The 56,431-nt window shown below is 73.4% G+C and carries 50 protein-coding genes (1 of these 50 cut by a window edge); 33 read left to right on the top strand and 17 right to left on the bottom strand.

Going from position 1 to position 56,431, the window contains the following annotated elements; all coding sequences use genetic code 11:
• A protein-coding gene (locus tag ABT084_RS27225; protein ID WP_351049058.1) for an LLM class flavin-dependent oxidoreductase crosses the window boundary here: on the top strand, positions 1 to 415 show its end. 929 nt of this gene lie to the left of the window's left edge; 415 of the gene's 1,344 nt are visible here — the last part of the coding sequence; its start codon lies beyond the left edge, outside the window; the stop codon is at positions 413 to 415.
• 69 nt (positions 416 to 484) lie between these two features.
• On the opposite strand, the gene ABT084_RS27220 is transcribed toward ABT084_RS27225, so the two are convergent.
• Genes ABT084_RS27220 through ABT084_RS27210 form a run of 3 tightly spaced genes read right to left on the bottom strand, consistent with a single transcriptional unit; the run spans position 485 to position 2,898 of the window.
• Positions 485 to 1,405, bottom strand: coding sequence for an NADP-dependent oxidoreductase (locus tag ABT084_RS27220; protein WP_351049055.1), 921 nt, complete (start codon positions 1,403 to 1,405; stop codon positions 485 to 487).
• A 60-nt stretch (positions 1,406 to 1,465) separates the two neighbouring features.
• On the bottom strand, positions 1,466 to 2,215 hold the full coding sequence (locus ABT084_RS27215; RefSeq protein WP_351049052.1) for a DUF2470 domain-containing protein: 750 nt from the start codon (positions 2,213 to 2,215) through the stop codon (positions 1,466 to 1,468).
• 47 nt (positions 2,216 to 2,262) lie between these two features.
• Positions 2,263 to 2,898: a TetR/AcrR family transcriptional regulator gene (locus ABT084_RS27210; protein WP_351049049.1), complete on the bottom strand. Its 636-nt coding sequence runs from the start codon at positions 2,896 to 2,898 to the stop codon at positions 2,263 to 2,265.
• A 98-nt stretch (positions 2,899 to 2,996) separates the two neighbouring features.
• Between ABT084_RS27210 and ABT084_RS27205 the strand changes: the two genes are divergently transcribed.
• From ABT084_RS27205 to ABT084_RS27190, 4 genes are all read left to right on the top strand, one after another.
• On the top strand, positions 2,997 to 3,392 hold the full coding sequence (locus ABT084_RS27205; RefSeq protein WP_351049047.1) for a cell division protein SepF: 396 nt from the start codon (positions 2,997 to 2,999) through the stop codon (positions 3,390 to 3,392).
• Between the two features lie 66 nt (positions 3,393 to 3,458).
• Positions 3,459 to 4,745, top strand: coding sequence for an AAA family ATPase (locus ABT084_RS27200; protein ID WP_351049044.1), 1,287 nt, complete (start codon positions 3,459 to 3,461; stop codon positions 4,743 to 4,745).
• Positions 4,742 to 5,155: a nucleotide pyrophosphohydrolase gene (locus ABT084_RS27195; RefSeq protein WP_351049042.1), complete on the top strand. Its 414-nt coding sequence runs from the start codon at positions 4,742 to 4,744 to the stop codon at positions 5,153 to 5,155. Before ABT084_RS27200 ends, ABT084_RS27195 begins: the two co-directional genes overlap by 4 nt.
• Before the next feature lie 126 nt (positions 5,156 to 5,281).
• Complete coding sequence (locus tag ABT084_RS27190; protein ID WP_351049039.1) at positions 5,282 to 5,767, top strand: DUF6099 family protein; 486 nt, start codon at positions 5,282 to 5,284, stop codon at positions 5,765 to 5,767.
• Between the two features lie 119 nt (positions 5,768 to 5,886).
• On the opposite strand, the gene ABT084_RS27185 is transcribed toward ABT084_RS27190, so the two are convergent.
• The gene (locus ABT084_RS27185) at positions 5,887 to 6,156 is read right to left on the bottom strand and encodes a hypothetical protein (RefSeq protein WP_351049070.1); all 270 of its coding nucleotides are present in this window, start codon (positions 6,154 to 6,156) and stop codon (positions 5,887 to 5,889) included.
• 884 nt (positions 6,157 to 7,040) lie between these two features.
• Between ABT084_RS27185 and mmuM the strand changes: the two genes are divergently transcribed.
• Positions 7,041 to 7,898, top strand: coding sequence for a homocysteine S-methyltransferase (mmuM, locus tag ABT084_RS27180; protein ID WP_351049036.1), 858 nt, complete (start codon positions 7,041 to 7,043; stop codon positions 7,896 to 7,898).
• Positions 7,899 to 7,910: 12 nt separating this feature from the next.
• Here the strand turns inward: mmuM and ABT084_RS27175 are convergent, their stop codons facing one another.
• On the bottom strand, positions 7,911 to 8,942 hold the full coding sequence (locus ABT084_RS27175; RefSeq protein WP_351049034.1) for a S41 family peptidase: 1,032 nt from the start codon (positions 8,940 to 8,942) through the stop codon (positions 7,911 to 7,913).
• Between the two features lie 206 nt (positions 8,943 to 9,148).
• Here ABT084_RS27175 and ABT084_RS27170 point away from each other — a divergent pair, with 206 nt between their 5' ends.
• The 5 genes from ABT084_RS27170 to argF all read left to right on the top strand — a co-directional run bounded on the left by ABT084_RS27170 (position 9,149) and on the right by argF (position 16,375).
• Positions 9,149 to 10,678, top strand: coding sequence for a 3' terminal RNA ribose 2'-O-methyltransferase Hen1 (locus tag ABT084_RS27170; RefSeq protein ID WP_351049031.1), 1,530 nt, complete (start codon positions 9,149 to 9,151; stop codon positions 10,676 to 10,678).
• Entirely contained in the window at positions 10,675 to 13,257 is a 2,583-nt protein-coding gene (locus ABT084_RS27165; protein WP_351049028.1) for a polynucleotide kinase-phosphatase, read from the top strand. Before ABT084_RS27170 ends, ABT084_RS27165 begins: the two co-directional genes overlap by 4 nt.
• Before the next feature lie 172 nt (positions 13,258 to 13,429).
• Positions 13,430 to 13,930, top strand: coding sequence for a hypothetical protein (locus ABT084_RS27160; protein ID WP_351049025.1), 501 nt, complete (start codon positions 13,430 to 13,432; stop codon positions 13,928 to 13,930).
• A gap of 46 nt (positions 13,931 to 13,976) precedes the next feature.
• Positions 13,977 to 15,203 (top strand): arginine deiminase, encoded by a 1,227-nt coding sequence (locus ABT084_RS27155; RefSeq protein ID WP_351049022.1) that lies wholly within the window; start codon positions 13,977 to 13,979, stop codon positions 15,201 to 15,203.
• A 164-nt stretch (positions 15,204 to 15,367) separates the two neighbouring features.
• On the top strand, positions 15,368 to 16,375 hold the full coding sequence (gene argF, locus ABT084_RS27150) for an ornithine carbamoyltransferase (RefSeq protein WP_351049020.1): 1,008 nt from the start codon (positions 15,368 to 15,370) through the stop codon (positions 16,373 to 16,375).
• 34 nt (positions 16,376 to 16,409) lie between these two features.
• Here argF and ABT084_RS27145 read toward each other — a convergent pair whose 3' ends face one another.
• On the bottom strand, positions 16,410 to 16,823 hold the full coding sequence (locus ABT084_RS27145; RefSeq protein WP_351049017.1) for an ATP-binding protein: 414 nt from the start codon (positions 16,821 to 16,823) through the stop codon (positions 16,410 to 16,412).
• 230 nt (positions 16,824 to 17,053) lie between these two features.
• Between ABT084_RS27145 and ABT084_RS27140 the strand changes: the two genes are divergently transcribed.
• On the top strand, positions 17,054 to 17,881 hold the full coding sequence (locus ABT084_RS27140; protein WP_351049014.1) for an enoyl-CoA hydratase family protein: 828 nt from the start codon (positions 17,054 to 17,056) through the stop codon (positions 17,879 to 17,881).
• Positions 17,882 to 17,885: 4 nt separating this feature from the next.
• Positions 17,886 to 20,129 carry a bifunctional salicylyl-CoA 5-hydroxylase/oxidoreductase gene (locus tag ABT084_RS27135; RefSeq protein WP_502969209.1) on the top strand — a complete coding sequence of 748 codons (2,244 nt, stop codon included), beginning with the start codon at positions 17,886 to 17,888 and terminating at the stop codon, positions 20,127 to 20,129.
• Positions 20,130 to 20,166: 37 nt separating this feature from the next.
• Here ABT084_RS27135 and ABT084_RS27130 read toward each other — a convergent pair whose 3' ends face one another.
• The 3 genes from ABT084_RS27130 to ABT084_RS27120 are packed head-to-tail and all read right to left on the bottom strand — an operon-like array spanning position 20,167 to position 23,541.
• Positions 20,167 to 21,030, bottom strand: a complete 864-nt coding sequence (locus tag ABT084_RS27130) for a GNAT family N-acetyltransferase (RefSeq protein WP_351049008.1) — start codon at positions 21,028 to 21,030, stop codon at positions 20,167 to 20,169.
• Between the two features lie 59 nt (positions 21,031 to 21,089).
• Positions 21,090 to 21,938, bottom strand: coding sequence for a PaaX family transcriptional regulator (locus ABT084_RS27125; protein WP_351049005.1), 849 nt, complete (start codon positions 21,936 to 21,938; stop codon positions 21,090 to 21,092).
• Between the two features lie 4 nt (positions 21,939 to 21,942).
• The gene (locus tag ABT084_RS27120) at positions 21,943 to 23,541 is read right to left on the bottom strand and encodes an AMP-binding protein (protein WP_351049067.1); all 1,599 of its coding nucleotides are present in this window, start codon (positions 23,539 to 23,541) and stop codon (positions 21,943 to 21,945) included.
• Between the two features lie 171 nt (positions 23,542 to 23,712).
• On the opposite strand from ABT084_RS27120, the gene ABT084_RS27115 reads away from it, so the two are divergent.
• Genes ABT084_RS27115 through ABT084_RS27105 form a run of 3 tightly spaced genes read left to right on the top strand, consistent with a single transcriptional unit; the run spans position 23,713 to position 25,787 of the window.
• Complete coding sequence (locus ABT084_RS27115) at positions 23,713 to 24,897, top strand: acyl-CoA dehydrogenase family protein (RefSeq protein WP_351049003.1); 1,185 nt, start codon at positions 23,713 to 23,715, stop codon at positions 24,895 to 24,897.
• Complete coding sequence (locus ABT084_RS27110; RefSeq protein ID WP_351049000.1) at positions 24,894 to 25,289, top strand: RidA family protein; 396 nt, start codon at positions 24,894 to 24,896, stop codon at positions 25,287 to 25,289. The genes ABT084_RS27115 and ABT084_RS27110 overlap by 4 nt, the downstream gene beginning before the upstream one ends.
• Before the next feature lie 54 nt (positions 25,290 to 25,343).
• On the top strand, positions 25,344 to 25,787 hold the full coding sequence (locus ABT084_RS27105; RefSeq protein ID WP_351048997.1) for a hypothetical protein: 444 nt from the start codon (positions 25,344 to 25,346) through the stop codon (positions 25,785 to 25,787).
• A 93-nt stretch (positions 25,788 to 25,880) separates the two neighbouring features.
• On the opposite strand, the gene ABT084_RS27100 is transcribed toward ABT084_RS27105, so the two are convergent.
• Complete coding sequence (locus ABT084_RS27100; RefSeq protein WP_351048994.1) at positions 25,881 to 27,251, bottom strand: aminopeptidase P family protein; 1,371 nt, start codon at positions 27,249 to 27,251, stop codon at positions 25,881 to 25,883.
• 224 nt (positions 27,252 to 27,475) lie between these two features.
• Between ABT084_RS27100 and ABT084_RS27095 the strand changes: the two genes are divergently transcribed.
• The 14 genes from ABT084_RS27095 to ABT084_RS27030 all read left to right on the top strand — a co-directional run bounded on the left by ABT084_RS27095 (position 27,476) and on the right by ABT084_RS27030 (position 43,798).
• Complete coding sequence (locus tag ABT084_RS27095; RefSeq protein ID WP_351048991.1) at positions 27,476 to 29,893, top strand: collagenase; 2,418 nt, start codon at positions 27,476 to 27,478, stop codon at positions 29,891 to 29,893.
• 93 nt (positions 29,894 to 29,986) lie between these two features.
• The gene (locus ABT084_RS27090) at positions 29,987 to 31,147 is read left to right on the top strand and encodes an NAD(P)/FAD-dependent oxidoreductase (RefSeq protein ID WP_351048989.1); all 1,161 of its coding nucleotides are present in this window, start codon (positions 29,987 to 29,989) and stop codon (positions 31,145 to 31,147) included.
• On the top strand, positions 31,147 to 31,485 hold the full coding sequence (locus ABT084_RS27085; protein WP_351048988.1) for a (2Fe-2S)-binding protein: 339 nt from the start codon (positions 31,147 to 31,149) through the stop codon (positions 31,483 to 31,485). The genes ABT084_RS27090 and ABT084_RS27085 overlap by 1 nt, the downstream gene beginning before the upstream one ends.
• Positions 31,466 to 32,971, top strand: coding sequence for an FAD-dependent oxidoreductase (locus ABT084_RS27080; RefSeq protein WP_351048985.1), 1,506 nt, complete (start codon positions 31,466 to 31,468; stop codon positions 32,969 to 32,971). The genes ABT084_RS27085 and ABT084_RS27080 overlap by 20 nt, the downstream gene beginning before the upstream one ends.
• Positions 32,972 to 33,045: 74 nt before the next feature.
• Positions 33,046 to 33,969 carry a dihydrodipicolinate synthase family protein gene (locus ABT084_RS27075; RefSeq protein WP_351048982.1) on the top strand — a complete coding sequence of 308 codons (924 nt, stop codon included), beginning with the start codon at positions 33,046 to 33,048 and terminating at the stop codon, positions 33,967 to 33,969.
• Positions 33,970 to 34,025: 56 nt separating this feature from the next.
• Positions 34,026 to 35,030, top strand: a complete 1,005-nt coding sequence (locus ABT084_RS27070; protein WP_351048979.1) for a proline racemase family protein — start codon at positions 34,026 to 34,028, stop codon at positions 35,028 to 35,030.
• Positions 35,027 to 36,085, top strand: a complete 1,059-nt coding sequence (locus tag ABT084_RS27065) for a proline racemase family protein (RefSeq protein WP_351048976.1) — start codon at positions 35,027 to 35,029, stop codon at positions 36,083 to 36,085. Before ABT084_RS27070 ends, ABT084_RS27065 begins: the two co-directional genes overlap by 4 nt.
• The gene (locus ABT084_RS27060; RefSeq protein ID WP_351048974.1) at positions 36,082 to 37,080 is read left to right on the top strand and encodes an ornithine cyclodeaminase family protein; all 999 of its coding nucleotides are present in this window, start codon (positions 36,082 to 36,084) and stop codon (positions 37,078 to 37,080) included. Before ABT084_RS27065 ends, ABT084_RS27060 begins: the two co-directional genes overlap by 4 nt.
• A 40-nt stretch (positions 37,081 to 37,120) precedes the next feature.
• Entirely contained in the window at positions 37,121 to 37,843 is a 723-nt protein-coding gene (locus ABT084_RS27055; protein ID WP_351048972.1) for a GntR family transcriptional regulator, read from the top strand.
• A gap of 232 nt (positions 37,844 to 38,075) precedes the next feature.
• Entirely contained in the window at positions 38,076 to 39,818 is a 1,743-nt protein-coding gene (locus tag ABT084_RS27050; RefSeq protein ID WP_351048969.1) for an ABC transporter substrate-binding protein, read from the top strand.
• Between the two features lie 2 nt (positions 39,819 to 39,820).
• Entirely contained in the window at positions 39,821 to 40,774 is a 954-nt protein-coding gene (locus ABT084_RS27045) for an ABC transporter permease (protein WP_351048967.1), read from the top strand.
• Positions 40,771 to 41,757 (top strand): ABC transporter permease, encoded by a 987-nt coding sequence (locus ABT084_RS27040; RefSeq protein ID WP_351048964.1) that lies wholly within the window; start codon positions 40,771 to 40,773, stop codon positions 41,755 to 41,757. Before ABT084_RS27045 ends, ABT084_RS27040 begins: the two co-directional genes overlap by 4 nt.
• Complete coding sequence (locus ABT084_RS27035; protein ID WP_351048961.1) at positions 41,757 to 42,788, top strand: ABC transporter ATP-binding protein; 1,032 nt, start codon at positions 41,757 to 41,759, stop codon at positions 42,786 to 42,788. Before ABT084_RS27040 ends, ABT084_RS27035 begins: the two co-directional genes overlap by 1 nt.
• Positions 42,785 to 43,798 (top strand): ABC transporter ATP-binding protein, encoded by a 1,014-nt coding sequence (locus tag ABT084_RS27030; protein WP_351048959.1) that lies wholly within the window; start codon positions 42,785 to 42,787, stop codon positions 43,796 to 43,798. Before ABT084_RS27035 ends, ABT084_RS27030 begins: the two co-directional genes overlap by 4 nt.
• Before the next feature lie 161 nt (positions 43,799 to 43,959).
• Here ABT084_RS27030 and ABT084_RS27025 read toward each other — a convergent pair whose 3' ends face one another.
• Positions 43,960 to 46,038, bottom strand: coding sequence for a S9 family peptidase (locus ABT084_RS27025; RefSeq protein ID WP_351048956.1), 2,079 nt, complete (start codon positions 46,036 to 46,038; stop codon positions 43,960 to 43,962).
• Between the two features lie 82 nt (positions 46,039 to 46,120).
• Here ABT084_RS27025 and ABT084_RS27020 point away from each other — a divergent pair, with 82 nt between their 5' ends.
• Positions 46,121 to 47,668: an MFS transporter gene (locus ABT084_RS27020; RefSeq protein ID WP_351048953.1), complete on the top strand. Its 1,548-nt coding sequence runs from the start codon at positions 46,121 to 46,123 to the stop codon at positions 47,666 to 47,668.
• A gap of 204 nt (positions 47,669 to 47,872) precedes the next feature.
• Here ABT084_RS27020 and ABT084_RS27015 read toward each other — a convergent pair whose 3' ends face one another.
• The 3 genes from ABT084_RS27015 to ABT084_RS27005 form a co-directional block, all read right to left on the bottom strand.
• Positions 47,873 to 48,739: a helix-turn-helix domain-containing protein gene (locus ABT084_RS27015; RefSeq protein WP_351048950.1), complete on the bottom strand. Its 867-nt coding sequence runs from the start codon at positions 48,737 to 48,739 to the stop codon at positions 47,873 to 47,875.
• Positions 48,740 to 48,751: 12 nt separating this feature from the next.
• The gene (locus ABT084_RS27010; RefSeq protein WP_351048947.1) at positions 48,752 to 50,188 is read right to left on the bottom strand and encodes a cytochrome P450; all 1,437 of its coding nucleotides are present in this window, start codon (positions 50,186 to 50,188) and stop codon (positions 48,752 to 48,754) included.
• A 134-nt stretch (positions 50,189 to 50,322) separates the two neighbouring features.
• Complete coding sequence (locus ABT084_RS27005; RefSeq protein WP_351048944.1) at positions 50,323 to 50,997, bottom strand: excalibur calcium-binding domain-containing protein; 675 nt, start codon at positions 50,995 to 50,997, stop codon at positions 50,323 to 50,325.
• Positions 50,998 to 51,121: 124 nt separating this feature from the next.
• On the opposite strand from ABT084_RS27005, the gene ABT084_RS27000 reads away from it, so the two are divergent.
• The gene (locus ABT084_RS27000; RefSeq protein WP_351048941.1) at positions 51,122 to 51,445 is read left to right on the top strand and encodes a putative quinol monooxygenase; all 324 of its coding nucleotides are present in this window, start codon (positions 51,122 to 51,124) and stop codon (positions 51,443 to 51,445) included.
• A 13-nt stretch (positions 51,446 to 51,458) separates the two neighbouring features.
• Here ABT084_RS27000 and ABT084_RS26995 read toward each other — a convergent pair whose 3' ends face one another.
• From ABT084_RS26995 to ABT084_RS26985, 3 genes are all read right to left on the bottom strand, one after another.
• Complete coding sequence (locus tag ABT084_RS26995) at positions 51,459 to 51,995, bottom strand: hypothetical protein (protein WP_351048938.1); 537 nt, start codon at positions 51,993 to 51,995, stop codon at positions 51,459 to 51,461.
• A 373-nt stretch (positions 51,996 to 52,368) separates the two neighbouring features.
• Positions 52,369 to 53,898 carry a helix-turn-helix domain-containing protein gene (locus ABT084_RS26990; RefSeq protein ID WP_351048935.1) on the bottom strand — a complete coding sequence of 510 codons (1,530 nt, stop codon included), beginning with the start codon at positions 53,896 to 53,898 and terminating at the stop codon, positions 52,369 to 52,371.
• Between the two features lie 57 nt (positions 53,899 to 53,955).
• Positions 53,956 to 54,447 (bottom strand): MarR family winged helix-turn-helix transcriptional regulator, encoded by a 492-nt coding sequence (locus tag ABT084_RS26985; RefSeq protein ID WP_351048933.1) that lies wholly within the window; start codon positions 54,445 to 54,447, stop codon positions 53,956 to 53,958.
• A gap of 96 nt (positions 54,448 to 54,543) precedes the next feature.
• On the opposite strand from ABT084_RS26985, the gene ABT084_RS26980 reads away from it, so the two are divergent.
• Positions 54,544 to 55,416, top strand: coding sequence for a haloalkane dehalogenase (locus tag ABT084_RS26980; RefSeq protein ID WP_351049064.1), 873 nt, complete (start codon positions 54,544 to 54,546; stop codon positions 55,414 to 55,416).
• The last annotated feature ends 1,015 nt before the right edge of the window (positions 55,417 to 56,431 follow it).

Below are 56,431 nucleotides of genomic sequence, written 5' to 3'. Positions count from 1 at the left end.
CGACCTGAGCGGCCACCCGCTCGACGGGCCGCTGCCCGAGCTGCCCGAAGAGCGCGACATCAACGGCAACAAGAGCCGGTTCACGCTCGTCGCCGAACTCGCCCGCCGCGACGGCCTGACCCTGCGCGAGCTGATCGCCCGGCTCGGCGCGGGCCGCGGCCACCGCGTCTTCGCGGGGGCCCCGGAGCAGATCGCCGACCAGCTGGAGGTCTGGTTCACCCAGGGCGCGGCCGACGGCTTCAACATCATGGCGCCCGTACTGCCCACCGGGCTCACCGACTTCGTCGACCACGTGGTGCCGATCCTGCAGAAGCGCGGCCTCTTCCGCACGGAGTACACCGGACGGACCCTCCGCGAGAACTACGGCCTGGCGCGCCCGGCGAGCCGCTACGCCGCCGCGGTGGAGGCGGTCTGACCCACAGCTGGACGGGCGGGTGGGTGCCGGCCCGGCACCCACCCGCCCGTCCTTCGCGCGTACGGGGAATCAGACGCTCAGCACGATCTTTCCGCGGGTGCGGCCGGTCGCGCTGAGCTCCCAGGCCTTCGTGGCCTCGGCGAGCGGCAGGACGTGCTCGACGTTCACCACGAGCCTGCCGCTGTCCGCCAGCTCGGCCAGCGCGGTCAGATCGGCGGTGTCGGGACGCACCCACAGCTGGTGGGCGCCCTTGGCCGCGGCCTCGTAGTCGGCGATGGAGACCACCCGGTCCCGCTGCTTGACCAGCCCCTGGAGCAGCTCGACGGCCCCGTCCCCGAAGAAGTCGAGGCCCGCGTCGATGCCCTCGGGCGCCAGCGCGCGGATCCGGTCGGCCAGCCCGTCGCCGTACAGCACGGGCTCGGCGCCGAGCGAGCGCAGGTAGTCGTGGTTGTGCTCCCCGGCCGTGCCGATGACCCGGGCGCCGAGGGCCACGGCGATCTGGACGCCGAGCGATCCGGTGCCGCCCGCCGCCGCGTGGATGACCACGGTCTCGCCCGCGGTGACGTTCACCCGCTTCAGCGACTGGTAGGCGGTGAGCCCGGCCAGCGGAATGCCCGCGGCCTGCTCGAAGGTCAGCTCCCGGGGCTTGCGGGCGAGGGTGCGCACGGGGGCGGAGACCAGTTCGGCGTACGTGCCGAGCTGCACCCATTCCTTGCGGACGTAGCCGTACACCTCGTCGCCCACGGCGTAGTCGAAGGTGTCCTCGCCGACGGCCTCCACGACACCGGCGACGTCCCAGCCGGGTATGACCGGATAGCGGACTTCGAGGATCGGGTCGAGGTATCCGGCGGCGAGCTTCCAGTCGACCGGGTTGACCCCGGCGGCCTTCACGCGGACGAGTACCTCGTCGGGGCCCACCTTGGGCTCCGGAGCGTCGATGAGTTCAAGGATGTCGTGGGTTCCGTACGCGGAATAAGCGATTGCCTTCATGATCGTCCCAACGGGCCCCGCTCCGGCGCTATTCCGGAGTGAGGGGAGGGATCAGGCCATTCAGGCGGGCAGGCTGTTGCGGTGCGAGAGCCGCCGCGCGGCGGCCAAGAGGGCCTGGATCTGGACCCCCGACTGCTCGACGTCGTCCAGCGGTGAGGGGAAGGGGAGGCGTACGTCGCGGTGCCCGGCGCGGAATTCGAGGCGCAGGGTGATCCCGTACCGGTCCATGGCGAGCGGCAGCGCGCGCAGCACTCCGGCGGGCAGCGGCTGAACGAGCCGCAGGAGCAGGGTGACCAGGTCGCCGTGCTCGTCGAGCAAGTGCGTGAGCAGGCCCGATTCGTAGCCGGCGAGCGGATCGGGGCAGGCCTCGTCCAGCTCCGCGAGACCGATGTACGAGCGGCCCTCGTCCGTCTCCAGGATCGCCTGGCCGAATTCCACGCACGTGCCGGTGCCGGTGCCGGTGCCGGAGCCGTCCGAGCCGTCGGCGTACGGGGCGTACGGGGTGAGCAGATGGCCGAGGATCGTGACCCGGGCGCGGACCCGGTCGCGTACGGGCGTCGGCGCGATGTCGGTGAACTCCAGCCGGATCGAGGGCCGGCCGTCGTGCAGCGGGGAGCGCGCGGCCAGGGGGTGTGCGGCGGCCGGTGCGGCCGGGTGCAGGTGCAGACGGCCGAGCACGTCACTGCCGTCCAGGTGGCACACCTCGGTGCGCAGTCCGTCGGTGATCACGCTCATGGAGTGCGCGGCGGCCAGGACGGACCGTGCCCGCTCGGCGTCGGTCGGACGGGCGGCGTCGTCGGACATGCGCATACGGATCTCTCCATCGTCCCGAGGTGGTTAGGTTAGGCATACCTAACCTAACCCATCTCGGTGTCGCTGAGTACCCGGCGCGCCAGCCGGTCCAGGGTCCGCGCGATCCGCTCCCGGCCGAGGCCGAGGGTGTGCCGCTGGTGCTGGTACACCTCGGGCGCCAGCGGGGCGAGCAGGATGTCGACACCACTCTCCGGGTCCTCCATGCCCGCGTCCGCGAGCAGGGTCCGTACGTGCGCGCGCCAGTGGCTGTAGGCGGCGCCCGTGAACCGGGCCGGGCCGTGCTCGGCGCCCAGCGCCAGCGGAAGATGGCGCTCCAGCAGATCGAGGGCGGCGGCGTAGAAGGCGGACAGCCGCTCCGCGGCCGGCGCGCCCGGACCGAGCGGCGGGGGTCCGAAGGCCAGCTTCCCCCGCAGGATGCGCTCGTGTTCGTCCAGCAGCGCGACCGCGATCGAGCGCGGGTCGGGGAAGCGGCGGTAGAGGGTGGCCCGGCCGACTCCGGCGGCCTTGGCGATACGGTCCATCGTCACCGTGCGCGGGTCGTGCTCGGCGAACAGCTGCTCCGCCGCGGCGAGTATCTGCTCGTGGTTGCGCAAGGCGTCCGCGCGCTTGACGAAAGGGGGCACGGGGGCCGTCCGACCCGCCGGTTCACGGACCGCGGGAACCTCGTCGCGATGGGTCATGGCGGCGACCTTACGTGCTTCGTGTCGCTGTTGGGCTGAACGGGTGAAACGCGAGAGGATGGGGAGATGCACAAGAAGCGTCTGGCCAAGGCGGCCTGGTGAGCAGGTACGACGTCACCGATGAACAGTGGGAGGGGCTCGCGCAGGTGGTACCCCTGCGCAGTCGCAACGAGTGGCCGTCCAGAGTGGACCACCGCACCATCCCGACGGCCCCCGAGGCGGCCGTTTCGGCGCAGCGCCGGTTCGTGGTGATCCGGGTGCAGATCTTCGCGGACGCGCGCGAGGTGGCCGAATACCTCATCGCGCAGATCCCCGTGCTGCTCGACCTCACGGGGGCCGACAGTGAAGTGGCGAAGCGGATCCTGGACTTCAGCAGCGGCGTGGTCTTCGGGCTGGGCAGCGGCATGCACCGGGTCGACCGCAACGTCTTCCTGCTGGCACCCGTGGGAACCGAGGTGGAGGGGATCGCGGCCGCGGCCGTCCCCCGATCGTAGGAAGGTCGCGGCGGCGGAACGGTTCAGCGGGGCCGGGGGTGCCCGGCCGGCCCGTAGCGTCCGGGCATGGACGCCACGTTGGACACCACGCGCAGCGGCCCCGCCGCCGCTTTACCCCTGCCTGCCCACGTCCCCGCCCCGAGGCCGTACGCCGCCCAGGGCGCCGGGCCCGCGCCGCATTCCGCGCCGCATCCCGGGTCGCATCCCGGGCCGGGGGCCGTCGCGCCCGTCCGGTACGCGCGGCCCGCCGTCACCGAACTGCGGCTGTCCGCCTTCGCCTCGCACCGCGGGGCGGTCTTCCCCCTCGCGCCCGTCACCCTCTTCGCGGGCCCCAGCGGCAGCGGCAAGTCCCAGGCCCTGGCCGGGTACGAGGCGTTGGCGCGGCTCGGCTGCGGCGCCGACCTGGGCGAGGTGTTCCCGGACCCGGTGGGCCTGGTGCCCGAGCGGGCCCGGCCCGACGCGGAGCGGCGCCGCGGGTTCCGGATCGGCTGCACGGTCGACGGACCGGTGGGCCCGGTCCGCCTCGACCTCGCGGTGCAGGCCGAGCCGGCCCTGCGCATCGTCGGCGAACGGCTCACCGCGGGCGACCAGATCCTGCTGAACACCGCGCTGCGCGACCCCGGGCGGCGCTCGGTCCAGGCCGCCTGGCTGACCGGCGGCTCCACGGGCGTGACCCGGGCCCCCTTCCCCGACGACCGGCTCGGCACCGCGCTGCTCCCGTTGCGGGTGGCCGGCAGTACGGAGGGCCAGCGCCAGGTGCTGGCCGCCGCCGAACAAGTGGTGGTCGCGCTCCGCTCGGTGTTCCCCTGCGATCCCGTACCCGCCGCGATGCGCGCCCCGGTGCTGCCCGGCTCGGGACGCCTGCGCGGCGACTGCGGAAACCTGGCCGACGTACTGCGGCGGACCCGGCAGGAGTGCGGCACCCGGCACGCGCTGCTCGTCGAGGCGGCCCGGTCCGGCTGCGCGGGCCCGGTCGACGCGCTGCGGGAGCGGTCCGCGGCCGACGGCCGGGTACTGGCCGAGCTGGACCGGGGCGTGCTCCCGGCGACGGAGCTGGGGCGGCTCGGCGCGGGGGAGCTGCGCTTCCTGGCGCTGGCGCTGGTCCTGCTGACCGGGCCGGGGGTACTGGCCGTCGACCAGACCGCCGAACTGCTGCCCGCGCAGCAGGCGCTGACCGTCCTCGCTGACGGCTTCGACCGCGGCCTGGACCGGACGCAGCGCGCCGAACTGCTGCGCCTGGCCCGGCTCTCGTGCGGCCGCGGGCACATCCGGCTGGTGGCCGCGGTGGGTGAGGAGGGCGGGGAGAACGCCCGTGAACTGCCGGGGGTGTCGGTGGTACACCTGACCCCATGAACGAGAACCCCTCACAGGCGCCGGATTCCGCCCCGGATTCCGCCCCGGCCTCCGCGCCGGACGAGCGGCTGGTCCTGCTGCAGCGGCGGCTGGCGGCCTTCGCGGCGGCGCGCGACTGGCAGCCGTACCACACGCCCAAGAACCTGGCGGTGGCGCTGAGCGTGGAGGCGTCCGAACTGGTCGAGATCTTCCAGTGGCTGACGCCCGAACAGTCGGAGCGGGTCATGGAGGCGCCGGACACCGCGCACCGCGTGGCCGATGAGGTCGCGGACGTACTGGCGTATCTGCTGCAGTTCTGTGAGGTTCTCGGGGTGGATGCGCTCGATGCGCTGGCCGCGAAGATCGACAGGAATGAACTTCGTTTTCCTGTGAAGAGCGCTCCGGCACCAAAATGTCACTCTTCGGAGTGATGGCGCTGTCCACAACCATGTTTGTGTCCACAGATTTCCGAATACCCCTGGCTTTACTGGCCCGTTGCCCTCACGCTGGGTAGTGGTGAGAGAACAGTGGGGTGTCGTGCGGACGGGGGACGGCATATGGACGCGGTACGGCTGATCGCAGCCGGCCGACATGCTCTGGCACAGAGCGGGGCGGCCATGGACATCGTGGGCGAGGCCTGGCAGGCCCAGGCGCTCGCGCAGGGGATAGGGGGATGGCTGGCGGTCTCGGGGCCGCCGGAGCTGAGAGCGGAGGCACGAGGGCTGGGCGAGGCGGGCACGAGAGGCTGCGGGGTCATCGACCGGGCCGCGGTGCTCGGCGAGGGCCGCGTGCCCGACTACCCGCCGCGGGCGGCGCAGTTGACCGAGGTGGCGGATGTCCGCCAGTGCCTGCTCGGGCTCCAGGCGTTATTGGGCGAAGTGGGCATAGCCCTGGTCGGCGTGGCCTGTGGCACCGACGACGAGGGCCTGTACTGGCAGTGCATAGAGTCCATCGACGCGGCGGACGAGTCGAGCGACCGCGTACGGGCGATCCTGCGCCGGATGACGGTGCGCGAGCGGGGTTCCGCCTCGGGCGTGGTCTGAGCGGGCCCGGGGGTCCGGGGTCGCGCCTCCATCGCGGGGCGCGGGGCGCGGGGCCCGGGGCGCCGGGTGGGGTCCCGCCGTGCGAGGCGGCGGGACCCGCGTGAGCGGCGGGGGTGCGCTCAGCGAGCGCCGAAGGGGTGCTCGCTCTCGGGGGCTCGGCCCGACGCCGCGACGGTGGCGGCGGAGCGGCCCACGGACGACTGGAGATCGGCGTCCAGATCGGAGAGGTCGGCGTTCAGCGCCGCCATCAGCTCTTCCATCTGCTGCAGGAGCCCCTTCGGTGCGCCGCCGCTCGGGGCGGCGGCCGCGGACTCGGACTCCCGGTGTGCCGGGTGCTCTGCTGCCTGTCCGGTCTGTCCGGGGTGCTCTGGCTCGGACGCGTGGGACATGGCGGCCTCCTCGGCCCTGGCCCTTCCGGAAGCGGAAGGGGGCGGTGGACGCGTCGGCGAAGGCCGCCGGCGCGCGGGCCGGGCGGTCCGGCTCCGTCCGAGCAAACGATCCCCCTCTGCGCCGGTCACTGGCGCGGACGGCGGTGGGCCCTTCCGGTCGACCCGGATTCACCCGGCCGGGGGTGCGAGGGACGGCGTGTCGGCTTCCCTCCGCTTCCCGGCCCGGCCGGGTCCGGCCCTGCACCGCCCCGCCCCGGCCCGGCGGTCAGAGCGGGATGAGCAGACGCGTCCTGGGCTCGAGCTTCCGGTTCACCGAGCGGCTCTGGACGTACACCTCCAGCTCGGGGCCCGGGAGCGCGCCCGTCTTCGCCGCGATCCTGTCGAGCCAGGGGGCATGCTTCCACTCCCTCTGCGAGGCTCCCCGAGTGAGGAATCCACACCAGGGGGCCCTACCGGCAACGCTTCTTGACGGACCATCACCCGCACTCCACCCCCGCGTGGAGCGGGGAGTGGTCGCCGTGGTCGTCGGGTCCCGACGCTCCCGTCGATCTGGGCCCTGCGCGTCGGCCGTCGTCGACCGTGCGGGCACTGTGTGGCACGGCCCGGGGCTCGCCACCGCGCGCGTGCCGCTCCCAGCCGAGGGCCTGGTCGTCCTTCTCGGGGACCACCGCTGCGTCCCGCACCCCGGCGGTCCGGTCTCCGGGCCCCTCCACCTGAGGCTGCGGGGCGGGCGGCAGGCGGCGGAGAGTGGGCGGCGGACAGCGGCGGCTCGGCTGGCACACTGGGCGTAGGCGACGCGCGCGTGCGTGCGCCCGGGTACGAAGAGCGGGGCAGGGCATGGGCAGCGAGGAAACCGGCGCCGGGCCCTCCCGGGAGGGCCCGCGATGACGCGCGCGAGCACCCCCCTCGCCGAGGCCCTGCGCCACCGGACGGTGGTGCTCGACGGCGGGCTCGGCACCCGGCTCGCCGACCAGGGCTGCGACCTGTCCGGCGGCCTCTGGTCGGCGCGGGTGCTGGCCGAGGAGCCGGGGCAGATCGAGGCCGCGCACACGGCGTACGCCCGGGCGGGGGCGCAGGTGCTCATCACCGCCGCCTACCAGGTCGGCTACGAGGCCTTCGCCCGCCACGGTTACGACCGGGCGCGGACCACCGCCCTGTTGCGGGACTCCGTCACCCTGGCCGACCGGGCCGCGCGGGCGGTGGAGCACGAGGTGTGGGTGGCGGCCTCCGTCGGGCCGTACGGGGCGACGCTGGCCGACCGCTCCGAGTACCGCGGCCGGTACGGGCTGAGCGTGCGGGAGCTGGCCGCCTTCCACCGCCCCCGGATCGAGACCCTGCTGGAGGCGGGGGCCGACGTACTGGCCCTGGAGACCGTCCCGGACACCGACGAGGCGGAGGCGCTGCTGTCGCTGCTGGCCGGTACGGGGGCCCGGGCCTGGCTGTCGTACACGGTGGCGGCCGGCCGTACCCGGGCCGGACAGCCGCTCAGCGAGGCCTTCGCCCTGGCCGCCGCGCCGGAGGTGATCGCGGTCGGCGTCAACTGCTGCGCGGCGGCCGATGTCCTCCCGGCCCTGGAGGCGGCCACCTCGGTGACGCCGAAGCCCCTGCTCGCCTACCCCAACGACACCTCGGGCACGGCCGGCTGGCCGCTCCCGGCCTGGCGCCGGGCGGGCGCCCGCCTCATCGGCGGCTGCTGCGGAGTGGGCCCGCGGCAGATCGCCGCCCTGGCGGCCACCGCCTGAACCGCGGCGGCGTCACCCCCGGTGGCAGGGGGTGCGGGCCGTCAGCCACGCGGTCGCGGCCCGCAGGGGCTCATCGCGGTCGGTGCCGATGTCCGGGCGGGACGTGGGCACTTCGCTGTCGGGCGGGACCGCCCCGTCGTAGATCCGGCCGCCGCGGTCGGCGTCCAGGGCCGTGGTGAGGCTGATGACCGCGCCGTCGGAGAGCGGGAATCCGTCGTTGCTCGTGGGCACGCCGTAGGTGGCGCTCCCGAAGGTGCGGGTGTCCGGGCGGCCCTTGAAGGCGATGAGGACGGCCTCGGCGGCGCTGGCGGTCCCGCCGTCGGTCAGCACGGCGACCGTGGGATCAGGCGTCCCCACCGCGTCCGCGGGCCCCCAGGGGGATTCCTCGCCGTTCAGGCCCGGCCTGCGGTTCTTGACGTACCACGGCGTGCGGCTGCCGTCCGGCGAGACGAACGATCCCACCGTGCCCTCGCCGAGCAGTGGCGCCGCGACGGCGAACATCGGCCACACGTTCCCGCCGCCGTTCTGCCGCAGGTCGAGTATCCATCCGCAGGCGGCTCCCTCCCGCTCGGCGTCCTTGACCGCCGCGCGCCCCTGGCGCACGTACCGGTCCAAGGTCGCCGGGGACCCGATGACGGCGGGGAGCGCGAGACAGCCCACCGAGCCGGGCAGGCGGCGGCCGGTGGGACCGGTGAAGGCGTCCTCGGTCGCGCCCAGGGTGATCTCGGCCTCCGTGCGGGTGAGGAACGAACTGTGGTGGTCGCCGAGTTCCGCGAGCGCCGCCACGATCACGGGATAGGTCTCCGCCGGGGTGCGCGCCGACGCGGCCCGCGCGTGGGCGTCCCGCCGCACTCGGGTCCAGTCGATCTCGTTGCGGTGCACGGAACGTTCCCGCATCACGTCCAGCGCCCGCGCCAGGTACTCCCGCGGGCTCTCGGGCACCTGCCGGCCGGCGGAACCGGAGGCGCCCGGGCCGTCCCCGGCCGCGAGGAGGAGGAGGACGAGCGCCAGGAGGACGGGAGCGGTGCGCCGGCGACGCACCACCGACCGCACCACCGACCGCACGGCGGTCCGGGGTGGCCGGGGCTTCGGCGAGGACGTTGGCGGGCACTTCGGCGAGGGCGTCGCCGAGGGATCCGACGGGGGATCCGACGGGGTGGGGATGGGATCGCCTCCATCGGCTGCGCGACGCGTCCGCGGCGGCTAAAACGCGTTGTCCGCGCTCTCGCGCCGCGCACATACTGAACCGCATGTTCATGACGATCACGACCACCGGCTCCGCCGAGAAACCAGCCACTGACCTGGGCTTCCTGCTGCACAAGCATCCGCAGAAGGCGCAGGCGTTCAGCACCTCCCACGGCACGGCGCACGTCCTCTACCCCGAGGCCACGCCCGAACGCTGCACCGCGGCGCTGCTGCTGGAGGTGGACCCCGTCGCCCTCGTGCGGCGCGGTCAGGGCCGGGGTCGGAGCGGGGCGCCCGACGCCGCGCTCGCGCAGTACGTCAACGACCGCCCGTACGCCGCCTCCTCGCTCTTCGCCGTCGCGCTCGGCGCCGTCTTCCGTAGCGCGCTGAACGCCCGCTGCACCGCTCGCCCCGAACTGCCGCAGCAGGCCCGCCCGTTGCGCGTCGAGATCCCGGCGCTGCCCGCCCGCGGCGGCCCGGAGCTGGTGCGCAGGTTGTTCGGGCCGCTCGGCTGGAGCGCCGTCGAGGTGACGCCCGTACCGCTCGACACCCGGTTCCCGCAGTGGGGCGACTCCCGGTACGTGCGCCTCGTACTCGAAGGGGAGCTGCGGCTCGCCGACGCCCTGCGCCAGCTCTACGTCCTGCTGCCGGTCCTCGACGACTCCAAGCACTACTGGGTCGCTCCGGACGAGGTCGACAAACTGCTGCGGGCCGGGGACGGCTGGCTCGCCGGGCACCCCGAGCACGGCCTCATCACCTCCCGCTACCTGGCCCGCTCCAAGCGGCTCACCCAGGACGCGCTGGAGCGCCTGGAGCTCGTCCGCCTCGCCGAGTCCGACGGCAGCGTCGTCGAGGAGCTCGACAACGCCGCCACCGAAACGGAGGAGGAGGCGGCGGACGCAGCGGAGCGGAGCGTGCCGCTCGCCCGGCAACGGCGCGCGGCGATCGTCGACGCGCTGCGCGCCGCGGGCGCCCACCGTGTCCTCGACCTCGGCTGCGGACAGGGCCAGTTGATCCACGACCTGCTGCGGGACGCGTCGTTCACCGAGATCGTCGGCGTGGACGTGTCCGTGCGGGCGCTGACCATCGCGGCCCGCCGGCTGCGCCTGGAGCGGATGGGCGAGCGGCAGAGCGCGCGCGTCCGCCTGACGCAGGGCTCCCTCGCCTACACCGACAAACGGCTGACCGGCTACGACGCGGCCGTGCTCAGCGAGGTCATCGAGCACCTGGACCTGCCGCGGCTGCCCGCGCTCGAATACGCCGTCTTCGGCTCGGCCCGGCCGGGCACCGTCCTGGTCACCACGCCCAACGTCGAATACAACGTCCGCTGGGAGACGCTGCCCGCCGGACAGGTCCGGCACACCGACCACCGCTTCGAGTGGACCCGCGCGGAGTTCCGCGACTGGGCCCACCGGACCGCCGAACGCCACGGCTACGGCGTGGCGTTCACGCCCGTCGGGCCACAGGACCCCGAGGTGGGGCCGCCCACCCAGATGGCCGTCTTCACCCTGAACACCGTCCCGGATTCCGGTCCCGGCACCGAGTCCGGCGCCTACGGTTCCGGCTCCGCTCCGAAGGAGGGCACCGCCGCATGAGCACCACCGATACCGGGGCACGCACCGCACCGCGGCCGCTGCCCGTCACCGACCTCTCCCTCGTCGTCCTGATCGGGGCCACCGGCTCGGGCAAGTCCACCTTCGCCCGCCGCCACTTCAAGCCCACCGAGGTGCTCTCCTCCGACTTTTGCCGCGGCCTGGTCGCCGACGACGAGAACGACCAGAGCGCGAGCAAGGACGCCTTCGAGGTCCTGCACCACATCGCGGGCAAGCGCCTCGCCGCCGGGCGGCTCACCGTCGTCGACGCGACCAGCGTCCAGCAGGAGGCCCGGCGTCAGCTCGTACAGCTGGCCCGCGCGCACGACGTCCTGCCCATCGCGATCGTCCTCGACCTGCCCGAAGAGGTGTGCGCCGCGCGCAACACCGAGCGCCCCGACCGCGCCGGGATGCCCCGGCAGGTCATCCAGCGCCACCGCCGCGACCTGCGGCGTTCGCTGCGCGGGCTGGAACGCGAGGGATTCCGCAAGGTGCACGTCCTGCGGTCCGTCGAGGAGGTCGAGGCCGCCGAGATCGTCCTGGAGAAGCGGTACAACGACCTCACCCACCTCAGCGGCCCCTTCGACATCATCGGTGACATCCACGGTTGTTCCTCCGAGCTGGAGACCCTGCTCGCCGAGCTGGGCTACCGCGACGGCGCGCACCCCGAGGGCCGCACGGCGGTCTTCGTCGGCGACCTCGTCGACCGCGGACCGGACAGCCCCGGCGTGCTGCGCCGCGTCATGGGCATGGTCAAGGCGGGCCACGCCCTGTGCGTCCCCGGGAACCACGAGAACAAGCTCGGCCGTTACCTCAAGGGATCCAAGGTCCAGCACACCCACGGCCTCGCCGAGACCATCGAGCAGCTGGCCCGCGAGGACGAGGAGTTCGTCCAGGAGGTCCGGCAGTTCATCGCGGGCCTCGTCAGCCACTACGTGCTCGACGGCGGCAAGCTGGTGGTCGCGCACGCCGGGCTGCCCGAGAAGTACCACGGCCGCACCTCCGGCCGGGTCCGCTCGCACGCCCTGTACGGCGACACGACCGGCGAGACCGACGAGTTCGGGCTGCCCGTGCGCTACCCGTGGGCCGAGGACTACCGCGGCAAGGCCGCCGTGGTCTACGGGCACACCCCGGTCCCGGACACCACCTGGATCAACAACACCCTCTGCCTCGACACCGGCGTCGTCTTCGGCGGCCGGATGACCGCGCTGCGCTGGCCCGAGCGCGAGCTGGTCGACGTACCGGCCGAGCGGGTCTGGTACGAGCCGACGCGCCCCCTCGCGAGCGCCGCGCCCGGCGGGCAGGACGGCCGCCCGCTGGACCTGGCCGACGTACAGGGGCGGCGCGTCGTGGAGACCCGGCACCTGGGCCGCGTCACCGTCCGCGAGGAGAACGCGGCGGCGGCCCTGGAGGTGATGAGCCGCTTCGCGGTCGACCCGCGGCTGGTCCCGTACCTGCCGCCGACCATGGCGCCCACCGCCGCCTCCGCCGAGGAGGACTTCCTGGAGCACCCGGCCGAGGCCTTCGCGCAGTACCGCAAGGACGGCGTCGAGCGGGTCGTGTGCGAGGAGAAGCACATGGGCTCCCGGGCCACGGTGCTGCTCTGCCGCGACGCCGCGGCGGCGCGGGCGCGCTTCGGGGTCACCGGCGGGGTCACCGGCTCCGTCTACACCCGCACCGGGCGGCCCTTCTTCACCGATCCCGCCCTCACCGAGGAGGTGCTCGACCGGCTCCGCGCGGCCGTCACCGGCGCGGGCCTGTGGGAGGAGCTGGCCACCGACTGGATGCTGCTCGACGGCGAACTGCTGCCCTGGTCGCTGAAGTCCGCCGGGCTGCTGCGCCACCAGTACGCCGCCGTGGGCGCCGCGTCCGGCGCGGTCTTCCCCGACGCCCTGGCCGCCCTGGACGCGGCCGCGGCCCGCGGTGTGGACGTGGGTGAACTGGCGGAGCGCCAGCGGCAGCGGGCCGCCGACGCCGGCGCCTTCACCGAGGCCTACCGGCGTTACTGCTGGCCCACGGACGGCCTGGACGGCGTGCGGCTCGCGCCCTTCCAGCTGCTCGCGGTGGCCGGGCGGTCCCTGGCCGCCGTACCGCACGACGCACAGCTCGGCTGGCTGGACCGGCTCGTCGAGGCCGACGCGGCGCACGCGAAGGAGACGGGCGCCGACGCCCTGCTGCGCCGGACCGGCCGGATCCTGGTGGACACCGGGGACGAGGACTCCGTCCGGGCGGGCACCGACTGGTGGCTGCGGCTGACCGCGGACGGCGGCGAGGGCATGGTCGTCAAACCGCTGGCGGCGTACGTGCGCGGCGGGCGCGAACGGCTGGTCCAGCCGGGGCTCAAGGTGCGCGGGCGCGAGTACCTGCGGATCATCTACGGTCCGGAGTACACGCGCCCGGACCACCTGGAGCGGCTGCGCTCGCGCTTCCTCGGGCACAAGCGCTCGCTCGCCCTGCGCGAGTACGCGCTCGGGCTGGAGGCGCTGGACCGGCTGGCGGACGGCGAGCCGCTGTGGCGGGTCCACGAGGCCGTCTTCGCGGTGCTGGCCCTGGAGTCGGAGCCGGTCGACCCCCGGCTCTGAGGGACCCGCGGGTGCCTGTCGAGGGGCGCGGTCGGTGTGAACCGCGCGCCCCCGGTTAGGTCGTATGGGGGAACTTTGCCATGGAACTCCCTGGAAACACCGGGCGGGATCGTTCTTCCAGGGGCAGCGGAAATGTCCGCGACCCTGGAAGGACGGAACGTCAGATATGAAGATGACCGCGCGCGGAAGCCTGGCGGCGCTCATGACCTGTATGGCCGCGGCCGGTGCGGCGAGCCCGGCCCTGGCCGACTCGGTGCCGGTGGGCGTCCCACTGGGCGCCGCCCTGAAGCCCTCGCTCGGGCTGGACGCCCCGCGGGTGGCCACCGGGGTGCCCGTGCCGGTCGTGGGCGCCCCCGAGGCGCCCCGGCAGCACACCGGGGACCTGCTCCCCACCCCGCTCGTGCCGATCGTCCCGATCGGCACCGAACTGGGCCACACCGGGATCACCTCCCCGGTGCCGAACCTGCTGGGCCGGCCGGAGACGGATGGTGAGGGCTCCCTGGACTCGCCCGCCACGACCCTGCTCGCCCGCACCGCCGGGGTGGTCGTCGGAGCGCCGATCTCGATGCCCGACGGGAGCAACTTCGGACTGCCGAACGTGGTCGCCCCCAAGCTGGGAGTGATCACCCCGGAACTGACGGGAGCTCCTTCGGCACTGCTCGGCCTGCGCTGAGTCAACGGCACGTCAAAACGCCGTCCGGTCTGCGAACGTGTATGCCATGGGATTCCATGTCGACTCCGAGACCGGGCGGCTGCGCCGCGTCATCCTCCACCGGCCCGATCTGGAGCTGAAGCGGCTGACGCCGAGCAACAAGGACGCGTTGCTCTTCGATGACGTGCTGTGGGTGCGCCGGGCCCGGCAGGAGCACGACGGTTTCGCGGACGTACTGCGGGACCGGGGCGTGGAGGTGCACCTCTTCGGCGATCTGCTGAGCGAGTCCATGGACATCCCGGAGGCGCGCCGCCTCGTGCTGGACCGGGTCTTCGACGAGAAGGAGTACGGTCCCCTCGCCACGGATCATCTGCGCGCCGTCTTCGACGCGTTGCCCTCCGCCGAGCTGGGCGAGGCGCTGGTCGGCGGGATGACGAAGCGGGAGTTCCTGGAGCGGCACAGCGAGCCCGTCTCGGTGCGTTTCCACGCCATGGAACTGGACGACTTCCTGCTCGGGCCGCTGCCGAACCACCTGTTCACCCGCGACACTTCGGCCTGGATCTACGACGGCGTGTCCATCAACGCGATGCGCTGGCCCGCCCGGCAGCGCGAGACCGTGCACTTCGAGGCGATCTACAAGCACCACCCCCTCTTCACGGCCTCCGGCGCCTTCCACTACTGGACCCAGGGCCAGGCCGACTACCCCTCGACCATCGAGGGCGGGGACGTCCTGGTCATCGGCAACGGCGCGGTGCTGATCGGGATGAGCGAGCGGACCACCCCGCAGGCGGTGGAGATGCTGGCGCGCGGACTGTTCGCCGCCGGTTCGGCGAAGACCATCGTGGCCCTGGACATGCCCAAGCGGCGGGCCTTCATGCACCTCGACACGGTGATGACGATGGTCGACGGAGATACGTTCACGCAGTACGCCGGTCTCGGCATGCTCCGCTCCTACACCATCGAGCCGGGCAACGGGGGGCAGGAGCTCAAGGTCACCGACCACCCGCCGGAGCACATGCACCGGGCCATAGCGGCGGCGCTCGGGCTCGACTCGATCCGAGTGCTGACCGCCACCCAGGACGTCCACTCGGCGGAGCGGGAGCAGTGGGACGACGGATGCAACGTGCTGGCCGTGGAGCCGGGCGTGGTGGTCGCCTACGAGCGGAACGTCACCACCAACACCCACCTGCGCAAGGAGGGCATCGAGGTGATCGAGATCCCGGGCAGCGAACTGGGGCGCGGGCGGGGCGGTCCGCGCTGCATGAGCTGTCCCGTGGAGCGCGACGCCGTGTGAGCTGTCGTACCTGCCGGAACCGCTGTATCTGCTGTGACCGCCCGCCTGACCTGCGCCGCAGGACCGGGGGCCGCGCGGGGATCCGAACCTCGGGGCTGTATATCAATGCATAGGATCGTATAGACTTCCAGGATCCCCTGTCACCGCGACTCTGGAGCGTCCCCATGGCCACCGACCTCGTCGGCCGCAGTTTCCTCAAGGAGCTCGACTTCACCGCCGCCGAGTTCCGCGGCCTGGTCGAGCTGGCCGCCGAACTCAAGGCGGCCAAGCGGGCGGGCGCCGAGGTGCGCCGGCTCCAGGGCCGCAACATCGCGCTGATCTTCGAGAAGACGTCGACCCGCACCCGCTGCGCGTTCGAGGTGGCGGCCGCCGACCAGGGCGCCCACACCACGTACCTCGACCCCTCCGGCTCGCAGATGGGCCACAAGGAGTCGGTCAAGGACACCGCGCGGGTGCTGGGCCGGATGTTCGACGGCATCGAGTACCGGGGCGACAGTCAGGCCGCGGTCGAGGAGCTGGCCGCGCACGCCGGCGTCCCCGTCTTCAACGGGCTCACCGACGACTGGCACCCCACCCAGATGCTCGCCGACGTCCTCACGATGACCGAGCACTGCCCCGGCAAGCCGCTGGAGCGGATCTCCTTCGCCTACCTCGGTGACGCCCGCTTCAACATGGGCAATTCCTACCTGGTGACCGGCGCGCTGCTCGGCATGGACGTGCGGATCGTGGCGCCCCGGGAGTACTGGCCCGCCGAGCCGGTGGTGGCCGCGGCCCGCGAACTCGCGGCCGCGAGCGGCGCCCGGATCACCCTCACCGAGGAGATCGCCGAGGGCGTGGCCCAGGCGGACTTCGTCGTCACCGACATCTGGGTCTCCATGGGGGAGCCGAAGGAGGTCTGGGACGAGCGGATCGCGGCGCTGTCGCCGTACGCCGTCACCATGGACGTCCTGCGCGCCACCGGGAACCCGGACGTCAAGTTCATGCACTGCCTGCCCGCCTTCCACGACCTCGGCACCAAGGTGTCCCGCGAGATCCACGAGCAGCACGGCCTGGACTCGCTGGAGGTGACGGACGAGGTGTTCGAGTCCGCGCACTCCGTCGTCTTCGACGAGGCCGAGAACCGGCTGCACACGATCAAGGCGGTCCTGGTCGCGACGCTCGCGAAGCCGTAGGGAGCGGGCGCGGGGGCCGGCGGCGGCGCGGGGGTCAGTGGAGCGCGGCCGCCGGCCGCGCGGGCAGGGTGAACCAGACGGCCTTGCCGTGCGGCGTCGGCCGGTGGCCGCAGGCGGAGCTGAGGGCGCGGAGCAGCAGCAGGCCGCGGCCGTGCTCCTGCCACGGGTCCGGCGGCCGGGGGCGCAGGTCGCCGGGCGGCCGCGGGTCCCCGTCGTGGACCTCGACCTGGCACCCGTTCGCCAGCAGTTCCACGACGAGTTCTATGGGGGCGTCACCGCTGGTGTGCTCCACGGCGTTGGCGACCAGCTCCGCCGTGAGCAGCTCGGCGGTGTCGCTGTCCGCGGGTCCCCCGGTCTCGGAGAGCGCGGTGCGGACCAGGGCGCGGGCGAGGGGCACGGCGGCGGTCGTGTGCGGGAGGGCGATCCGCCACGCGGAGTCGTCGGGCATGGGAGTCCGTCCGTTCCGTCGGGGGGCTGGGGTGGGGGAGGTCCTGCTTTCAACCATACGAAGTGGAAGTCCGGCGGCGTAGGGCACCCCGCCGTCAACGCGGGGGACGAGCGTTCCGCCGGGACGGGACCTTCGGCCGTGGGGTGTTCCGGCACCGGATCCCTCCTCTCCGCGCGTCCTCGTGTTGCGTTTGTCTGACGACAGTCACGATGCGGTGATACGGTCACCGTGTGAGCCCCTTCACCGGTTCCGCAGTCCCCACCGAACGGTGGCGCCACCTCCGGTTGACCCGGCAGGACGGCGTGGCCACCGTCACCCTCGACCGCCCCGAAAAGCTGAACGCGCTCACCTTCGGCGCCTACGCCGACCTGCGCGACCTGCTCTCCGAACTGTCCCGGGAGAGATCCGTCCGCGCCCTCGTGCTCGGCGGCGAAGGCCGCGGCTTCTGCTCGGGCGGTGACGTCGACGAGATCATCGGCGCCACGCTCGCGATGGACACCGCGCAGCTCCTGGACTTCAACCGGATGACCGGACAGGTCGTCCGGGCCATCCGAGAATGCCCCTTCCCCGTAATCGCCGCCCTACACGGGGTAGCCGCCGGCGCCGGGGCGGTTCTCGCCCTCGCCGCCGACTTCCGGATCGCCGATCCCACCGCCCGCTTCGCCTTCCTCTTCACCCGCGTCGGGCTCTCCGGCGGCGACATGGGCGCCGCCTATCTGCTGCCCCGGGTCGTCGGCCTCGGTCACGCCACCCGGCTGCTGATGCTCGGCGAGCCCGTCCGGGCCGCCGAGGCCGAACGCATCGGACTGCTCAGCGAACTGACGGAGGAGGGCAAGGCCGACGCGCGCGCCGCCGAACTCGCCGAACGCCTCGCCGCCGGCCCCGCCCTGGCCCACGCCCAGACCAAGGCCCTGCTCACCGCCGAACTCGACATGCCGCTGGCCGCCTCCGTGGAACTGGACGCGGCCACCCAGGCACTGCTGATGAACGGCGAGGACTACGCCGAATTCCATGCCGCCTTCACCGAGAAGCGGCCACCCCAGTGGAGGGGAAGGTAGCGCCATGCAGGTCGCTGTCGTGGGCGGGGGACCGGGGGGACTGTACGCCGCCGCTCTGCTGGCCCGGCAGGGACACCGGGTCGAGGTGTGGGAGGCCAATGCCGCCGACGACACCTTCGGCTTCGGCGTGGTGCTCTCCGACGAGACCCTCGGCGGCATCGAGCGCGCCGACACCGAGGTCTACGCCGCCCTGTCCGCCGAGTTCGTCCGCTGGGACGACATCGACGTCGTCCACCGCGGCCGGGTCCTCACCTCCGGCGGTCACGGCTTCGCCGCCCTGGGCCGCCGCCGGCTCCTGGAGATCCTGCACGCGCGCTGCGCCGAGCTGGGCGTCCGGCTCCACTTCCGCACCCGGCTGCCCGCGGCCCAGGCGCTGGGGGCGACGTACGACCTGGTGATCGCGGCCGACGGCGTGCACAGCGCCACCCGCGAGGCCGGGGCCGCGACCTTCCGCCCGCGCCTGGACACCGGTCGCAGCCGGTACATCTGGCTGGCCGCCGACTTCGCCTTCGACGCCTTCCGGTTCGAGATCGCCGAAACCGAACACGGGGTCATGCAGCTGCACGGCTACCCGTACTGCGCCGACTCCTCCACCGTCATCGTCGAGATGCGCGAGGAGGTCTGGCGCGCCGCCGGACTCGACCTCTGCGACGAGGCCGAATCGGCCTCGCGCTGCGCCAAGACCTTCAGCGAGGCCCTGCGCGGGCGCGCCCTGCGCGGCAACCGCTCGGCCTGGACGGCGTTCCGTACGGTCGTCAACGACCGGTGGTCACAGGGCAACGTGACCCTCCTCGGGGACGCCGCGCACACCGCCCACTTCTCCATCGGCTCCGGCACCAAACTCGCCGTCGAGGACGCCCTCGCGCTCGCCGAGGCCGTCCGCGCACGGCCGGACCCCGCCGACGTACCGGCCGCGCTCGCCGCCTACGAGGCCGCGCGCCGCCCGGCCGTGGCCAGCACCCAGCGCGCGGCGGCGGCCAGCATGCGCTGGTTCGAGGAGCTCGCCGGATACGTCGACCAGCCGCCCCGGCAGTTCGCCTTCAACCTGCTCACCCGCAGCCGCCGGGTCACCCACGGCAACCTGCGGCTGCGCGACGAGCGCTTCACCCGCGCCGTCGAGCGGGACTTCGGCTGCCCCGACGACACGACCCCGCCCATGTTCACCCCGTACCGGCTGCGCGGCCTGACCCTGCGCAACCGCGTCGTCGTCTCCCCGATGGACATGTACGGCGCCGAGGACGGCGTACCGGGCGATTTCCACCTCGTCCACCTGGGCGCGCGGGCCCTCGGCGGCGCCGGCCTGGTCATGACCGAGATGGTGTGCGTCAGCGCCGACGGGCGCATCACCCCCGGCTGCACCGGCCTGTACACCGACGAACAGGCCGTGGCCTGGACCCGGATCGCGGACTTCGTGCACACCTCCGCGCCCGGCACCGCGCTCGGCGTCCAGCTCGGCCACGCGGGCCGCAAGGGGTCCACCCGCCGCATGTGGGAGGGCATGGACGACCCCCTCGACACCGGCAACTGGCCGCTCGTGGCCGCCTCCCCGCTCCCGTACCGGCCCGGCGTCTCGCAGGTCCCGCACGAACTCGGAGCGGACGAACTCCCTGGGATCCGCGGCCTGTTCACGGACGCCGCGGTCCGCGCCGCCGCCTGCGGCTTCGACCTGCTCGAGCTGCACTGCGCCCATGGCTACCTGCTCTCCGGGTTCCTCTCGCCGCTGACCAACCACCGCACCGACGCCTACGGCGGCTCGGCCGCCGCCCGGATGCGCTTCCCGCTGGAGGTCTTCGACGCGGTCCGCGAGGTCTGGCCCGCCGACCGCCCGATGACCGTCCGCATCTCCGCGACGGACTGGGCCCCCGGCGGCACCACCGCCGAGGAGGCGGTGGCCATCGCGGCGGCCTTCGCCGCCCACGGCGCGGACGCGATCGACGTCTCGACCGGCCAGGTCGTCGCCGACGAGACCCCCGAGTACGGCCGCTCCTACCAGACCCCCTACGCCGACCGGATCCGCAACGCCCTGGGCGTCCCGGTCATCGCCGTCGGCGCCGTCTCGTCCTGGGACGACGTCAACTCCCTGCTGCTCGCGGGCCGCGCCGACCTGTGCGCCCTGGGCCGCCCCCACCTGTACGACCCCCACTGGACCCTCCACGCGGCCGCCGACCAGAACTACACGGGCCCGGCCGCCCCCTGGCCCGCCCCCTACCGCGCAGGCAGCCGCACACCCCCGGCCGGTCGCGGCTGAGCCGCCGCCCCGCTCACGGCGGGCGGTCGGCAACCGCTTACCCCTGCAGCGCCGCGGGGGTGGTGCGGGCCAGGGTGACCGTGCGGTCCCAGAGGGGGGTGTAGCCGAGCCTGGGGTAGAGGCGGTTGCTCGTGGGGTTGGTGAGGTCGGTGAAGAGGAGGACCTCCGTCGCGCCCGCCGTCCGGGCGGCCAGGGTGGCGGCGTGGGTCGCGCCCGCCGCGTAGCCGTGGCCGCGGTCGGCGGGCGGGGTGTAGACCGGGCCCACGCGGGCGGTGGACGCCTGGGGGCGGGAGAAGCTCGCCAGCGAGACGGGTGTTCCGGCCGGGTCCTGCCACAGCAGCACCCCGCCGTACGACAGCCGGTCGCGGACCCAGGGTTCGGTGGGCGACGTGGTCTCGGCCTCCGCCGCGAAGGCGCGCAGCCAGTCCAGCAGCAAGGGGACGTCCCGCGTCGTGGCGAGCCGCGATGTGCCCCCGGGCGCGGGCGAGGGCGCGACCGGCGTGTCGAGGCGGAACAGCCGCAGCTGCCCGGCGGTGTCGGCCGGGCGGCCCCAGGCCGCCGCCAGCACCTCGGCGTCCTCGCGCCGCGCGTTGAAACCGGCCACGCCGGCCAGCAGCGGCTCGGTGTCCAGTACGGCCGCCAGCGCGGCCAGCGCCCCGGCGGGCAGCGAGCCGACCAGCAGCGGGTGCGGAGGGGTGCACAGCAGGGCCGCCGCGACCACCCCGTCGGCGCCGGTCCACCAGGCGAAGTACGGGGTGCCCGCGCCGAAGGCGTTCGGGCCGCGCCGCCGCAGGCTGTCGACGGTGGTCAGCATCTGCGTGTTGCCGAGCGGGTCGGCGGCCAGCGCCGGGCCCGCCGCCTCCACGAACGCCGGCAGGTCTTCAGTGAAGGTCCAGGTCATGCGGCATTGTGGCCGTCCGGCGCGGTTCCGGGCACCTGGATTTTCCGGGCGCCACGACCTCAGGGGGCCGGCCGCGCGAAGGCCGCCCCGCGTTCCCACAGCAGGGAGTGCAGGGCCGCGAACACCGCCGCCGCGCGCTCGCCCGGCCAGTCCGAGGGCAGCAGCTCGCGGGGCAGGCCGGGGTCGGCGTACGGCAGCCGGCGCCAGGAGTCCAGCGCCATCAGGTAGTCGTGGTAGGCCTGCTCGGGGGTCGGCTCCGGGCCCGACTGCCAGCCGCGCAGGACCGGTTCGTGCGCGTCGAGGAACTCCTCGTGCCGCTTGGCCAGAGCCGCCAGGTCCCACCAGCGGGACACCGCCTCGGCGGTGGCCGCGAAGCCCAGGTGCGCGCCGCGGAACAGGTCGACGTACGGGGTCAGCTGGAGGCGCTCCAGGGTGTGCCGGGTCTCGTCGTACAGCGCGGCCGGGGCGATCCACACGCCCGGCGCCGCCGTGCCGAAGCCCAGCCGGGCCAGCCGCGAACGCAGCAGGTGGCGCTTGTGGCGCTCCTCCTCGGGCACGGAGAAGACGGCCAGCAGCCACGCGCCGCCGGGACCCGCGTCCGCACCGGCCGCGGCCCCGCCCTCCGGCACGGCCCCGGACGCCCCGTAGATCCGGCGGTCGCCGTCCGCCAGCAGCTGACGGGCCTCCTCCGAGAGGTCGTACGCCGCCGCGCCGTCCGCCCCGCGCGCCGGGAGGATGAACCCGCGCCGTTTGAGCCGGGACACCGAGGAGCGGACCGCGGGGGCGTCCACCCCCGCCGCGCCCAGCAGGCGGATCAGGGCGGACACCGGCACGGGTCCGTCGAAGGCGCGCCCGTAGGCGCCGTAGAAGGTGACGATCAAGGATCGTGGGGTGTGCTGCTCGGCCACGGGATCACTCTAGATCGCGCAGCCGGTAGCGCTGCAGTTTCCCGGTCGGGGTCCGCGGGAGTGCGGAGAGGAAGACGAAGGCGCGCGGGCACTTGTGCGGGGCCAGCTCCGCCCGCATGAACGCCCGCAGATCCTCCTCGGACGGCCGCGCGCCCTCCCGGGCCACCGCGTAGGCGACGACCACCTGCCCGCGTCGCTCGTCCGGGCGGCCGATCACCGCGGCCTCCACCACGTCCGGGTGGCGCAGCAGGGCTTCCTCGACCTCGGGGCCCGCGATGTTGTAGCCCGCCGAGATGATCATGTCGTCGGCGCGGGCGACGTAGCGGAAGTAGCCGTCCCGGTCGCGGATGTAGGTGTCACCCGTGACGTTCCAGCCGTCCCGTACGTACTCGCCCTGCCGCGGGTCGGCCAGATAGCGGCAGCCCACCGGACCGCGCACGGCCAGCAGCCCCGGCTCCTCGTCGGCCACCTCCCGGCCCGTGTGGTCCACCACCCGCGCCTGCCAGCCCGGCACCACCCGGCCGGTGGTACCGGGGCGGATGTCCGCGTCGGCCGCCGAGATGAAGATGTGCAGCAGCTCGGTGGCGCCGATGCCGTTGATGATGCGCAGGCCGGTGCGCTCGTACCACTCCTGCCAGGTGGCGGCCGGCAGGTTCTCGCCCGCCGAGACGCAGCGCCGCAGCGCCGAGAGGTCGTACGCCGCCAGCTCGTCCAGCATCGCCCGGTAGGCCGTGGGGGCCGTGAACAGCACCGTCACCCGGTGCTCGGCGAGGGCGGGCAGCAGCACGCGCGGACCCGCCTGTTCCAGCAGCAGCGCCGAGGCGCCGGCGCGCAGCGGGAAGACCACCAGGCCGCCCAGGCCGAAGGTGAAGCCGAGCGGCGGGCTGCCGGTGAACACGTCGTCGGGGCGGGGGCGCAGGACCTGCCGGGAGAAGGTGTCGGCGACCGCCAGGACGTCCCGGTGGAAGTGCATGCAGCCCTTGGGTCGTCCGGTGGTGCCCGAGGTGAAGGCGATCAGCGCCACGTCGTCGGCCGAGGTGTCCACGGCGCGGTACGGGGTGGCGGGGCTCCGCTCGGCCAGCCGCAGCAGATCGTCGGGGTCCGTACCGCCGTACGGGGTGATCCGCAGCCCGGGCACCTGCGCCCGGGCCAGGTCCGCCACCACGTCGGCGTGGCACAGGGCGTGTCCCACCCGGGCCATCTCGCAGACCGTGGCCAGCTCCTGGGACCGCTGCTGGGCCAGCACGGTGACGGCCACCCCGCCCGCCTTCATCACCGCCAGCCAGCAGGCGGCGAGCCAGGGCCCGGTGGGTCCGCGCAGCAGCACCCGGTTGCCGGGGACCACGCCGAGATCGACGTTAAGGACATGGGCCAGCCGGTCTACCCGCTCGCGCAGTTCGCCGTACGACCACACCTCGCCCGACCCGGTGCGGAAGGCCGGGCGGTCCGCGCCGAAGCGGGCGATGGTGGCGTCGAGCAGCTCGGCCCCGCAGTTCAGCCGGTCCGGATAGGACAGTTCGGGCAGCTGGAAGAGGAGTTCGGGCCAGGCGTGGGCGGGCGGCAGGTGGTCGCGGGCAAAGGTGTCGGCGTGGGCGGAAGGCATGAGCTTCAAGGCGGGTTCGCCCCCTTGCGACGGTCCGGGATGGGGGTGGTGCCGGCCGTGCGGTCGCGTGACGAGCGTATCGTGATGGTGACGACAGTCAACTGCACGCGATAAGACTGGTACGGCAGGTTTCAGGATTCACAGGCTCCCGCGGAGAACTGAGGCATTCGGATGGCCGGATTCGCGCTCGACCCGGAACAAGAGCAATGGTGTGAGCGGCTGCGCGCGCTGGCCGCCGAGCGGCTCGGGCCGCTCGCCGGAAAAGGTGAACCGGGGCGCGTCAACCGGCCGCTGCTGGCCGCGCTCGGCGAACACGGGCTGCTGGAGCGGATCTTCAGCGCGGGCGCGCTGGAGCTGTGCCTGCTGCGGGAGTCCCTCGCCTACGGCTGCACGGAGGCCGAGACCGCCCTCGCCCTCCAGGGTCTGGGGGCGCACCCCGTCCTGCGCGCCGGGAGCGCGGCGCAGCGCGAGCGCTGGCTGCCCGGCGTACGCGCGGGGCGCACCGTCGCCGCCTTCGCGCTGAGCGAGCCGGGCGCGGGCTCGGACGCGGCGGCCCTGGCCCTGGCGGCGGAACCGGACGGCGGCGGCGCGGGCGGGCGCGGCAAGGGCGCGCACGGCGGTGGCGCGGGCGGTGGCTGGCGGCTCACCGGGGAGAAGCGCTGGATCTCCAACGCCCCCGAAGCGGACTTCTACACCGTCTTCGCCCGGACGGGTGAGGGCCCCGGAGCCAAGGGCGTCAGCGCCTTCCTGGTCCCCGCCGACCGGCCCGGACTCACCGGCGAGCCCCTCGACATGCTCTCCCCGCACGCCATCGGCTCCCTGACCTTCGACGGGGTGCCGGTCGGCCCCAAGGACCTGCTGGGCGAGCCGGGCCGGGGCTTCCGGGTCGCCATGGAGACCCTCAACCTCTTCCGGCCGAGCGTGGGCGCCTTCGCCGTCGGCATGGCCCGGGCCGCCCTGGACGCGACCGTGGCCCACACCGCGCACCGCTCCGCCTTCGGCGGCGTGCTCGGCGACCTCCAGGCGGTGGCCCACCGGGTCGCGGAGATGGCCACCCGCACCGAGGCCGCCCGGCTGCTGGTCTACGCGGCGGCCGGGGCGTACGACGCGGACAGCGCCTCGCCGGACGTGCCCGGCCGGGCGGCGATGGCGAAGCTGCTGGCCACGGAGACGGCGCAGTACGTTGTCGACCACGCGGTCCAGCTGCACGGCGCGGTCGCGCTCCAGCGCGGCCACCTGCTGGAACACCTGTACCGGGAAGTCCGGGCACCGAGGATCTACGAGGGGGCGAGCGAGGTGCAGCGCACGATCATCGCGCGGTCACTGTACGGGCGGGCGGCGGGGGTGGCCCGGTGATCGAACGGATCAATCCGCCCGGGCTCTCCCCGGCGACGGGCTTCTCGCACGCGGTGGCGGCCACCGGATCCCGGCTGGTCCTGCTGGCCGGCCAGACCGCCCTCGACGCGGCGGGCAAGGTGGTGGGGGACACCCTGCCGGAGCAGTTCGAGCGGGCCCTGGGCAATCTGCTGGCCGCCCTCGCGGCGGCGGGCGGCACCCCCGGTGAGCTGGCGCGCGTGACGGTGTACGCGGTGGACGTGGGCCAGTACCGGGCCTGCGCTCCGGAGCTGGGCAGGATCTGGCACCGGCTGGCGGGCCGGGACTATCCGGCGATGGCCGTCATCGGCACCACCCGGCTGTGGGACGAGCAGGCGCTCGTCGAACTCGACGGCATCGCCGTCCTCACCTAGGGTTGAAATGCCCTACTTGCCCAGATCTACTCCGATACTCGGAGGTGCATGGATATGCGCCGTGCGATCGCCTCGGCCATCGTCGCCGGGGCCGCGGGAATCATGATGGGCCTGGCACCCCTCGGCAGCGCCGTCGCGGCGGGCCTTCCTCAAAGCTCCCCACAGACCCTTCCGCAGACCTATTGGTGCTCCGGTGACTGGCACGGCCAGGACTGGCGTACCTGCTGCGACCCCTCGCGCTGGGACTCCCGGCCGAGCTGGTGCTGGGACTGGAACAACAACTCCAACTGGGACCCCAGCTGGAACGACAGCTGGAACCACGACGGGAACTGGAACCACGACGGGAACTGGAACCGGGACGACGGCAACTGGAACCACGACGGGAACTGGAACCACGACGGCAACTGGAACCACGACGACAGCAGCTGGAACCGCGACGGCGGCAACTGGAGCCACGACAGCGGCTGGAACCACGACGGCCGGTCCTCCGGCCGCTGAGGAGACCTCGCCACGTCGCCGGGCCCCGGCGGTCACGCAGATGACCGCCGGGGCCCGGGCGCGCCGGGGCCGGCCCTGCGCCCAGCCGTCCGCTCAGCCCTCCAGCAGCGCGCCCATCCACTCCTCGATGCCCGCCACCGTGCGCGGCAGCGCCCCCGACATCAGCCGCGCCCCCTCGGCGGTGATCACCAGGTCGTCCTCGATCCGGACCCCGATCCCCCGCAGCTCCGCCGGGAGGGTCTCGTCGTCCGGCTGGAGGTAGAGCCCCGGCTCCACGGTGAGCACCTGGCCCTCCTCCAGCACCCCGTCCAGGTAGGTGTCCGCGCGCGCCCGCGCGCAGTCGTGCACGTCCAGGCCCAGCATGTGGCCGCTGCTGCACAGGGTGTACCGGCGGTGCAGGTCCCCCTCCGCGTTCTTCAGGACGCCCCAGTCGGCGAGCCCCTCGGCGATGACCCGCATGCCCGCCCGGTGGAAGTCGCGGAAGCTGGCCCCGGGGCGCAGCGCCGCGATGCCCGCGTCCTGCGCGGCCAGCACCAGTTCGTACACCTGGCGCTGGACCGGTGAGAAGCGTCCGGACAGCGGGAGCGTGCGGGTGAGGTCGGCGGTGTAGAGGGAGTCGGTCTCCACGCCCGCGTCCAGGAGCAGGAGTTCGTTCCGGTCGAGCTTGCCGTCGTTGTGGATCCAGTGCAGTACGCAGGCGTGCGCGCCGGAGGCCGCGATGGTGTCGTAGCCGGTGCCGTTGCCCTCGGCGCGGGCGCGCAGGCCGAAGACCCCCTCGACGCAGCGCTCGCCGCGCGGGTGGGCCAGCGCGCGCGGCAGCGCCCGTACGACGTCCTCGAAACCGGCGGTCGTGTGGTCGACGGCGAGCTGCAACTGCCCGATCTCCCAGGCGTCCTTGACCAGGCGTAGCTCGGAGAGGGCGGTGGCGAGCGCGGGGTCGTGCGCGGCGTCGCGGGCCTCGGGGCGGCCCAGGGTGTCCAGGTGAGCGCAGCGGATGCCGGTGAGGCGTTCGGCCTCGGCGAGATCGGGGCGGCGGCCGACCCAGAACTCGCCGTAGCGGCGGTCCCGGTAGAACTCCTCGGTGCCGTCGGCGCGGTCCGAACGCGGCCGCAGGTACAGGACGGCCTCGTGGCCGTGCGGGCCGGCCGGTTCCATCACCAGGACGTGCCCCGCCTGGTCCTCGCCGGTGAGGCCGGTGAGCCACGCGTACGCGCTGTGCGGGCGGAAGCGGTGGTCGCAGTCGTTGGAGCGGACCCTCAGCTCGCCCGCCGCGATGAGCAGCCGCTCGCCCGGGAAGCGGGCCGAGAGCCGTGCGCGCCGCGCGGGGGTGAGGGCGTGGGCGGCGACCCGGGCCTCGGCCGGCAGGGGTGAGGCGGACCAGTTTCCGGACATGAAGGCGGACAACTCGGCCGATACGGGCAGATCGTGGCTGCCCGTATTGAGGCGGGAGGGGCGGTCGGTCACGAAAGCTCCCTGGGAAGGCGTGAACTGGTGGACGCACAGGGCTTGTCAGTGCAATTTCACATTACTATGTTACAGCTCACACGGCGGCACGTTAATCCCCGTCAAACGCCGTGTGAAGCAGGGCAGTTGCACCCCTTGGTTCCGTACGGCTGCCGCACGCACGCCCTTTGCGCATGCGGCCCGGACGGCATCCCCCACCTCCCTTTCGCAACCAGGAGTTCCCGGTGTCCCAGCACAGAGCTGTGCGTACGTCCCTCCTCGCCGCCGCCGTCACGGTGACCCTCCTCGCCTCCGCGGGCCAGGTCGTGGCCCAGACGGCCGGTACCGGTGCCGCCCCGGTCCCCGCGACGTTCGCCTCGGGCACGCCCGCCACCGCCCCGGTCCAGGCCCCGGCCGGGCAGAACCCCTTCGACGAGGTCGACCGCCTCGCCACCGCCCCCGTGCTCACCCAGGCCCCGGCCCCCGCCCCGGGCACCGGCCAGGAGCCGGGCAGGATCGCCGGTCCCGCACCGGCCGCCGCCCCGAGTGCCACGCAGCTCGCCGACCGCGGCGCGGAGAAGGCCACCGGCGCGGCCAGGTCCCAGGGCGCGGCCTCCGGCGGCCTGGTGGCCGCGGGCGTCCCCTGCACCCTCGACGGCATCACCGGCCTGAACCCCGAGCAGCTCGCCGACTTCCTCGGCGACTCCGCGGTCACCGCCGACGGCTGTCTGCGCGGGCTCATCTGGAAGTGGGACGCCCGCCTGGCCCCGGTGATGTCCGACGCCCACGTCCAGGCCGTCTCCCGCCGGATATCCAGCCTGGCCGCCGCCCACGACGGCCGGAACTCCTCGCACCTGGAGGAGATGTTCACCTACCTGCACGCCGTCGCGTACCACGACTACTCGCGCGGCGAGATCGACATCACCGACGCCCCGACGGTCGACGCGATGCGCCGCGCGATCGCCGACTTCGGCGGCGCCGCGCGCACCTTCGACGTCAGCCCCTCCAACGCCCGCACCCTGCGCGAGGCCCTCTACGCGGGCAGCGCCCCGGGGCTGCGCCAGCACCAGCTGGGCCTGATCAAGAACGTCCTGGTCACCCTGGACCCGGCCCACGCGCAGACCAACCAGGACGCCTCCTGGGCGGGCGCGGTGCTCGCCGGCCTGTCCGTGAACTACCTGGGCGTCTACCCGGGCAACAACGACGCCGCCTTCCACGCGGCGGTCGCCGCCGACCCGGCCTACCGCGCCGCGTTCAAGGCCTACGCCGGATACGGCCACCTGAAGGGCACCGGCAACGCCTGGGCGGCACGCGACGCGATCGGCGAGTACGGCCGGTTCGGTCAGGTCGAGGGTCTGCAGGCGCAGATCACCGCCGATCTCGGCGCCCTGCTCGGCCCGGTCCAGGCGACCTTCGGCAACGGCAGCGAGCAGTGGGCCAAGGTGGTCTCCTGGCTGAACACCTACAACGCGTGCAAGCCGTACGGGGTGTGCAAGGAGGACATCGAGAAGAAGCTCTTCCCCAACACCTACTCCTACGACAACGGCGGCATCAAGGTCCGCACCGCCCTCGACCGGGCCACCGTCGACCAGCTCTACTACGCGAGCAAGCAGGTCAAGACGCAGTTCCACCGGGTGCTCGGCACCGACCAGCCGCTCGCCGGGGACCCCAACACCACCCTGAACATCGTGCTGTACGCCTCCCGCGCCGACTACGAGAACTACCACCCGATCCTCACCGGCATGGGCACCAACAACGGCGGCGTCTACATCGAGAACGGCGCCACCTTCTACACCTACCAGCGCCGGGTGCCGCAGGACTCCTCCCTCACCCTCGAGGAGCTGTTCCGCCACGAGTACACCCACTACCTCAACGGCCGGTACGCCGTGCCCGGGTTCTTCGGCCAGGGGCCCTGGTACGAGAGCGACCGGACGACCGCCATGGACGAGGGCACCGCGGAGTTCTTCGACGGCGCCACCCGCGACAACGGCATCGCCGTCCGCAAGTCCCTGGTCAAGGGCATCATCAGCGACACCTCGGGCGGCGGCCCGCGGATGAGCGTCGCGCAGCTGCTGAACGCCACCTACGACGGCGACGGCTTCCGCTTCTACAACTACGCGGGCACCTTCTTCGAGTTCCTGTGGACGCAGAAGCCGACGCTGCTGCGCGAGATGTACACCGACCTGCGCGCGAACGACGTCGCGGCCTTCGACGCCTGGCGCAACCGCATGGGGTCGGACACCTACCTCCAGCGCGACTACGACCGCTTCCTGGACGCGCAGATCGCCAAGGTCAACGACCTGTACGTGCCGAACACCGTCTTCACGCCCAACGACCAGCTGCGCGACTCCGCGCTCGCGTCGGTGAAGTCGGCCTTCGCCACCGCCACCTACAACACCCCGGACTGCGTGGAGAACGGCGATCCCGGCAAGCGCCGCTTCACCTGTACGGGCCGGATCACCGCGAACCTGAAGAACTGGCGCAGCGACGACCAGAACTTCAAGGACATGTCCGAGACGGTCGACTACTTCATCCTCGACCGGGCGGGCGCGGCGTCCAACAACCTCGCCGACATGAACTGCTCCTTCGGCGGGGTGGAGATCTGGTCCAACAAGGTGGCGGGCACGTCGAGCTACAGCTGTGAGGGCCCCTTGCGCAGCTGATCCGGTACGGGCCGGTCCAGTACCGAAACGGGGGGCTGGACCGGCCCGGGCCACATCCTGGTTGCCCAATAAAGAATGTGACATATTACTGCCGTGCCCAAGAGACCACTCACGGACGCGCCCCTCGACGCCGTCATCATCGGTGCGGGCGTCGTCGGAGCCGCCTGCGCGTACTACGCCACCCAGGCCGGCCTCTCCGTAGCCGTCGTCGACCGCGGCCCCGTCGCGGGCGGTACGACGGGTGCCGGGGAAGGGAACCTGCTCGTCTCCGACAAGGGGCCGGGCCCCGAGCTCGACCTCGCGCTGCTCTCCACCACCCTGTGGCGCGGGCTGGCCGCCGCCCTCCCGGAGCAGACCGAGTACGAGGCCAAGGGCGGCCTGGTCGTCGCCCCCGACGAGGCCACCCTCAAGGCCCTGCGGGACTTCGCCGACGGCCAGCGCGCCGTCGGCGTACGGGCCGCCGAGGTGGCCGGGGACGCGCTCCGCGACCTGGAGCCGCACCTCGCCCCCGGCCTCGCGGGCGGCTTCCACTACCCCGAGGACGCCCAGGTCCAGCCCGCCCGGGCGGCCGCCCACCTGCTCGCCGCCTCCGGCGCCCGCGTCGTCACCGGCGAGGAGGTCACCGCGATCCTCCGCTCGCGGGACGGCGCGGTACGGGGCGTGCGCACCCCGCGCCGCGAACTGCGCGCCCCGGCCGTCGTGAACGCGGCCGGCACCTGGGGCGGCCGGATCGCCGAACTGGCGGGCACCACCCTGCCCGTCATGCCCCGCCGCGGCTTCGTCCTGGTCACCGAACCCCTGCCGCGCGTGGTGCGCCACAAGGTGTACGCCGCCGACTACATCGCCGACGTCGCCAGCGGCTCCGCCGCCCTCCAGTCCTCCGCCGTGGTCGAGGGCACCCCGGGCGGGCCGGTCCTCATCGGCGCCACCCGCGAACGGGTCGGCTTCGACCGCGGCCTGTCCACCGAGGCCCTGCGCCGCCTCGCCGGCCAGGCCGCCGCCCTCTTCCCGGTCCTGGCCGACGTCCGGGTGCTGCGCGCCTACCACGGCTTCCGCCCGTACCTCCCCGACCACCTGCCGGCGATCGGCCCCGACCCGCGGGTCCCCGGGCTGCTGCACGCCTGCGGCCACGAGGGCGCGGGCATCGGCCTCGCGCCCGGCACCGGGGTGCTGATCGCCGCGGCCCTCGCGGGCACGGCGGCCCCGATGGACCCCGGCCCGTTCCGCCCCGACCGCTTCACCAAGGAGGCCTGATGGCCGGCTTGCGCCGCACCCGCCCGGCGCGGGAACCGCGCGACCTCGTCGGCGGCGCGGCCCGGACCGCCCACACCGTCGAGTTCGACGGCCGCGCCCTGCCCGCGCAGGACGGCCAGAGCATCGCCGCCGTCCTGTGGGCCGCCGGGATCCTCGCCTGGCGCACCACCCGCGAGGGCGGCGCCCCGCGCGGCGCGTTCTGCGGGATCGGCAGCTGTTACGACTGCCTCGTCACCGTCAACGGCCGCCCCAACCAGCGGGCCTGCCTGGTCCCGGCCCGGCCCGGCGACACCGTCACCACCCAGGAGGGAACCGGCCGTGCCGACCTCGCCGTCTGACCTCGCCGTCGTCGGCGCGGGCCCGGCCGGGCTCGCCGCCGCCGTCACCGCCGCCGATCTGGGCCTGCGCGTCATCCTCGTGGACGCGGGGGAGCGGCCCGGCGGCCAGTACTACCGCGCGCCCGCCCCCGCCCTCGGCGCCGCCCGCCCCGAGGCCCTGCACCACGACTGGGCCGCCTTCGCCACCCGGGAACAGCGCCTGCGCGCCCACGAGTCGGCGGGCCGGATCACCTACCTGCCCGCCCACCACGTCTGGACGGTGGTCCCGGAAACCGGACCGGGATCCGGATCCGCACCCGGATCCCGCACGGGCACCGGCACCGACGCCCGTGCCGACGGCGCCGGACCCCCGGGCTGGACGCTGCACGCCGTCGCCGGCACCCGCGGCGAGGACGAGCGCCCCGTCACCCTGCGCACCCGCGCCGTCCTGCTCGCCACCGGCGCCCACGAGCGGCAACTGCCCTTCCCCGGCTGGACCCTGCCCGGGGTCGTCGGCGCCGGAGGGGCCCAGGCCATGCTCAAGGGCGGCCTCGTCCTGCCCGGCCGCCGGATCGTCGTCGCGGGCAGCGGGCCCCTGCTGCTGGCGGTGGCCGGATCCCTGGCCGCCGCCGGGGCCCGGGTGCCCGCCGTGCTGGAGGCCTCCTCCTACACCGCCTACGCGGGCCGGCTGCCCACCCTGCTGCGCAACCCCGGCAAGCTCGTCGAAGGCGCCACCCACGGCGGGGCGCTGCTGCGCCACCGGGTGCGGCTGCTCACCCGGCGCGCCGTCATCGAGGCCCAGGGCGGCGACCGGGTGGAGGCCGTGGTCACGGCCCGGCTCGACCGTGACTGGCGGCCCGTGCCCGGCACCGAGCGCCGGATCCCCTGCGACGCGCTCGCGGTGGGCCACGGGCTGGTGCCCCAGCTGGAACTCGCCACGGGCCTCGGCTGCGCCACCACGCGCGCGGCCGACGGGACGGTGGTGCTCGACCTCGACGAGAGCCAGCGGACCTCCGTCCCCGGCATCTGGTCGGCGGGCGAGACCGGGGGGATCGGCGGCGCGGGACTCGCCCTGGCCGAGGGGGAGCTGGCGGCCCGCGCGGTCGCGGGCGGGCCCGCCCCAGCCGCCCTGGTGCGCCGCCGGGCCCGGCTGCGGGCCTTCGCCGACGCGATGGGCGCGGCCCACCGGCCGGGCGCCGGGTGGACCGAGTGGCTGCGGGAGGACACCGACGTCTGCCGCTGCGAGGAAGTCCCGGCCGGGCGGATCCGGGAGGCCGTGGCCGACCTGGGCGCCGGGGACGTCCGTACCGTCAAACTGCTCACCCGCGCGGGCATGGGCTGGTGCCAGGGACGGATGTGCGGAGCCGCCGTCGCCGCGCTCGCGGGCGTGGAAGCGGCCGCCGACCGGCGGCCGTTGTCCTGTCCGGTGCCGCTGGGCCACCTGGCCGGGCTGCCGGCCGTCGAGTCGGCCGTCGAGCCGGCCGGCCGACCCGCGGCGGACCACTGATCGGGCGGCCGCAACCCTTGTGGCCGCCCTGCACCCACTAGTAAAATGTCACACATCACATAAGGAGTTCTCCCATGACGCACGCGCCCACCCCCGCGCCCACCGCACCCCGCACCCGCCCCTGGCACGGAATCATGGTCGCCACGGCCCTGCCCCTGCGCGCGGACCACTCCGTCGACTACGACGCCTACGCCGAGCACGTGGCCTGGCTGATCGCCAACGGCTGCGACGGCGTCGTCCCCAACGGCTCGCTCGGCGAGTACCAGACGCTCACCGACGAGGAGCGCGCCCGGGTCGTGCGCACCGCCGTCGAGGCCGCGGGCGACGGCGACCGCGTCATGCCCGGCGTCGCCGCCTACGGCAGCGCGGAATCCCGCCGCTGGACCGAACAGGCCGCCGAAGCGGGCGCGGGCTCCGTCCTGCTGCTCCCGCCGAACGCCTACCGCGCCGACCACGACGCCGTCCGCGCCCACTACGCCGAAGTCGCCCAGGCCGGCGTACCCGTCGTCGCGTACAACAATCCCATCGACACCAAGGTCGACCTGACCCCGCCGCTGCTCGCCCGGCTGTACGCCGACTCCAGCATCGTCGCCGTCAAGGAGTTCACCGGGGACGTCCGCCGCGCCTACGAGATCGCCGAACTCGCCCCGGGCCTCGACCTGCTGATCGGCTCCGACGACGTCCTGCTCGAGCTCGCCCTCGCCGGAGCCGTCGGCTGGATCGCCGGATACCCCAACGCGCTGCCGAACTCCTGCGCCGCCCTCTACCGGGCCGCCGTCGCCGGTGACCTGGAGACCGCCCTGCCGCTCTACAAGTCCCTGCACCCGCTGCTGCGCTGGGACTCCAAGACCGAGTTCGTCCAGGCCATCAAGCTCTCCATGGACCTGGCGGGCCGCCCCGGCGGCGCCGTCCGGCCGCCCCGCTTCCCGCTCACCGGCGAGATCGAGGCCGCCGTCCGCGCCGCCACCGAGAAGGCCCTCGCCGAGGGCCTCAACTAGGTCCAGGGCCCAGCTTTTCCGCCCGGTCCGTCCAGCCGAGATCCCAGGGGGACTCCATGCGCACCCGCCACGTCTACCACGCCGTGGACTCACACACCGAGGGCATGCCCACCCGGGTGATCACCGGTGGGGTCGGGGTCATCCCCGGCGCCACCATGGCCGACAAGCGGCTCCACTTCATCGCGCACATGGACCACGTCCGCACCCTGCTGATGAACGAGCCCCGCGGACACGCGGCGATGAGCGGCGCCATCCTGCAGCCGCCCACCCGCCCCGACGCCGACTTCGGGGTCCTCTACATCGAGGTCTCGGGGCTGCTCCCGATGTGCGGCCACGGCACGATCGGCGTCGCCACGGTCCTCGTCGAGACGGGCATGGTGCCCGTCGTCGAGCCCGTCACCACCGTCCGGCTGGACACCCCGGCGGGCCTGGTCAGCGTGGACGTCCAGGTCCGGGACGGGGTGGCCGAACACGTCACCCTCACCAACGTCCCCTCCTTCTGCGTCGGCCTCGACCTCAAGGCGGAGGTCCCCGGATACGGCACGGTCACCTACGACCTCGCCTACGGCGGCAACTTCTACGCCTTCGTCGAACTCGACTCCCTGGGCCTGCCCTTCGACCGCGCCCGGGGCAACGACCTGCTCGCCGCCGGACTCGCCGTCATGGAGGCGGTCAACGCGAGCGAGCACCGCCCCGCGCACCCCGAGAACCCCTCCATCGGCGGGGTGAAGCACGTCTACCTCGCCGCCCCCGGATCCGACGCCGAACGCTCCCGGCACGCCATGGCCATCCACCCCGGCTGGTTCGACCGCTCGCCCTGCGGCACGGGCACCTCCGCGCGGATGGCCCAGCTGCACGCCCGCGGCCTCCTCCCCGTCGGCCGGGACTTCGTCAACGAGTCCTTCATCGGCACCGAGTTCACCGGCCGGCTGGTCTCCGAGACCACCGTCGGCGGCCTGCCCGCCGTCGTCCCGACCGTCACCGGCCGTGCCTGGATCACCGGCACCGCCCAGTACTTCCTCGACCCGTCCGACCCCTTCCCCGGAGGGTTCCAGCTGTGACGGCCGAGCCCGCCGCGCACCCGCCCGTGCGCACCACCGACTACCACACCGCCGGGGAACCCTTCCGGATCGTCACCGCAGGGCTCCCGCCCGTCCCCGGCGACACGGTGGCCGAGCGCTGCGCCACCGCCATCGGTCCCGGCGGCAGCGGTACGGCGCCGCGCCGGGGCGCGCTGGACGACGTACGCCGTCTCCTCGTCCAGGAACCGCGCGGGCACGCCGGGATGTACGGAGGGTTCGTGGTCCCGCCCGACGACGACGGGGCGCACTTCGGGGTGCTCTTCTGGCACAAGGACGGCTACTCCACGGCCTGCGGGCACGGCACGATGGCGCTCGGCGCCTGGGCCGTGGACAGCGGCCTGGTCGCCGCCCCGCACGACGGGGACGCCCGGGTGCGCATCGACGTGCCGTCCGGGCGGGTCACCGCCACCGTCCACCGCGCCGCGGGCCGCACCACCGGGATCACCTTCCGCAACGTCCCGGCCCGGGTCACCGCCCGCAAGGTGCCCGTGGCCACCTCCTTCGGAGTGGCCGAGGTGGACCTCGCGCATGCCGGCGCCTGCTATGCCTCGGTCGCCGCGCGGGACCTGGGGCTGGGCACCGGCCGCGACGCGCTGCCCGCACTGGTGCGGGCCGGGCAGGAGATCCGGTCGGCGCTGGCGGCCCACCCCGGCACCTGGCACCCGGACGGTCCGCTGCTCTCGGGGGTGTACGGGGTGATCCTCTACGAGGAGCTGCCCGACACCCCCTTCGGCCCCCACCAGCGCAACGTCACCGTGTTCGGCGACGGCCAGATCGACCGCTCGCCCTGCGGATCGGGCACCTCCGCCCGCCTCGCCCTGCTCGCCGAGGACGGACGCCTGGGCGCGCACGGGGACCTGCTCCACGAATCCGTCACCGGCACCGTCTTCACCGGCCGGATCCTGCCGTCCACCGGTCCCGGGGAGGCCTCCGACGGGCTGGTCACCGAGGTCACCGGCACCGCCCACCGCACCGGCGAGCACACCTTCGTACGGGACCCGTACGACGTCCTCGGCACCGGATTCGCCCTGTGAGCGACGCCGGTTCCGCCGGGCCGGCCGGTCCCTCGCCCGCCCCGCCCGGTGGTCTCCCGCAGTTCGGCGCCGAGCGGATGGCGGCCCTGCTCGCTCCGGCCGCGGCCGCCGACGCCCTGGCCGACGCGCTGCGCCACGGGCCCGACCCCGAGGGCTGCCCCCGGCGCACCGCGCTCGCGGTCCCCGGCGGCGAGCTGCTGCTGATGCCCGCCGCCTCCGGCGCGTACGCGGGGGTGAAGATCGCCGGGGTGGCCCCCGGCAACGCGGCCCGCGGGCTGCCCCGGATCACCGGTTCCTACCTGCTGCTGGACGGCCCGACCCTGTGCCCGCTGGCCCTGTTCGACGGGGCGGCGCTCACCACCCTGCGCACCCCGGCGGTCTCCGCCCTCGCGCTGCGGTACCTGGCCCCGGCCGGGCGGTCGCTGCGGCTCGTGCTGTTCGGGTCGGGCCCGCAGGCGTACGGGCACCTCGAAGCGATCGTGGCCGTACGGGAATTGGCCGAAGCGGTGGTGGTCGCGCGCGACCCCGCGCGGGCCGGGGCGCTGGCCGCGTACGCCCGTACCCTCGACGTCCCCGCCCGGACCGGCGGCCCGGGGGACGTGGCCGGGGCCGACCTGATCGTCTGCTGCACCACCTCCCGCGAACCCCTCTTCGACGGGCGGATCGTGGAGCCCGGCGCCACCGTGGTCGCGGTGGGCTCGCACGAGCCGGACGCCCGGGAAACGGACACGGCGCTGGTGCGGCGGGCCGCCGTCTACGTCGAGTCCCGCGCGGCCGCGCTGCGGGAGGCGGGGGACCTGCTGGTCCCGGAGGCGGAGGGGGCCATCGGGCCCGGTCATATCAGCGGCACCCTGGCTGACCTGGTCGCGGGCCGGATGGCGGGCGGGCGGGCGCAGAGTTGTCCACAGCTCTTCAAGAGCGTGGGCATGGCCTGGGAGGATCTTGCCGTGGCGGTGGCGCTGTACGCGGCGGCCGGGGGCAACAGCGAAACGTGACATTGTACGCTGTGCCTCTGCGATTCTCGGAGGAAAAGCTATGGGTGACCTGAAGCAGCACAGTCTCATCAAGGCCCAGGAGCGGCTGCGCGATCAGGTGGGACACGCCCTTCGGGCCGCCCTGATAGCGGGTGAACTCCGCCCCGGGAACGTCTATTCGGCGCCGGGCCTGGCCGCCGAACTGGGGGTCTCGGCCACGCCGGTGCGCGAGGCGATGCTGGACCTGGCCCGCGAGGGGCTGGTGGAGCCCGTACGCAACAAGGGCTTCCGGATCACCGAGGTCAGCGAGCGGGACCTGGACCAGTACACCGAACTGCGCACCATGATCGAGGTGCCGACCATCGGCCGGATCACCGAGATCGCCACCGTGGAGCAGCTGGAGGCCCTGCGGCCGATCGCCGAGGAGATCGTCACCAGCGCCCGCGAGCACAACCTCATCGGCTATCTGGAGGCGGACCGCCGCTTCCATCTGTCCCTGCTGGCCCTCGCGGGCAACGACCGGCTCGTGGAGACCGTCGGCGACCTGCGCAAGCGCTCCCGGCTCTACGGGCTGACCGGCCTGGACGAGGCGGGCAAGCTCGTCTCCTCGGCCGAGGAGCACGTCGAGCTGCTGGACCTGATGATCGCGGGCGACGCGGCGGCGGCCCAGGAGTGCATGACCCGCCACCTCGGCCACGTCCGCTCGCTGTGGGCGCAGGGCCGCGACGAGCCGGTGGGCCGCAGCGTGGGTCGGCTGGGCGGCGGGGCGGCCGCCAAGGCCTGACCGGGCCGCCGGATCGGATCCGGCCGCGCGGCCGCGCGTTTCCGGGGCCCCGACCTGCCGGTCGAGGCCCCGGAGTGCTGTCCGGACCGCGTCTCGCGGGCCTCAACTCACCTTCTGGGTGGCGCATTTGGACACGGCTGGATAACGACGGCGCAGACCCCTTGTCAGTGCAATTTCACATTACTATGTTACCGGTCACATCGTAGAGCGCGGCCCTTCCCTGGAGTGACCCATGACCAAGCGCCACCAACTCGCCCTCGCCACCGCCCTGGTGGCGGCCCTCGCACTCGGCGCCTCGGGCTGCTCCGACACCAAGAAGGCATCGGCGGGCACGGGCGGCGCCAACCCGGCCGCCGCCAACGACGGCCGGACCCTCGGGGGCACCCCGGTCAAGGGCGGCACCCTCACCGTCCTGTCCAACCAGGACTTCGCCCACCTCGACCCGGCCCGCAACTGGGTCATGCCGACCATGGACTTCGGGACCCGGCTCCTCTACCGCACCCTGGTCACCTTCAAGGCCGAGCCGGGCAAGGGCGGCAGCGAGCTCGTCCCCGACCTCGCCACCGACCTCGGCACCGCCTCCAACGGCGGCCGCACCTGGACCTTCACCCTCAAGGAGGGCCTGAAGTACGAGGACGGCACCCCCATCAAGGCCGCCGACATCAAGTACAACGTCGAGCGCTCCTTCGCCCCGGACCTCACCGGCGGCCCCGACTACGCGGCCCAGTACCTGGCCGGCACCGAGGGCTACAAGGGCCCCCTCCAGGGGCAGCACCTGGACTCCGTGAAGACCCCGGACGACCGCACGATCGTCTTCGAACTGAAGAGACCCGTCGCCGAGTTCTCCGCCACCGCCACCCTGCCGACCTTCGCGCCCGTGCCGCAGGCCCAGGAGAAGGGCACCCAGTACGACGCCCGCCCCTTCTCCTCCGGCCCGTACAAGATCGAGTCCTACGACCGGGACAAGAAGCTCGTCCTGGTCAGGAACGAGCACTGGGACCCCAAAACCGACACCGTCCGCAAGGCCTACCCCGACAGGTTCGTGGTGGTCATGGGCCTCAAGGGCGGCCAGATCGACGACCGCGTCATCGCGGGCGAGGGCGCCGACGCCTCCACCGTCGAATGGTCGAACATGCGGCCCGAGAGCGCCCCGAAGGTGCTGCCCAAGCCGGAGATCAAGCAGCGGCTGCTCGCCGAGTCCCAGGGCTGTACCGAGATGCTCAGCCTGAACAACTCCCGCGCGCCCTTCAACGACCCCAAGGTCCGCGAGGCCATGCAGTACGCGGTCGACAAGGAAGCCGTGATCACCGCGAACGGCGGCCCGGCCCTCAACGAGGTCGCCACCGCCTACCTGCCGCCCGCGCTCTCCGGCGGCAAGCAGGCCGACACCCTCAAGATCGCCCCCGGCGGCGACCCCGCCAAGGCCAAGCAACTCCTCCAGGCAGCGGGCAAGGAGAAGCTGAAGGTCTCCCTCGCCGTGTCCACCGGCGACAAGGGCAAGGCGGAGGCCATCCAGCAGGGCCTGTCCCGCGTGGGTATCGAGGTGGTCATCGACACCATCGACCCGGGCGCCTACTACGACGTCATCGGCGACCTGTCCACCACGCCCGACATGACGATGAGCGGCTGGTGTCCGGACTACCCCTCCGGCTCCACCTGGCTCCCCATGGTCTTCGACGGACGCACCATCAAGCCCAAGGGCAACCAGGGCAACAACAGCCAGTTCCGTGACGACGCGACGATGAAACGGATCGACGAGATCAACGCCATGTCCGACGCGAAGCAGGCCAACCAGGCCTGGCAGGACCTCGACGCGGCCATCATGACCAAGTCCCCGTCCGTCCCGCTCTTCCTGGAGCGCAAGCCGCTGCTCGTCGGACCCAACATCGCGGGCGCCTTCGGCCACCCCGTCTGGGTCGGCCAGATCGACTACGCGACCGTCGGTCTCAAGGACCCGGCGAAGAGCCAGGGCTGAGCATGACCGCCACCGTCTCCGCCACCGACCCCGGGCCGGTGGCGGCGAAGGTCCCTCCGGGCAGCAGCCCCTGGCAGCTCGCCCGGCGGGAACTCCGCCGCCGCCCCGCCGTCCGCGTCAGCCTCGTCATCGTCGTCCTCTTCGTCCTGATGGCCCTCGCCGCCCCCTGGCTGGGCGCGCTCGGCGGCTGGGCCCCGGACACCTACGACAAGAGCGCCGTCGACGCCTACCTCGGCGGCCTCCCCCTCGGCTCCCTCGGCGGCATCGGCCCCGAGCACTGGCTGGGCGTCGAACCCGTCACGGGCCGCGACCTCTTCGCGCGCGTCGTGCACGGCGCCCAGGTCTCCCTGCTGATCGCCTTCTCCGCCACCGCGATCGTCGTCCTCGCCGGGACCGCCGCGGGCATCGCCGCCGGCTACTTCGGCGGCCGCACCGACGCCGTCCTGTCCCGGCTCATGGACCTGACCATGTCCTTCCCCTCCCTGATCTTCATGATCGCGGTGCTGTCGGTGGCCAAGGACGTCAACCGGATCGTCCTCATGACCGCCGTCATCGGCCTCTTCGGCTGGCCCGGCATCGCCCGCGTGGTCCGCGGCCAGACCCTCTCGCTCAAACACCGCGAATACGTCGACGCGGCCCGGGTCGGCGGCGCCGGCGCCTGGCGCATCCTGACCCGCGACATCCTCCCCGGCGTCTCGGGCCCCGTCATCGCCTACACCACCCTGCTCATCCCCGGCATGATCAGCACCGAGGCCGCCCTGAGCTACCTGGGCGTCGGCGTCCGCCCGCCCACCCCGTCCTGGGGCCAGATGATCGCCGAGAGCGTCGCCTTCTACGAGACCGACCCCATGTACTTCGTCATCCCCAGCACCTTCCTCTTCCTCGCCGTCCTCGCCTTCACCCTGCTCGGCGACGCACTGCGCGACATCCTCGACCCGCGGGGCGGCCGCACGTGATCCTCTACCTGCTGCGCCGCCTGCTCGCCCTCGCCGGGGTGCTGCTCGCCATCGCCGCCGTCACCTTCCTCATCTTCTACGTCCTGCCCTCCGACCCGGCCGCCGCCGCCTGCGGCAAGAGCTGCAGCGAGGAACGCATCGCCGCGGTCCGCGCGTACCTGCACCTCGACCAGCCCCTGTGGCGCCAGTTCTACGACTTCCTCAGCGGCATCTTCACCGGGCGCACCCTGGGCACCGGCCAGTACGCCGTGCAGTGCGACTTCCCGTGCCTGGGCTACTCCTACGAGAACTCCCTGCCCGTGTGGGACCTGCTCATGGACCGCCTCCCGGTCTCCGCCTCCCTCGCCGTCGGCGCCGCCGCCCTGTGGCTGCTGCTCGGCCTGGGCGCCGGGGTCACCGCCGCCCTGCGCAAGGACACCGCCACCGACAAGGTCCTCATGGTCGGCGCGGTCGCCGCCGCCTCCCTGCCCGTCTACTTCACCTCCGTGATGCTGATCTACGGAGTGATCCGCGTCGCCGACCTGCTGCCCTACCCCACCTACCAGGCTTTCACCGACGATCCGCTCGCCTGGGCCAGCAACCTGCTGCTGCCCTGGACCGCGCTCGCGCTGCTGTACGCCGCCATGTACGCGCGCCAGAGCCGCGGCTCCATGATCGAGGCGATGGCCGAGCCGTACATCCGTACCGCACGCGCCAAGGGCATGCCCGAGCGCACCGTCGTCGTCAAACACGGCCTGCGCTCGGCCATGACTCCCATCCTCACCATCTTCGGCATGGACCTCGGCGGGCTCCTCGCCGGAGCAGTCATCACCGAGTCCATCTTCGGACTCCCCGGCATCGGACGGCTCTTCTACGGCGCCCTGGTCAACTCCGACCAGCCGGTGGTCCTCGGGGTCACCCTGCTCGCCGCGTTCTTCATCGTCGTCGCCAACCTCGTCGTCGACCTCCTGTACGCCGTCATCGACCCGAGGGTGAGGTACTGATGGCCGCTCTCCTCGACGTGCGCGACCTGCACGTCACGTTCACCACGCCGCGCGGCACCGTCCGCGCCGTGGACTCGCTCGACTTCACCGTCGAGGCCGGCCGCACCCTCGGCATCGTCGGGGAATCCGGCTCCGGCAAGTCCGTCACCTCCCTCGCCGTCATGGGCCTGCACCGCGGCGCCGAGATCGGCGGCTCCATCGCCCTGGACGGCCGGGAGCTCACCACCCTCGGCGAGAAGGACCTCTCCCGGCTGCGCGGCCGCAAGATGGCCATGATCTTCCAGGACCCGCTCTCCAGCCTGCACCCCTACTACACGGTCGGCGAACAGATCGCCGAGCACTTCCGGGTGCACTTCAAAGCCGGCCGGGCCGCCGCGCGCAAACGCGCCGTGGACATGCTCGGCGAGGTCGGCATCCCCGAACCGGCCCGCCGCGCGGGGGAGTACCCGCACCAGTTCTCCGGCGGCATGCGCCAGCGCGCGATGATCGCCATGGCCCTGGCCTGCGAGCCCGACCTGCTCATCGCGGACGAGCCCACCACCGCCCTCGACGTCACCGTCCAGGCGCAGATCCTCGAACTGATCGCCCGGCTCCAGCAGGACCGCGGCCTCGGCGTGGTCATGATCACCCATGACCTCGGCGTGGTCGCCCGGGTCGCGCACGAGGTGCTGGTCATGTACGGCGGCCGGGCCGCCGAACAGGCCCCGGTCGACGAGCTGTTCGCCGACCCGGCCCACCCCTACACCCGCGGCCTGCTGGACTCGCTGCCCCGGCTCGACGACGCCGACGACGAGCCGCTGCGGACCATCCCCGGCTCCCCGCCCTCGCTGCGCGAACCGGCCCCGGGCTGCGCCTTCGCCCCGCGCTGCGCCCGGGCCGCCGCCGGGACCGATGCGGAACGGCAGCACTGTACGACGGTCCGGCCCGCCCTCGATCCGTACGCGGGCTCCGCCCGCCGGGTGGCCTGCCACTTCGCGGGCCCCGGCGCGGCCCCCGCCGCCGCGGGTCCCGTCCAGGAGGCCTCCCGATGACCGAGACGATCCCAGCGAGTGCCACGGCCGGCCCGGCCACGGCCCCGCCCCTGCTGTCCGTGCGCGACCTGACCATGGCCTTCCCCGGGAAGCGCTCCGCCACCGGCCGCCGGGGCGCCCCCGTCCGGGCCGTGGACGGGGTCTCCTTCGAGCTGGCGGCCGGGGAAACCCTCGGCCTGGTGGGGGAGTCGGGCTGCGGGAAGTCCACCACCGGCCGGATGCTGGTGCGCCTGCTGGAACCCACCTCGGGGAGCATCACCTTCGAGGGCCGCGAGATCAGCCGCCTCTCCCAAGGCGCCATGCGGCCGCTGCGCCGCCACCTCCAGATGGTGTTCCAGGATCCGCATTCCTCCCTCAACCCCCGCCAGACGGTGGCCCGGATCATCTCCGACCCGCTCCTGGTGCAGGGCTGGAGCGCGTCCGACGCCCGCCGCCGGGCGGCCGAGCTGATGGAGCTGACCGGGCTGATCCCCGAGCACATCGACCGCTATCCGCACGAGTTCTCCGGCGGTCAGGCCCAGCGCATCGGCATCGCCCGCTCCCTGTCCACCAGCCCCCGGCTGATCATCGCCGACGAACCCGTCTCCGCCCTCGACGTCTCCGTGCAGGCCCAGATCGTCAACCTGATGGAGCGGCTGCGCCGCGAACTCGGCCTGGCCTACGTGTTCATCGCGCACGACCTGTCGGTGGTCAAGCGGGTCAGCGACCGGGTCGCGGTGATGTACCTCGGCCGGATCGTCGAGATCGGGGACAAGCGCCGGCTGTACGCCGACCCCCAGCACCCCTACACCCGGGCGCTGCTGTCCGCCGTACCGCTGCCGGATCCGGCGGCCGAGCGGCGGCGGGAGCGGATCGTGCTGCTCGGAGATCCGCCGAGCCCGGCCGCGCCGCCGCCCGGCTGCTCCTTCCACCCGCGCTGCCCCAAGGCGCAGGAGATCTGCCGCACCGAGCGGCCCACGCTCCAGCCCGTCGCCGGACGCGACGTGGCGTGTCACTTCCCGGGGAACTGACGGACCCCCGAGCAGAGGGAAGAGGGAAGGGCCCCGCCGCCGGTCTCCGGCGACGGGGCCCTTCTTCGTGCCCGGGGCTCCTTCTCCTGCCGCAGCCCCTCTTCCTGCCGCAGCCCTTTCCTCCCGCCGCAGCCCCTTCCTCCCGCCGCTCCGGGGCGGTCTCAGCCGAGACCCAGCTCCGCGCGGAAGAAGGCGAGTTCGAGCGCCATCACCTTCTCCCGGACGCCGCCCGGGGTCATGTGCGTGACACCGGGCAGCGCCAGCAGCTGGTGCGGGCGGCCCGCGTCGGTCAGCGCCCGCGAGAGGCGCAGCGTGTGCGAGGGGTGCACGTTGTCGTCGGCCAGCCCGTGCACCAGCAGCAACGGCCGGGTCAGCGCCGGGGCGTCACCGATCAGGCAGTCCCGCTCGTAGACCTCCGGCTCCTCCTGCGGCAGGCCCAGATAGCGCTCGGTGTACGCCGTGTCGTAGTGCCGGAAGTCCGTCGGCGCGGCCCCCGCCACAGCCGCGTGGAACACGTCGGGGCGGCGCAGCACCCCCATCGCGGCGAGATAGCCGCCGTAGGACCAGCCGCGCACGCCGACCCTGCCGAGATCCAGGTCCGGGTGCCGCTCGCCCAGCGCGCGCAGCGCCGCCACCTGGTCCGCCATCGTCACCTCCGAGAACCCCCGGTACATGGCGTGGGTGAAGGCGGGCGAGACGTACGGGGTGCCCCGGTTGTCGACGGTGACCACCGCGAAGCCCTGGTCGGCCCACCACTGGCGGGCCTGCCAGCGCCGCGGCTCGGCCGAGACGTCCTGGAAACCGGGGCCGCCGTAGGTGTCCAGCAGGACGGGCAGCCTGCGGCCCGGGACGTGGCCGCGCGGCAGCACCAGCGCGGTGGGGATCCCGAGCTCGGTGACCCGCTCGAAGCGCGGCTCCACCCGGTACGGCAGCGGCTCGGCGAGGTCGGCGATGCCCAGCTCCCGCCCGTCGGCGGTGCGCACGGTCCGCCGGAACCCGTCCGCGTCGGCCGAGGTCAGCAGCAGCGCCCCGGCGGAGGCGAGGGCCGTGTGCACCCCCGGCCCGTCGACGACCGGGGTCAGCTCGCCGGTGAGGCTGTCGAGCAGCAGCACTTGCTGCTCGGCGGGGTCGCGCAGCCCCGCCTCGATGAGCAGCCGCCCCTCGTGCACGCCGAGCACGCCCCGCACCTGTACGTCGTCCCCGGTGAGCAGTACGCCGTCCACGGCCAGGGCGCGCGCGGCCCCGCCCGGGGTGTCGGCCGCCGTCAGCATCCGCCCGTCGGGCAGCCGGGCCGGGGTGCCGGGCACCATCGGGTCCACCCACTGGGGGTGCGTGGTGCGCGAGAGCTCCGCGGTGCGCCCGGTGACCGGGTCGGCGGTGAGCAGCACCACGGTGCGCTGGAGCCGGTCCTGGACGGTCAGCAGGATCTCGGTCGGCGATTCCCAGCCGGCGTCGGAGACGTAGGGGAACGCGGCCGCGTCCCAGTCGAGCCGGACCCCGGGCCCGCCGTCCGCGCCGAGCACCCAGAGCCGCACCTCGGCGTTGGGGCCGCCCGCCTCCGGGTAGGCGAAGTCCTCGGCCGCCCGCTCCGGGTGCTCCGGGTCGGCGAACCAGCGGCGCTGGAGGGCGTCCTCGGTGACGCGGGCGGCCAGCAGGGTGCCCCCGTCCGGGGACCACCAGTGCCCGCGGGCCCGGCCCAGCTCCTCCGCGGCGGCGAATTCGGCGATGCCCCAGCGGGCCCCGTCGTCGGGGCTGACCCGGCCGCCGGGGGCGACGTACAGGGCGTCGGCGGTGACGTAGGCGGTGCGCGAGCCGTCGGCGTTCGGGCGGGGGTCGAAGACGGGGCCGGCGGCCGGGATCTCCTCGGGCGCCGCGTCCTTGTCGGCGGTGACGGCGTAGAGCCGCCCGTACAGGGCGAAGACCGCGCGGCGGCCGTCGCCGGAGAGCGCGTACGACCCGATTCCCGGGCCGGTCAACCGGATCCGCTCGCGCAACCGCCGCTCGGCGACGGGGAGTTCACCGGGGCCGTCGGGCAGCAGCTCGCGGGGGTCGGCGAGCCGTGTCTCGGCGCCGGTGGCGGTGTTGAGCACCCAGAGGCTGTCGAAGGGGTCGGTGGGGCCGGTGGAGCGGAGGAACCAGAGCAGCCGGCCGTCGTCCCCGAAGGAGAAGGCGCGGGGGGAGCCGTGGGTGAAGCGGGCGGTGGCCGCGGAGAGGCGGAGGAAGTCGTCCTGAGGATCCATGACCGAAGTGTGGCATGTGAAATGTCACATGCTCTAGTCCGTTCGAGTGGTGACCCCCGGGGCACGGGCTTAGCGTCGAACAGTGGATGCGAACACTTCGCCGAGCACCAGCGGGACCGAAGGCAAGGTCCGAGAAGGCGGGAGCGGTCTCGCACTGCTCGTCATCGCCTCCTGTCAACTCATGGTCGTTCTCGACATCACCATCGTGAACATCGCGCTGCCGCACATCCAGACCGCCCTCGGGTTCTCCACCGAAAGCCTCTCCTGGGTCGTCAGCGCCTACACCCTCACCTTCGGCGGACTGCTGCTGCTGGGCGGCCGCACCGGTGACATCCTCGGGCGGCGCCGCGTCTTCGTCTTCGGCGTCCTGCTCTTCGGCCTGGCCTCGCTGCTCGGCGGATTCTCCCAGAACGCGGGCCAGTTGCTGGCGGCGCGCGCCCTCCAGGGCGTCGGCGGCGCGATCGCCTCCCCCACCGCGCTCGCCCTGATCACCACCACCTTCCGCGAGGGACCCGAACGCAACCGCGCCTTCGGTGTGTTCGCGGGCGTCTCGGCGGGCGGCGGCGCCATCGGCCTGCTCGCGGGCGGTGTGCTCGTCGAATGGCTCAACTGGCGCTGGGTGCTCTTCGTCAACGTCCCCATCGCCCTGCTGATCGCCCTGATGGCCCCGAGGGTGATCCGGGAATCCGAACGCCACCCGGGACACTTCGACTTCGTGGGCGCCCTGACCTCCACGCTCGGCATGGTGTCCCTGGTCTACGGGTTCATCCGGGCCTCGCAAGAGGGCTGGGGCGACCCCTACACCCTCGCGTCCTTCGGGGTGGCCGTCGTCCTGCTCGTCACGTTCATCATGGTCGAGCGGCGCTCGCCACAGCCGATCACCCCGCTGCACATGTTCGCCGACCGCAACAGGGCGGGCACGTACGGCATCATGCTCTTCCTCGCCTGCGCCATCTTCGGCATGTTCTTCTTCCTGACCCTCTTCGTCCAGAACGTGCTGGGGTTCAGCCCCATCCGCGCGGGCCTCGCCTTCCTCCCCGTCAGCGCCGTGATCGCGGTGGGCGCGGGCGTCACCTCCCAGCTGCTGCCGAAGTTCGGGCCCAAACCCTTCATGGTGGCGGGCGCCCTGCTCGCGGCCTGCGGCCTGGGCTGGCTCACCTTCACCGACGTGCACTCCACCTACCTCGGCAGCATCCTCGGCCCCATGCTCCTGTTCGCCCTCGGCATGGGCATGCAGTTCGTCTCACTGACGCTGATGGCCCTCTCCAACGTGCCCGACCGCGAATCGGGCGCCGCGTCCGGGCTGCTCAACGCCATGCAGCAGGTGGGCGGTTCGCTGGGCCTGTCCATCCTGGTGACCCTGTACGGCACGGCCAGCCGCAACGAGGCGACCAAGCAGCTGCCCGCCTTCATGGCCAACGCCACCCCGGAACAGAAGGCCGCCTTCCGGCACACCGGCCGGCTGCCCGGCCCGTACGGCGCCCAGGTACTGACCTCGGGCGTGACGGCGGCCTTCATCGTGGCCGCGCTCTTCACCCTGGTCGCGGCCGTCATCGCCCTGGTGGTCATCCAGGTCCGGCCCTCCGACCTGGAACGCCTGAAGGGCACGCACACCCCGGCGGCGGTCTGACATCCGGCGGGGGGCGGCGCAGGACGCGACGGCGGAGCCGGACGCAGGACGCGCCCGGCACCGCCGTACCCCCGACGATGACCTGAGCCACCCCCGCGCCCGCGGCCCGTTCTCCGCGAGAGACCCCCACCCTCGCAGACCACGCCACCGGGAGTATTGGACAAAAACGCTACGCCCGCCGCCCCACCCCACCCCCCGCCCCCGTCACAGCAACGCACTCGTCACCTGCCCCGGCAACCGATCCACCGGCCGCGCCCCCGCCCCCCTCCGCACCAGAAACTCCCCGGGCGCGAACCCGGTCATCCGCCGGAAGTCCCGGTGCAGATGCGCCTGGTCATAGAACCCGCACGCCTCCGCCGCGGCCAAGGCCGTCCCCCCGGCGGTCAGCATCCGCAACGCCCGCTGCAGCCGCAGCACCCGCGCGGCGGTCTTGGGCGACAGCCCGATCTGCTCCCTGAACCGCTGCTCGAGATGGCGCGCACTCCACCCGGACCCCCGCGCGAGATCGGCCAACGGCACCATGCCCCCGCTCGCCGTCAGCCGGTCCCAGGCCCACGCCGTCTGCGGGGCGGCCGCGGGCCCCCGGGCCACGCGCCCCAGGAACAGGGCGTCGAGCAGGGCGAACCGCTCGGCCCAGCCCGGCGCCCGGGCGAGCCGCGCCTCCAGTACGTCCGCCCACGGCCCCAGCAGGTCGCTCAGCGGCACCACCCGGTCGCGCAGCTCGTGCATCGGGACCCGGAAGAGCGTGAACGCCATCCACGGAGCCAGATGCACCTCGACCCCGTGCATCCGGCCGTCGTGCTCACCGACCGTCGCGTCGGTGCGCAGCCCGTTGACGAGGGAGGTGTAGGAGATGTCCGCCACCGCCCCGGCGCGGTAGACCCGCACCGGAGCGGCGAAGTTGACGACCATCGTCACCGTGGCGTTGGGCACCTCGACACGGCGCTGCGGCCGGTCCATGGACACGCGATAACCCCGGTAGCCCACCACCCCCCGGCCCAGCCGGACGTCCGGCACCCCGCTGGTCAGCCGCCAGGTCCCGTACTCGGTGACGCCCCACGCCTGTTCCACCGGGCGCGTCGGTTACGGCGTCGCGCGGAGCGGCCGGATCCGGCAGCGGGCCGGCCCGGTCGCGCGGAGGGTGATCCCGGCGCTGACCGGAATCTCGGTGTCCACGGCCTCGAACTCGTAGGCCCGCAGGGTCATCGCGAGCGCGATCACCGACTCCAGCATCGAGAAGTGCTGCCCGATGCACGCGCGCGGCCCGCCACCGAAGGGGAACCAGGCGTAGCGCGGCCGGGCCGCCTCCGCCTCCGGGGTGAAACGGTCCGGATCGAAGCGCTCCGGGTCGGGCCAGTAGTCGGGGTGCCGGTGGGTCACCCACGGCGCGAGGATCACCGTCGCCCCCGCCGGAATGGCGTGCCCGTCGATCTCGGCCGCGGCGACGGCCTGGCGCCCGATGACCGGCGCCGCCGGGTAGAGCCGCATGGACTCCTTGAGCACCCGGGTGAGGTACGGCAGCCGCTCCAGGTCCGCGGCCTCGGGCGTACGGTCGCCCAGCACCCGGGAGATCTCCTCGCGCGCCCGGGTCTGCAGCTCGGGGTGCCGGGCCAGCAGGTGCAGCGAGAAGGCCAGCGAGGTGGCCGTGGTCTCGTGCCCCGCGAGCAGGAAGATCAGCACCTGGTCGCGCAGCTCGGCCGCGTCGAAGGAGCCGTCGTCGGCGCTCTGGGCGGCGGCCAGCAGGGTCAGCAGGTCCTCGCCGTCCCGATCCGTGCGCGCGCCCGAGCCGGCATCGACACTCGCCCCTTCGCCCGCCGCCGCGCGCCGCCCGGCGATGATCCGGTCGCACACCCCGTACAGCTCGTCCAGCGCGGCGGCCGCCCGCCGGTTGGCCGGGGTCGGCCAGGAACGCGGGATGTTGGCGGGCGAGTACCCGCGCCGCAGCACGTACTCCGTGATGACCGGAAAACACCGGTCCACGACGTCGACCGTCGCGTCCACATCGGTGCCGAAGAGGATCCGGGCCACCGCGCGCAGGGCCAGGTGCATCATCTCGACGGATACGTCGACCACCGCATCGGTGGCCTCCTGCCAGCTCTCCAGGGTCTGCGCGGTCTCGGCGGCCACCGCGGCGGCGTACCCGTCGACCCGGCGCCGCGTGAACAACGGCTGAACCAGCCTCCGTTGACGCAGGTAGTCCTCGTCCTGGCTGGTCAGCAGGCCGTTGCCGAAGGAGTCGCGGATCTCCTGGTAGAAGGGGTTGTCCTTGCGGAAGTTGGCCGACTCCGTGGCCAGCACCCGCTGCGCGCCCTCCGCGGAGAAGACGCAGTGCAGCTCGGCCCGCAGGCCGGGCGGCCCGGCGCTGATCCGCACCACGTCACCGTGCTTGTGCCGGGCCCGCAGATAGGTGCCGAGCGAATCCGACGTGAGGTCGAACAGCGATCCGAGCAACGGCACCCCCTCCAGCTGCGGAGTCCCCACCCGGCGCGCTGCGTTCGACGCCGCTGTTTCCACTGACATGGCCGCCCCCTCGACACGTACCGACGGGCCGATTCTGCCGGGCTCCCGCCACGGGCGACGGGAGCGGGCCGAACATACGACGGAAACCGGCCAGCGCGCACGGTGTTTCCCGCCCCCTGACCGCTCGCCCGCTCCTACTTGTCGCAGGCGATGCCGTCGTTGTCCCGGTCGAGGGCGCTGCGGTAGCCCGGCTGACCGCGCCGGATCGGCGCCGCCCCGGCGTTCTTGGCCGCGGTGCAGTTCGCGTAGTAGACGTCCGCCCCGCCACCGGTGCTCCCGCTGTCACCGTTGCCGCCACCGTCCCCGCCGGTGCTCCCGGTGTCGGTCGGGACGGTGGCCTTCGGCTTGGGCGCGGGCTTCGGCGGGGTGGCGGAGGGGGCGGGCGCCGGCGCCTTCGAGGGATGCAGCGCGGCCCCGGCCTTCTCGGGGCAGGGCGTCCCGGGCGCCACGAGCGACAGCTCCACCGCGGTGTCGGACGCCACCGCCGCGCCCGCGGCCGGCGTCTGGAAGCAGACCGCCCACGCGCCGTGGTCCGGGGCGAGGGTGACGTCGGTGTAGGCGCCGCGCGCCTCGACGGGCCGGGTGACCAGCGCCTTGACGAGGGCCTCGGCCTCGGTGGACTTCTTCCCGATGACGGAGGGCATCACGGCGGCCGCGGAGGGGGAGGCGGTCGCGCTCGGCGACGCGCCCCCCTTGTTCGCGGCGGCCGTGCTCCCCGCCGCCTTCGGCGCGGGATCCTCGCACCCGGCCCCCAGCAACAGGACCGCACTCACGACGACGGCCGCAGCCGCACCACGGCGAACGAACACGATGGACCCCCCGGTAGATCATTCAACAAAGGCCGCAGCCTATGCGCGTCACCTCGGCTCGTGGGGGGTCTTTCAGAAAGTGCCCGCCACCATCTGCTCACCACGGGCTGCCTACAATGAGCGAATGATCTTCATTGTGGTGAAATTCGCCGTCAAGCCCGAGTACGTCGACCAGTGGCCCGACAAGGTCGCGGAGTTCACCCGCGCCACCCGCGCCGAGCCCGGCAATCTGTGGTTCGAGTGGTCCCGCAGCCTGGAGGAGCCGGACACCTACGTCCTGGTCGAGGCGTTCCAGGATGACGCGGCGGAAGCACACGTCACCTCGGACCACTTCCGCGCCGCCCTGGACACGATGCGCCCCCTGGTCACCCGCACGCCGTCGATCGTCAGCACCACGATCGAGGGCGCCACCGGCTGGAGCCGCATGGGCGAACTCCAGGTCGACTGACCCCGGGGCCGGATCAGTAACCCCAGCGCTGGCCCACGCTGTCGTCGTGACGGCAGTGGATCGTGCGCCCGTTGGCGTCGAGCCCGGAGGAACCGACATCGGCCTTCCGGCAGATCTGCCCGGCCTTGTAGCAGTTGCCGGCATTGGAGCGGGGATAGCAGTCGGCCGTCGCCTTGGTGGGCTCGGGTGCGGGCGCGGGCGCCTCGGTGCGGGTGGTGCGCGTGGGCGCCGGCGGCGCGGGGGCGGCCTTCGTGGCGGCCGGGGCCTTGGCGGTCGGCTCGATGCCCGGGGCCGGAGGCGTCGCGGTCGTCGGCGTCGCGGTCGTCGGGCCGGTGCTCGGGGTGGCGCTGACGACCGCGCTCGGGGTGACCGGCGCCACCGAGGGGCTGACACTCACGCCGGCCGTGACGCCGACGCTCGGGGTGCTCGGGGTACTGGCGGGCGCGGCCGGGTCGCACGCGGCGAGCGTCAACACGGCGGCTATGACGGCGAGGGCGCCCCGGTAGCGCTTCTTCACGGTCTTCATCTCGCTGCCGAGCGACGTGGCCATAGGGAACTCCTGCGGGTTGCGGGCGACTCGAACGCGCTGAAGATACAGAGAACCCTGAGGTCCGCGGCCGGTATTGCCCAGACTGAGACCCGCACGGCCGCGCCTCATCCCTTGCCCCGGCCGTGCGCCTTCGACTGTGACGTCCCCTGTGGCGGCGGCACATGGAGGCCTGAGGGTGCGGCTCCTGGCGTTCATCCGGTCTAGGGGCAGTCGAGCGCGGGTGGGTGTCGGCTGGGGTGCTGCGTGGCCACGACACAGCATCCCGCCATGACTGAGACCCCATGGCCCTTGGTGAAGAGCGATGGGGGCTCAGTTGTGCGATCGCACCTATCGCATCGTCAGCCGTGGGGAAGGTGCCCGACCATCCGACTCTCTAGATGTCGCGGAAGATTTCGATCTGGGCGCCGACCGAGTTGAGGCGCTCGGCGAGTTCCTCGTAGCCGCGGTTGATGACGTAGACGTTGCGCAGGACCGAGGTGCCTTCCGCCGCCATCATCGCGAGGAGGACGACCACTGCGGGGCGCAGGGCCGGGGGGCACATCATCTCGGCCGCGCGCCAGCGGGTGGGGCCCTCGACCAGGACGCGGTGCGGGTCCAGGAGCTGGAGGCGGCCGCCGAGGCGGTTGAGGTCGGTCAGGTAGATGGCCCGGTTGTCGTACACCCAGTCGTGGATCAGGGTCTGGCCCTGGGCCACGGCGGCGATGGCCGCGAAGAACGGGACGTTGTCGATGTTCAGCCCGGGGAACGGCATCGGGTGGATCTTGTCGATCGGCGCCTCCAGCTTGGAGGGGCGGACCGTGAGGTCGACCAGCCGGGTCCGGCCGTTGTCGGCGGTGTACTCCGCCGAGCGGTCGTGGTCCAGGCCCATCTCCTCCAGGACCGCGAGTTCGATCTCCATGAACTCGATCGGAACCCGGCGGATCGTCAGCTCCGACTCCGTGACCACGGCGGCGGCGAGCAGGCTCATCGCCTCGACCGGGTCCTCGGAGGGGGAGTAGTCGACGTCGACGTCGATGTTCGGTACGCCGTGCACGGCCAGCGTGGTGGTGCCGATGCCCTCGACCTTGACGCCGAGCGCCTCCAGGAAGAAGCACAGGTCCTGGACCATGTAGTTCGACGAGGCGTTGCGGATGACGGTGACGCCGTCGTGCCGGGCGGCCGCGAGCAGGGCGTTCTCGGTGACCGTGTCCCCGCGCTCGGTCAGCACGATCGGGCGGCCGGGCGAGACGCCGGCCTCGACCTCGGCGTGGTAGATGCCCTCGGTCGCGGTGATGTCCAGGCCGAAGCGGCGCAGGGCGATCATGTGCGGCTCGATGGTGCGGGTGCCGAGGTCGCAGCCGCCGGCGTAGGGCAGCTTGAAGTGGTCCATCCGGTGCAGCAGGGGACCCAGGAACATGATGATGCTCCGGGTCCGGCGGGCCGCGTCGGCGTCCATCGCGTCCATGTCGAGCTTGGCCGGCGGAATGAGCTCCAGGTCCACGCCGTCGTTGATCCAGCGGGTGCGCACGCCGATGGAGTTCAGTACCTCCAGAAGGCGGTACACCTCTTCGATGCGGGCGACCCGGCGCAGGACCGTACGGCCCTTGTTGAGCAGCGAGGCGCAGAGCAGCGCGACGCAGGCGTTCTTGCTGGTCTTGACGTCGATCGCGCCGGAGAGGCGGCGGCCGCCGACGACCCGCAGGTGCATCGGACCGGAGTAACCCAGCGACACGATCTCGCTGTCGAGCGCCTCACCGATTCGGGCGATCATCTCAAGGCTGATGTTCTGGTTGCCGCGTTCGATGCGGTTCACCGCGCTCTGGCTGGTGCCGAGCGCATCGGCGAGCTGACTCTGTGTCCAGCCACGGTGCTGCCGGGCGTCACGGATGAGCTTGCCGATGCGTACGAGGTAGTCGTCTGCCATGGGTGCACGGTATCTCAGATATGAGATGGAGATCGCGCTGGGCGTGGCAGACGGGTGTCACCGCCCGTCAGGCATGCCGGAGGGCCCGGTATCGGGGCCGCCCGCATGGTGGGTGACGAGGCGTCCGAGCAGGCGGGTCAGCTGCTCGCGCTCCGCGGGGGACAAAGGGGACAGAAGCTCCTCCTGTGCGGCGTCGAGCAGTTGCTCCAGGCGGCGGGAGTGGCGTCGGCCCTGGGGTGTGAGGGTGATGACGTTGCGCCGCCGGTCGGCGGGGTCGGGGGTGCGGTCGACCAGGCCCCGGTCGGCAAGTTCGTTGATGACGGCGACCAGGTCGCTGCGGTGGATTCCGGTGCGGGCGCTGAGTTCGGCCTGGCTGACGGGGCCGGACTCCTCGAGGGCGACGAGGGCGGCGTAGTGCCATTTATGGGCATCTGCCCCGCTGAGTCCTGCGATGACCAGCCGTTGGGCGTATGTGGCGGCCTGGCTCAGCAGGCGGCTGGGGAGTTCGCGCAACCGCGCCGGGACGGTCTCGTCCTCTTCCGTGCTCATGGCGGCAACCCTACCCCTTGTGTTGGTGGCACTAACGATATAGCTTCGTTCGTGTCACCAACGTTAGTCATGCGAACGAATCTGGAAGGGGTGGTCATGCCCACCATCGACGTACTCGACTCGGCCATGTACTACGAGGAGCTCCACCCGCGGGAGGCGGCGACCTTCGTCTTCCTGCACGGCAATCCGACCTCCTCCCACCTCTGGCGCGGGGTGCTGCCCCGGATCGCGGGGCCGGCCCGGGTCCTGGCCCCGGACCTGATCGGCATGGGCCGGTCCGGAAAGCCGGGCGGGGAGTACCGGTTCGAGGACCACGCCCGTTACCTGGACGCCTGGTTCGAGGTCATGGGGCTGGACGAGGTGGTCCTCGTCGGCCAGGACTGGGGCGGGGCGCTGGCCTTCGACTGGGCCGCCCGGCATCCCGGCCGGGTGCGGGGGATCGCCTTCATGGAGACGATCCTGCGGCCGATGACCTGGGAGGAGTTCCCTGCCGCGGCCCGGGCCCGGTTCGAGGCGCTGCGGACGGCGGGGGTGGGGGAGGAGATGGTCCTCGACCGGAATGTCTTCATCGAGGACGGGCTGCGGCAGACCGTCATGCACCCGATGGACGCGGCGGACCGTGCCGTGTACGCGGCGCCCTACCCCACGCCGGAGAGCCGGCTGCCGATGCTTCAGTGGGCGCGGTCGATGCCGGTGGGCGGGGGGCCGGCGGAGGTGGTCGCGCGGATCGGGGCGTACGGGGACTGGCTGGCCGGGAGTTCGGGCGTGCCGAAGCTGCTGCTGACGTTCGAGGGGTCGCCGACGCTGATGGTGGGGGAGGGGTTGGCGGCGTGGTGCGAGGGGAATGTCGCGGCCCTGGAGCGGGAGTACTGCGGGGTGGCCGGGCATTTGGCGCCGGAGGATCGGCCGGTCGAGATCGCGGCGGCCGTGTCCGCGTGGGCGGCCCGGCATGGCCTTGGCTCGGCCTGAGCGGTGCGCCGGAGCGGGGCTCGGTGGCCGCGCCTCAACCGCCGGCGGGGCCGGCTTCGGTCCCTGGCCCGGGGTCGGGGGCGGGCCGGGGTGGGTCCCTGGCCCGGGGTCGGTGGGTTCGCCTCAAGCGCCGGCGGGGCTGGGGTGGGTTTCCTGGGCCGGGGGTCGGAGGGGTCAGGGCGGCGGAGCCGGGCCCCTGCGGAGTGTCTCCTCGGCTCGCGGCTGCGGGGGGTCGGAGACGTGCGTCCAGGGGTGACCGCTCGGCCTTGCGGGGACCCTCCTCCGGTGCCCGACTCCACCACCCTGACGCCGTACCCCCGTCGAGGCTTCCGGCTGGGCCGGGGATGCGCGGGAGTGAGCGCCAACCCCGGGTCGGTGGCACTCCCCCTCCCTGCCCCGGGTCCGCGACCCGAGGCCAGTCCCGGCCGGGCGGGGATGCGCGGGGGTGGGCGGCTGGACCGGGACGTGACGCGCTGCCCGGTGTCGGGCGCGGGTGGGGGTGGGGATGTGCGGGTGTGGGCCGGGAGCGCCGGGGTCCGCGACCCGGGGTCGGGCGTGGGCGGTGGCGGGGATGCCGGTGGGCGTCGGCAGCGCCGGGGCCGTGCCCCCGGGCGTGTTTCGGCCGTACGGGTACACGCGGGGGGCACCGGCTACCCGGGTCGGTGTGGCTTTGCCGCCCGTATGCCTGGGTCGCGCCCCTTGGCGGGTTTCGGGTGGGACGGGCATGCGCGGGGGGCACCGGCTACCGGGCCGGTGTGGCTTCGCCGCCCGTAGGCCTGGGCCGCGACCCCCGGCGGGTTTCGGGTGGGACGGGGACACGCAGGAGTGTCCCCGCAGGCCGAGCGGGTCACCCCCGCCGCAACCTCCGACCCCCCGCACCCCGCGAGCCGAGGAGACGCTCGTGCGGGGCACCGGCCCGCCCGGAACCCGCCCACCCCGGGCCCAGGGAAACCACCCCAGCCCCCCCCGCGGTTTTGGGGGGGCGCCGGGGGGGGGGGGGCGCCGCCCCCCCCCC

This window comes from Streptomyces sp. NPDC002138, assembly GCF_040296485.1.
Taxonomy (GTDB): Bacteria; Actinomycetota; Actinomycetes; order Streptomycetales; family Streptomycetaceae; genus Streptomyces.
This window is presented reverse-complemented; position numbering and strand designations above follow the sequence as displayed.

Bases quoted from the DNA above. Each gene is read 5' to 3' on its own strand.
- ABT084_RS27220 (WP_351049055.1), bottom strand. From the start codon at position 1,405: ATGAAGGCAATCGCTTATTCCGCGTACGGAACCCACGACATCCTTGAA.
- ABT084_RS27215 (WP_351049052.1), bottom strand. From the start codon at position 2,215: ATGCGCATGTCCGACGACGCCGCCCGTCCGACCGACGCCGAGCGGGCA.
- ABT084_RS27210 (WP_351049049.1), bottom strand. From the start codon at position 2,898: ATGACCCATCGCGACGAGGTTCCCGCGGTCCGTGAACCGGCGGGTCGG.
- ABT084_RS27200 (WP_351049044.1), top strand. From the start codon at position 3,459: ATGGACGCCACGTTGGACACCACGCGCAGCGGCCCCGCCGCCGCTTTA.
- ABT084_RS27195 (WP_351049042.1), top strand. From the start codon at position 4,742: ATGAACGAGAACCCCTCACAGGCGCCGGATTCCGCCCCGGATTCCGCC.
- ABT084_RS27190 (WP_351049039.1), top strand. From the start codon at position 5,282: ATGGACGCGGTACGGCTGATCGCAGCCGGCCGACATGCTCTGGCACAG.
- ABT084_RS27185 (WP_351049070.1), bottom strand. From the start codon at position 6,156: ATGTCCCACGCGTCCGAGCCAGAGCACCCCGGACAGACCGGACAGGCA.
- mmuM (WP_351049036.1), top strand. From the start codon at position 7,041: ATGACGCGCGCGAGCACCCCCCTCGCCGAGGCCCTGCGCCACCGGACG.
- ABT084_RS27170 (WP_351049031.1), top strand. From the start codon at position 9,149: ATGTTCATGACGATCACGACCACCGGCTCCGCCGAGAAACCAGCCACT.
- ABT084_RS27165 (WP_351049028.1), top strand. From the start codon at position 10,675: ATGAGCACCACCGATACCGGGGCACGCACCGCACCGCGGCCGCTGCCC.
- ABT084_RS27160 (WP_351049025.1), top strand. From the start codon at position 13,430: ATGACCGCGCGCGGAAGCCTGGCGGCGCTCATGACCTGTATGGCCGCG.
- ABT084_RS27155 (WP_351049022.1), top strand. From the start codon at position 13,977: ATGGGATTCCATGTCGACTCCGAGACCGGGCGGCTGCGCCGCGTCATC.
- argF (WP_351049020.1), top strand. From the start codon at position 15,368: ATGGCCACCGACCTCGTCGGCCGCAGTTTCCTCAAGGAGCTCGACTTC.
- ABT084_RS27145 (WP_351049017.1), bottom strand. From the start codon at position 16,823: ATGCCCGACGACTCCGCGTGGCGGATCGCCCTCCCGCACACGACCGCC.
- ABT084_RS27135 (WP_502969209.1), top strand. From the start codon at position 17,886: ATGCAGGTCGCTGTCGTGGGCGGGGGACCGGGGGGACTGTACGCCGCC.
- ABT084_RS27130 (WP_351049008.1), bottom strand. From the start codon at position 21,030: ATGACCTGGACCTTCACTGAAGACCTGCCGGCGTTCGTGGAGGCGGCG.
- ABT084_RS27120 (WP_351049067.1), bottom strand. From the start codon at position 23,541: ATGCCTTCCGCCCACGCCGACACCTTTGCCCGCGACCACCTGCCGCCC.
- ABT084_RS27115 (WP_351049003.1), top strand. From the start codon at position 23,713: ATGGCCGGATTCGCGCTCGACCCGGAACAAGAGCAATGGTGTGAGCGG.
- ABT084_RS27105 (WP_351048997.1), top strand. From the start codon at position 25,344: ATGCGCCGTGCGATCGCCTCGGCCATCGTCGCCGGGGCCGCGGGAATC.
- ABT084_RS27085 (WP_351048988.1), top strand. From the start codon at position 31,147: ATGGCCGGCTTGCGCCGCACCCGCCCGGCGCGGGAACCGCGCGACCTC.
- ABT084_RS27075 (WP_351048982.1), top strand. From the start codon at position 33,046: ATGACGCACGCGCCCACCCCCGCGCCCACCGCACCCCGCACCCGCCCC.
- ABT084_RS27070 (WP_351048979.1), top strand. From the start codon at position 34,026: ATGCGCACCCGCCACGTCTACCACGCCGTGGACTCACACACCGAGGGC.
- ABT084_RS27055 (WP_351048972.1), top strand. From the start codon at position 37,121: ATGGGTGACCTGAAGCAGCACAGTCTCATCAAGGCCCAGGAGCGGCTG.
- ABT084_RS27050 (WP_351048969.1), top strand. From the start codon at position 38,076: ATGACCAAGCGCCACCAACTCGCCCTCGCCACCGCCCTGGTGGCGGCC.
- ABT084_RS27045 (WP_351048967.1), top strand. From the start codon at position 39,821: ATGACCGCCACCGTCTCCGCCACCGACCCCGGGCCGGTGGCGGCGAAG.
- ABT084_RS27035 (WP_351048961.1), top strand. From the start codon at position 41,757: ATGGCCGCTCTCCTCGACGTGCGCGACCTGCACGTCACGTTCACCACG.
- ABT084_RS27030 (WP_351048959.1), top strand. From the start codon at position 42,785: ATGACCGAGACGATCCCAGCGAGTGCCACGGCCGGCCCGGCCACGGCC.
- ABT084_RS27025 (WP_351048956.1), bottom strand. From the start codon at position 46,038: ATGGATCCTCAGGACGACTTCCTCCGCCTCTCCGCGGCCACCGCCCGC.
- ABT084_RS27010 (WP_351048947.1), bottom strand. From the start codon at position 50,188: ATGTCAGTGGAAACAGCGGCGTCGAACGCAGCGCGCCGGGTGGGGACT.
- ABT084_RS27000 (WP_351048941.1), top strand. From the start codon at position 51,122: ATGATCTTCATTGTGGTGAAATTCGCCGTCAAGCCCGAGTACGTCGAC.
- ABT084_RS26995 (WP_351048938.1), bottom strand. From the start codon at position 51,995: ATGGCCACGTCGCTCGGCAGCGAGATGAAGACCGTGAAGAAGCGCTAC.
- ABT084_RS26990 (WP_351048935.1), bottom strand. From the start codon at position 53,898: ATGGCAGACGACTACCTCGTACGCATCGGCAAGCTCATCCGTGACGCC.
- ABT084_RS26985 (WP_351048933.1), bottom strand. From the start codon at position 54,447: ATGAGCACGGAAGAGGACGAGACCGTCCCGGCGCGGTTGCGCGAACTC.
- ABT084_RS26980 (WP_351049064.1), top strand. From the start codon at position 54,544: ATGCCCACCATCGACGTACTCGACTCGGCCATGTACTACGAGGAGCTC.